The following is a 57,091-nucleotide window of genomic DNA, read 5'->3' on the forward strand; positions in this document are numbered from 1 at the left end:
CTTATGGGTGTTGGGTTTCGTTCCTCAACCCAACCTACAACTTAAGCAATTAAAAATGCTTGCATTAAAAATTAAAAATGAACAATCCCCATTTTTAATTTTTAATTTTTAATTTTTTGCAGCGGTATCAGCGGCTTTTTCTTGTGGCTTTGTGACACCCATGCGAATTTCCGAGCAAAAAGAAGCCATCGAGAAGCCGCCAAATCGCTTTAGAATGCTGGCTCGTAGCCGCAAGTTTTCGCTGGCAAACCAGATGCGTTCTTCCGAGTACATCGTTTCATACTCAGTAATCAGCGTGAATGAATCATCGCTACCCATGACATAACGACCGGCAACCGATGCTTTCTCGGCATAGCCCATGTCGCGGAGCAACTGACCTTCGTTGGGCTTCTCCGGGTCGGGAATCGGGACGAGAACGCTAGAACCAGCGTGTTTTTCTTGATCCCATTCCATCGTGCCATCCCAGCTAACGCGAGCGCCTCCCCAAGCTAAGGCTGGGTCAACTTCGTACTGTTCGCAGAGCTTGATTACTTCGGGGTCTTGTGCCGAGAGCATCTCGATCTTGATGTCTGACTTGCCACTTTCTGCTTGCTTGAAAGCCAGATGGTGACTGGTACGCTGGGAAAACCACTTGCCTGCACTCAGCTCAAAAAACTTTTGAATATCCATGAATCAAATTCTTCGGGACTAACACTTTTTAACATCACATTAAATATCTTAATTTACCAGTCGCCAGAGAGAGTGCCGAGCGCTGGACTCTACTTTATAAAAAGATTAAGAGTTCTCGGATTAGTAAAACTGCATCATGTCAAGAATTCACGGCACTCCCAGCGATGACTACATTGAAGCCACCGAGGGCGACGATGTTATTTTTGGCTATGCTGGCGACGATACGCTGGTAGGGAAGTCAGGCAACGATATCATCCACGGTGGGCAAGGAAATGACCTGATTCAAGGGGGAGAAGACGACGATTCCCTGTACGGCGAAGCTGGGAACGACTTTTTACTTGGTGGTTCGGGGCGCGATCGCTTATTCGGAAGCAATGGCGATGATGTCTTGGTTGGCGGCGCAGGTGACGATCGCTTGGATGGAGGTGACGGCAATGATGTCTATATTTACACTCCCGGCGATGGGTTTGACACGATTGAGGATGAGTCGGGAATCGATGTCCTGCGATTAGACAATATCTTCTCGAATGAGATTACGGTCGATTTCGTCATCGGTGGTTGGTTGTGCGTGTCTTATCTCGGTCAGCCCATCGTCAAGATGCGCGGTGTGGAGCATATCCAGACGGAAGATGGCTTGTTTTCCGTCGCCCATTGGCTGTAAGCAATTAAAAATGCTTGCATTAAAAATTAAAAATGAAGAATCCCCCATTTTTAATTTTTAATTTTTAATTTTTAATTGTTTTCAGACAAGCGCTTGAGGGAGATGGTGGCGGCGGTAGCAACGTGGGGATGACTGTCTTTTTCCAGGTAATTGAGCGCTGAGATACTCTTATCGCCAGGAAGGTGTCCTAGGGCTTCTGCTAGGCGCTGACGGATCAGCCAATCGTCAGATTGGGCAAAGCGGAGAATTTGATCGACGGCTGCTACTGCTTTGATTTCGCCGAGTGCCGCGATCGCTGCCTGTTGCAACACGACTTCTTCGCTATCTAACGCCCGAACCAGCACGTCGAAAGCGCGGGGATCTTTCAAATTGCCCAAACTAACGGCGGCGCTGAAACGCACTAGCCAATCTGTATCTTCGTAGAAAGCCCGCACCAATGGTTCAAATCCTCTGATATCGCACAGGTAGCCCAAGGCACCGGCGGCGTCGGCGCGAATGCCATAGTCGGGGTCAGTTTCTAGCAATTTCACTAGAATCGGAAAGCATTCTTCTGTAGGTTTAAGACCCAGTGCAAATACCGCCATTGAGCGAATTTGCAGGTTTTCGTCGTCTAAAACCTTTTTGATCAGGGGTACAGCTTCATCTGCTGATACTTCGCGCAACGAGGCAAGTGCCAACATGCGATCGCGCGAATTCGGGCTTTCTAGCTGGGCACCAATATTTTCTAAGCTGGGATGAGTCATAAAATCTAAGCTTTTTAATAAATCTTAACATAATTGAGCGAGTTATCTCAGGAAGTGGGATAGATAGTGAGAATTGTCATCCGCGAAGCACGAGGAGCATTAGCAGCCAAAGCCTCTCAGTTATCCGATATTCATAGGACTCGCCGCACATCACCACATATAGGGGCTTTTCCCAGGGGGATTGAACCCGAAAAAACGCTATATGTATAAGCTTTGCGTAAGTCCTGATTCATCCTTCGCAGTCCCTAGGGGCATCTCTGGGGAGTGCCCAAAGTCAGGTAATACATCTTACCGTCCGAAATCAGATGGGTTTGCACGCCCGTCCGGCTGCCAAATTCGTGATTGGGAGTCGATGAATTAAGTATGAACTTACCAGCCATTTCTACGGTAAAAGCAGGGATTTCAAAGTTGAGGATGGATGAAGTAGCAGCGATCGCATCTGCTGTCTTGCAGCTAGATTCAGCCAAAGAAGTCAGAGAATATATTGCAGGTCAGTTGGAAAAATAAAGTGTAGTCAGAGGGGTGACTGTGGCTCGTAAACGCTTGATTATCGAGATGGGTATGGGAATCGATCAGCACGGACAGGAACCCACTGTCGCCGCCGCCAGGGCTGTCAGGAATGCGATAGCTCACAATGCCTTGCCGGGTGTCTGGGAAGTTGCAGGTTTAAGCGACCCCGATCAAATGATAGTTGAAGTACAGGTGGCAGTGCCTTACCCGGAGCAAGTGCGGGAAGCGGAGGTGTTAGCTGTGTTACCTTTTGGGCGCAAAACTCTCACCGTTGAGTCTGGCGGAATGGTTGTTCAGGGTCGAGCAATTCCTTCACTTAATGATAAAAATGACGAAATGCTCATCGCTGTTGCTGCTGTTACAGTTTTGGTGGAAACTGATTAGTTGCGTGGACGAAGTGGAAGCGATCGCAACTATTCATTTGAAAAGCCCGTGTCCCGATGTTTGATATATAGCAGTCCTAAATGAGGGCAATACCAAAAATTTATTCCTTTTCTCTCCCAAGAGTAGGAAAGGGTTGGGGAGAGGTTTCCTGGTGACAGATGTGCAGCTCCCACCACGCTAAGGAATTCTAAAACATGGTTAAGAACGTTGTCATTATCGGTGCTGGCCCTGCCGGAACCCTGCTTGCACACTACTTGTTGCGTCGCGGCGACCAATACCAAATTGACATCTACGAACGCCGCAGCGACCCCCGAATTGTCTCATTCTCAAAATCCAGAACCTATCCCATTACCCTGAACGAACGGGGAACGAATGCCTTAAGTAAAATCGAGGGCATCGCCGAAGCTGTTAAGGCGATGAGTGTAGAGATAATCGGAACCCTATCTCACCAAAAAAACGGCAAGACGCGCCTCACGCCGAGAAGAAAACCTTTCCTTGCCCTCGACCGCACCAACTTAGCGATCGCTCTATTGGAAAAACTCAGCGAAAAGTACGACAATAACCGTCTCAACATTCACTTTAACTATCAATGCACGCAGGTTGATTTTGAGGCGAAGACGCTGAAAATTCAAAAAGTGACCGAAGCGATACCGGAAGGAGTGCCAGCGGATCTCACCATTGATTATGACCTGTTAATTGGTGCAGATGGGGCGCATTCGGTTGTGAGAGAGCATTTTCTCTCCACGGAACTGTTTGAATGCGAACAGAATTACGACCGAAATGACCGCAAATCGATTTTCTTTGACGGAAATGAAAAGTCAGACATCCCCCTCAAAACGAGCAATGTTCACGCCTGGAGACTCGATGACGGCACTGGCTTATTGATGCTGTATCAGCCAGACGGAACCATGAGTGGTGCCATCCGCTTTCCCCACCAGCAAAACCAGGTGGTCGATCTTTCCACAACCCAAGAGGTTCTCGAATTCTTTCACAAAAATTTCCCAACAGTTGGTCAGATGATGTCGGAGAAGGAAGCCGAAGCTTTCCTCCAAAGACCCCTATCAAGGGTGTTGATGATTCGCTGTAGCCGCTACCACCACAATGACAGCGTACTGCTGATTGGAGATGCGGCGCATTCTGTGTCGCCCTCTATCGGTCAAGCTTGCAATGCGGCACTGGAAGATTCGGTCATATTCGATCGCCTTTTGGACGAGTATTCTGACAATTGGGCGCAGGCAATCGAACAATTTACGGTACGTCGGAAGCCGGATGCCCACGCTTTGGTGGAGCTTAGCAATCACGTTTTTCCCTCATCTAAGAAATTATTGATTGAGTTTATTTTCAGGGAACGTCTTGCCAGAATTTTGCACCAACGATTTCCCCAGCGTTTCTCACCTTCCCTATCCGAACTGCTATTTGAATCCGCCGTTCCTTATTCAGAAATTTTGAAGTTATACCAAGGCTGGATATCAAAAGTAAAGGCTCTTCATTACTTGGTATGCTAAAAAGTTGATTCCAAAACTTGAAAGGCTTACCTAGCAAGGTATAACGATTTTGGACTGTATTTTCTATTTAATAAACGCTAAATTGGCTTAAATTCATGGCTAGTATAGCTTGTGGCGCTTCTTGACTATAAATTTAGCATACCAACTACGGAAGAGCCAAAGTAAAAAAGTCGAACGAAAAGTTTTTAAAAGCTTCGTAGCAATTTGTTCTATCAAATCCGCATGATTCCCTACAATTTTCCGCATCTGGAGTCCTCACCTTTGCTGGTCTGGCTCAAAATCATGGTCAGGTAAGCTAATTTCCACGTCGCGCAACACGCGGAAGCCATACCCACCCAAACCAACCAACAATAAGCTGATGGAAGTGATGACATACAAAAGCGCCATCCCGGCACCAGATCCAGTGCCGAATAGCCTGCCGAGAAGGGGTGCAAGAACACCTCCTGGCATCATCGCTGGTTCAAAAACATTGTCAGCAAGTGGCCCAGCGATTAATAGAGCGATCGCACAAACGACTTGCTGAATCGTCGATCGCGCAGCGAAAACCCGTCCTTGTACATCCGGTCTTACCTTGCTCAGCAAGATGGCTGTGTTGGAACTGCTCAATAAGGGAAAATTCAGCGATGAGCAAAACTGAGCGGTCAGCCAAATCATTGGCATCTGACCCAGACCAAATACGGTTTTACTCAGACCCGCCCCCACCATTGCCAGTAAAAAGCCGTGGATGCGGCGCTTGGAACCGCCCCAGACACTCAAGAGAAACGCCCCCGTTACCCCACCGAATCCGGCTGCTGAAGAGACGCTGCCTAACACCCTGGCATCATTTCCCGTGCGTGCCAAAATCATCGGCGCATACAAGGCAGCGCCCAGATCGTGGGCAAACCAGAACAAGGACGCCACGACTACAATGGCGAGCAAACCGGGACGCACCAGAATATAGTGGAAGCCGAAGATCATCGGCTGGAAGATTCCTTTATCGTGAGGGGATGCTTTATCGCTACTCGTGGGTTGGGGGATATGTATCTTGAGAACTGTGCCGATAGCGATCGCAAACGTAACGATGTCGATGAGCGAGATCCCGGCAAATCCAATCGCGTAGTAAAGTACACCCGACAGTGCCGGGGCAATAATAATCGAACTGTAATGAATCGCAGAATCCAGGCTGGTGGCACGAGTGTAATGCTGTTTAGGCACTAGCATCGCCATCGATACTGAATATGCCAGCGCCTGAATTTCACTAAAAGCACCGCTAACCGCACCACCTACATAAAGATGCCAGATTTGCAATTGGTTTGTCAGGTACAGCCAGAGAATTACCAAGGTACACAAAGCTGTCACTGTGTCGCCAATCATCATCAGGAATTTGCGGTTCCAGCGGTCTACAATTAGCCCAGCAATTGGTGTAATTAAGATGCTCGGCACTAGGGTAAAGAAACCCACTAAAGCGAGTGCCGTTGCCTGACCAGTCAGTTCCCACACCCAGATTTGGATGGCAAAACTGGTCATATAGCTACCGATGGTTGAGACTAGCTGACCAATCCAAATGATCAAGAAGGTTCGCATATTGGTTGTGTTATTGCATCAAACCTGCAACTGTAGAAAACACCTTCCCATCGCTTGATTTGTCTGTGACAACTCACATCTTGCACCAGTCGCATTACCCGCCTATGCTTTAAACCCCAGGCTTACAGAATCAAGTCTTCTCTTAGAAGACTTACTAAGAATTTCAGTCCATTTCAATGGACTTGAGCTATGAGCCTTGAACTTGAGTTCAAGGCGGATGGGCAAACTTGAGAATGGTGCAAGATGTCAGTTACAAGATATTTAAACAAGTCATCAAGAACGCGATTGGCTCCGATAATCCCCCAACTGCCAATCCAGGCATCATTATTTACTTGGTAAACCTTACCTTGTTTCACCGCTTTCAACTGGAACCAAAGGGGATGATTTGTGAATTGAGTTAACTTAGATTCTTTGCCTTCTCCAAGTACCAAGAAAATCGCATCGCCCTCCATTTTGGGAATTAGTTCTAATGAGAGATTTTCCGAGTTTTTATTTTTATCTTGGGCTAATGGACGCGGCATACCGATATCATTGAGAATGAGTCCGCTGAAGGAGCGCTTCATGTAAATGCGGACTTGATCTGCCCAAAAGTTAACCACAGATAGCTGGATTTGCGAGAAGCGATCGCCCATTTGCTCTCTAAACGCTTCAACGCGCTTATTATAGTTACTTAAGAGCTTTTCGGCTTCTGGCGTCTTACCCAGCGCTTCAGCAAATGTTCTCAGCCACTCTTTCCACGTAATGTCACCTCCAGCAAGAACTGTCGGGGCAATTTGTGATAGCTTGTCATAGATTTCTCGATCCCAAGACCAACCCAAAATCAAGTCTGGCTTCAAGAGTAAAAGTTTCTCCAGGCTTGGTTGTCCATTTATGCCAAGTTTCTCAATTCCTTCTGTTTCATTCCGAAGATAGGAGGGAAAATCCCCATCACCTAAGGTTGTGGCACCTACAGGCTTGATCCCTAAAGCTAAGACGTTCTCTAAGTTTCCCAGCACAATTACTCGCTGCGGATTTACAGGAACCTTTGTTTCTCCCATTGCGTGTTTGACTACTCGTACAGCTTGAGACTGCAAATTAGGATAAATATTAATACTGTTATTTGCCGCATCTTTTTTAACATTATCCTCACAGGCGGAAACTATACAAATTGTCAGAACTGTTATGAATACCAGTTGGATATTACGCTGACTATAATTCTTTGCTAAGTTCCAAATAGGGTAGCAGTGGAGACTAGAATACCGAAAGTAAATAGCAATTTTATTTAAAAACTGAGCCGACTTTTTGATTAACCACATATAACTATAAAAAAAATATTCAAACACAAATCCGCAAAGTTCACGTAGGTTGGGTTGAGGAACGAAACCCAACAAATGCTTATGTTTAGTTGGGTTTCGTTCCTCAACCCAACCTACAATTATTTTTAACCGAACCGTATTGTAATTGAATCGGCATTCACAATATTCAGGTGTTTCGCCTTTATTCCCAGATACTTACCATGTTTTTTACAACAAATTGGTTAAATTTATATAATTCAGTACCGTCACACTCCCCTTTTAAATGAAGAGTATTATTTTTATCTTCAACAATCTCTGCTTTATAACCGCCCCAATCCCCATTTGGTGTCTCAAAAATTATTTCAACTTGATTAAAACTTTCATCTTCGTTCTGCTCAATAATCTGAGAGGCAACCTTGTAATTAAACCAATCCCAGCCATGTTTCAGGATGAGTTCTTTTTCTAAGATTTGAGTTGCCCAAGGTAAAAGTCCCCAACCGCGATAGACATCGTTCAAGCACTGAATGTCACCACTCCGTGTCAGAATGGCGACAAATGATTCTTGGTTGAGCCTGCCATAGTATCTTCCCTCTGGAAAATCAATGGCAGTAGGGGCAAAGCGATGACCGCCAATGTGACTGGCTTGCCAAATGCGGACACGATCGAGTGATAAGTCAGAGACAGTGGTTAAGGCAGCTTTGTAAAAAGGATTGCCATACTTAGCACAACATTTATCATGGCTACCGTGGGTACATACTAAAATATCTCTAGTTTGAATATCTATAGCCTCATGTTCTGTAGCGTCGCCTGTTAAACAGTCCTTCAGTAAAGAAGCTACATTATTAATATCTGAAACCAGAAACTCTTGCTTCGTGTAACCTGCCGAAAGTCCAGTTTTTGAGCGAAAAATCAAAACTCGCGTGTAGCGATCGCGTTTGAGTTGGTCGCCATGAATCAAAACAAATCTAACAGAAAGTGCCTCTGTATCAATTTCCTCTTTTAAGGCTTTTAAATTAGCGGGAAGGAATTTTGAATCAAGTGGATCGGATGTCCAAGGAGGTGGACACTCAATCAGTACATAAATTTGGCGATTGGTTGCACACCCGATAATCTCTTCTCCAGCTTGGCGTGACTCTTCGGCGCAAAAGAACTTGTTCATAGCTTGATTACAAAGGAACAGAGAAAGAGAAACTGATTATTTCACGAATGAAGTAGGATCGCCTGACATCTTCAGGACTCGCCGCACATCACCACATAGTAAGGGCAACCACAGGGGGATTGCCCCTACAAAATGCTATATGTATGAGCTTTGCGTAAGTCTTGGTTTATTTACACTGACCTACTTTACCTCCACCCATTTACTTGTCTTTACCAAACGATCTGATATCCAACGCTAAGAGTTCTGCCTTGTCCGGCATAATTAGAACTGTCAAAAAAGGGCGCGAAATACTGCGAGTAGACAGGGAAATATTGGTTGTTAAATAAGTTCTGAACCCCGATAGAGAGAGTTCCTTTACCCAACCGGATACTGCTGATATAGTCTACGGTCACATAGCTGCTGATTTTTCCAGAGTCTACCCCATCATCAAAGGCGCGATCGCGGTTTCCAGAATACAGCAGTTGCAGCCGATTGAGCCAACCCGGTAAAGTTTCATGCTGCACATAAGCTGTCAGCTTTAGGGGTGGGATGGTGATGCTGTTGAGAGCAAGGTATTCGCCATCATCGTCTGCATCATTCTCACCTTCTAAATAACTCGCTGTGCCGCCAATTTGCCAGCGATCTCCTGGCTGCACGTCAACAGCCGCTTCTAACCCGTAAACTCGTTGTGGTGCCCGAATTGTTTCTAAGGGACCACCACCTGGAATCGCTCTAAAGGTTGAACCGAGATCGGAAAAGTTGTAGAAAGCGGATAGGGATGCTTGGACTGAACGCCATTGACCCCGAATTCCAATTTCGTAGTTGTCTACCTTCTGCGGTTCGGTCAGCCGAATCGAATCCTCAACACTCACAAATCCTGCTGGAGGGAGGCGGAGAACGCGACCCAAATCCGGGACGGAAAAAGCTTGTGCAAAGTTGGCAAACAAACTCACTTCCTCGGTGACATTGAAGACGGCACCGGCATTAAAAACAGTTGCATTAAAATCGCGATCGCCGCCTTTAATGTCCCGGTTCCCAACAGCGGTGGTGTAGTCATCTACACTCAAACCAATGCGTTCGTGACGCACTCCCCCAGTCAGTCGCACGCGATCGCTCACATCCCACTGCAACTGAGCAAACAAACCCAATTGATTGAGTTTATAAGCAGGAACGAAAGTCAGTTCATCCGTTTTGCGGTAAACTAAACCGCCACTTCCATCAAACTCCACCGGGTCAAAAATATCAAAGCTTTGGGAACTTCTTTCCCTCAGATAATCAACTCCCCATAGCAAGCTGAGTGTCTTTTCGGAGTTGAAGGGTGTGTCAATCTGCAATCGCCCTCCCAGCTGTTCTGATTCTCCTGGCGAGGTATAAATAAAGTCAAAAAAGCCGCCTCGATCGTCGGTCGGAGTTCCACCCCCAAAGCTATAGTTACGATAGTACGCTTGCGCCTGAACAGCAGAACCCAAAAGATTCTGGTGGGTGTAATTCAAACTGGCTATCGTCGTTCGTAAGAATGACTCATCCTTAGCCCCGATCACCCTGATGCCTTCAGGAACTTCCAGGGCGCGGGCTTTTTGAATGCCTGGAATATTGTCAATTTCAGGATCTGAGATGAAATCGGTGTCTTGCTGCCGATCGTAGTGATTGAACGACAGTTGCAGGCGTTGCTGGGAATCTAATTCTACCCCCAGTTTGAGTAACCCGTTTAAAATTAGGCTATCTTCTCCGCCAGCAAAATTAGCAATGCGATCGCCCTCAGCATCATAAAAAGCGCCCGTCGTGGCAATTGAGAAGCTGGCAGTGTAATCAAATTGACCTTCTTTTCCAGAGATGGAATGCTGGAGGTTATAGCCAAAACTCTCTTCCGAATTCGTCAAAGACGTGTTCAAACCCACATCTGTCGTAGAAGTCAGCCGGTTTTCAGTCGATCTTCTGGTAATAATATTCACAATCCCGCCAGTTGCCTGACCCCCGTAGATAGCACTAGGTCCGCGAACCACTTCAATTCTTTCAATGGCAGAGGGATCGATAGAGGTCAACTGTGCTGGAATTGACTGAATGTTAGTATTTTGCGGGATACCATCAATCAAAACGGAAATGTTGCGACCCCGCAAAGTTTGCCCAAATGTATTCGTGCGATTCGTGGGGGGTGCAAAGCCGGGAACTGTATTAGCAAGAATATCGCCTAAGTTCCTGGTTAAGCGGGTTTGTTGCTCGATCTCCTCTCGTGTAATTACCGTTACACTGCGCGGCACTTTGGTTATTTCTTCTGCTGTGCGCGTTGCTGTTACAACGACTTCAATATCCGTTTGTTCTGAATCTGGCTGAATTGGCTGTGTCTCGTCGCTACCCGGTTCCGTTTCAGCATCTGGCGCTTCCGGTACAGGTGTAGGCTGAGTCGCTGTTGTGTCAGCCGCTGTTGTGAGGCTGACAACTAAACCGCGATCGCTTTGTTGCACCTCGGCGGTTGGTACTTCTTGTACCCCCGTTACCGTCACCCGGACGCTGTTCTCATACAGTCGCTTTACCGTGACAGATGTAATGCCAAACGCGGGATTGTCTTGACGAAATTCACCCTCAGCTAACCGCAGCTGGGCACCAATCAGGTCAATCAACAGGGTTTGGTCGAAGCTCGACGTGACCACTTGGGGCGACGTCCCATCTGCCGTCTCCAAAATCACCGCTAGTCCATTAGGTGTCTCGTCGAGCCGCACGCCCGTCACTTGTGTGACTTGTGCCCAGACAGGCTGAGCCACTAATACTTGAACTGCCCCTGTAAGCAACAGGCTGGGGATTAATTGCCCTATTCTCATCAAATTTCCTCACACCCACTCGATGCGCTTGGGTCGTCACCACGACCCAATCAGTTATTGAAATTCATTGTCACTAGCTCAGCAACATATAACGTCTTATCTGCCAATGTCAAGGGTAGAAAAAAATTTAGTCTATTGAGAACTGATGTCAGTTTTCTATTAAAATACCCAATTGAGCTTCCAGCAAAATTTGCACGCCTTGACCGGGAACGCATGAAACTACGCAGCTTGGCGGCTGTTCCCGCTATTGGAACCAAAAGTGCAGGAGCGTCCCTCAAGGCTAGGTCAAATCATGCTTTCCCTAATTCCAGAAAAGCGAAGACCAGAGTTTTGAAAAATATTCGCTATTACTACTTGCCAAACTTGCAAGCTTTGTACTAAGGTTATCCAAGCTTATTAAAAATAGCTCTCAATAACGAGAGAGAAATTGCCGCTGAAAAACCTCTTGAGGAGGAGCGTTACGGTCAACGCTAACACCAGGATTGGTGAAGTTTTTTGCTCTGTCGAGGGTTCCTAAAACTCCCAAAAACGCCATTCAACAGTTCAGGGTTGAAAAAGCCGAAAAAGTAACATGGTCGATTTTTGCCAAGATTTTCCAGAAAAGCCGAAGAAAATTGCGACTTTAGCAGACATTCTGCGCTACAGAGCCGTAAACGAACCAGAAAAACTAGCGTTTACCTTCTTGCAGGATGGGGAAACACCAGCCGAAAACCTGACTTATCGAGAATTGGATCGGCGCAGTAGAGCGATCGCATCTCAACTGCAAGCGATGGGGTTAAGTGGCGAACGTGCCTTATTGCTTTATCCACCGGGTTTGGATTATCTAGCAGCATTTTTCGGTTGTTTGTACGCAGGCGCGATCGCAGTTCCCGCTTATCCGCCTCGCAACCAACGCAACACGCCCAGAATTCAAGCAATTTTGCAAGATGCACAGGCAAAAATCGCGCTCACCACAACGGGAATTGTATCTAAGGTGCGATCGCTTCTGACTCAAAAAACTGACCCAGATGCTTTAAATTGGCTCACCACAGACAACATTGCCAACGGCATCGAAGATAATTGGCAACCGCCAAGCATTCATCAAGACACATTAGCTTTTCTGCAATACACCTCCGGTTCTACAGGGACACCGAAAGGAGTCATGCTCAGTCATGGCAACCTGCTGCACAATGCCGCCATGACTTACCGACTCATGGAACATTCGCCCAGTAGCAAATTTGTCTCCTGGCTACCGATATATCATGACATGGGACTGATCGGCGGCGTCCTGCAACCCTTGTATGGCGGGTTCCCTTGCCACTTAATGTCACCCGCGTCTTTTCTAGTGAGTCCGTATCGCTGGCTGAAAGCGATCTCCGATTACCAAGGAACTACCAGTGGCAGTCCGAATTTCGCTTATGAACTGTGCGTTCAGAAAATTACACCTGAACAAAAACAAACCCTCGACTTAAGCACCTGGAGTGTCGCTTTTAACGGTGCAGAACCCATCCGCCAAGATACTTTAGAGCGGTTTGCAGATGCCTTTGCTGCCTGCGGCTTTTTAAAAACAGCTTTTTATCCCTGTTACGGGATGGCGGAGGCAACCCTGATCGTTTCTGGTGGTGTCAAGGCAGCGGTTGCGGTAACGAAAACCGTTCAAAAAACAGCATTAGAACGCAACCAAGTCATTGATGCTGATTTTGATGACGACAATTCCCAGCCTTTCGTCGGTTGCGGGAACACCTTACCAGAACAGCAGATTGCGATCGCTAATCCTGAAACTTTAACCCGATGTGCTACAGATGAAATTGGTGAAATTTGGGTTTCAGGTCCTAGTGTAGGTCACGGCTATTGGAATCGAGCAGAGGAGACGGCGCAAACCTTCCGCGCCTACCTGGCAGATACGGACGGGAAGCCTTTTTTAAGAACCGGCGACTTGGGCTTTTTGCACAATGGGGAACTATTTATCACAGGTCGAGCCAAAGATTTAATTATTATCCGGGGTCGCAACCTCTATCCGCAAGACATTGAACGAACGGCAGAATGCAGCCATCCCAGATTACGTTCAGGTAGTGGTGCAGCCTTTGCGGTAGAAGTCGGCAATGAAGAACGGCTGGTAGTGGTGCAAGAGGTAGAATTTCGCTCGAAACCGAATGTTGAGGAAGTCACCGCCGCCATTCGTCAGGCAGTTGCAGAAGAACATGAGATCCAAGTTTATGCGGTAGTTCTGATTAAAGGTGGCAGTATTCCCAAGACTTCTAGCGGCAAGATTCAACGCCGCGCTACTCGTGCGGAGTTTCTCGCGGGTGAATTGGATGTTATTGGCAGCAGTATTTTAGACAATTCTTATCGTGTCGAAAAGGAAGATAATCTTACCCGCGAAGAGTTACTGGCTGTTGAGTCGAAAGAACTCCCTCAGCGATTAGAGGCTTATCTCCGGCAGCAAGTAGCACGGGTGCTAGGTGTGGCGTCGTTTGAATTACAAGATTTAGGTGCTAATTTTTTGAACGAACCGCAGAGGACGCAGAGGACGCAGAGGAAGAATCACGGAGGAAATATTAGTGTTGAGCTGCCTTTGAGCAGTTTTGGTCTTGATTCGTTGATGGTTTTCGAGTTGAAGAATCGGATCGAGGTTGACTTGGGGGTAGCTGTATCCATTGCGGACTTGTTTGTTGTAGGTTGCATTAGCCAACTGGCAAGGCAGATACTCGACCAACTTACTCTGGCGGTTCCGTCTGCATCGATACCTTTGTGCCGAGTTGAGAAAACGACCAATCGGTATCCTCTTTCTTTTTCTCAAGCGAGATTGTGGTTTGTCAATCAACTGCAACCGGGAACTCCTGCTTATAACATTCCCATCGCGGTTCGCCTGACGGGACGGCTGGATGTGCCAGTGCTGGTTCGCAGTATTCACGAAATTATCCAGCGACACGAAATCTTGCGGACAAGCTTTGCTGTAGTGGAGGGCGAACCCGTACAAGTGATTCTTGCGGAAGGCGACGCGATCGCTCTCACCTTAAATTTACCAGAGGTGGATCTGCGGCAATTGCCCGATAGCGATCGCCAGCGTGGAGCGCAACGATTGGCGACAGCAGAGGCTCAAACGCCCTTCGACTTGGCACAACCGCCGTTATTGCGGGCAAAACTGCTGCATCTAACGCTTCAAGAGTCGATGTTGCTGCTGACGCTGCACCACATTGTTGCCGATGGTTGGTCAATTGGGGTTGTCATCCGAGAATTGGCAGCACTTTACGAAGCTTTCTCTACCGGAAAGCCTTCGCCACTGGCTGAACTTCCCATCCAATATGTTGATTATGTCGATTGGCAACGACGGTGGTTCTCCGGCGAGAGGCTAGAAACCCATCTGAATTATTGGAAGCAGCAGTTAGGGGGAGAACTTCCCGTATTGGAGTTGCCGACTGACGGTGCGCGCTCGCCTATTCAGACTTTTCGGGGGGCGCAGCAAACGTTAGTGCTGCCCAAAGCATTGACTGAGGCAATCAAAATGCTAGGTCAGCAGGAGGGTGTCACCTTATTTATGACCTTGTTGGCGGCGTTTGGGACGTTGCTTTACCGTTATACAAGGCAAGAAGACATCCTAATCGGCTCCCCGATTGCCAACCGCGATCGCGCTGAACTGAAATCATTGATTGGGTGCTTTGTCAATACTTTGGTGTTGCGTACCAATCTGGCGGGAAATCTCAGCTTTAAAGAATTATTGGTGCGAGTGCGAAAGGTGGCAATTGATGCGTATGTTCACCAAGATTTGCCTTTCGAGAAGCTGGTGGAATTACAGTCGAGTCGGGATCTGAGTTATCACCCGATATTTCAGGTAATGTTCGTCCTCCAAAATCCCGCATTATCGACGGTTTCGCTACCAGAGTTAACTTTAAAAACTTCGGAAGTTGATAGCGGAACTGCGAAGTTCGATTTATTCCTATCAATGATGGATACCGAACAGGGATTGATCGGGACGCTGGAATATAACACCGATCTCTTCAACGAGGACACTATCACCCGGATGTTAGGGCATTTCCAAACCTTACTAGAAGGAATTGTTGCCGATCCAGAACAGTGTTTATCAGATTTGCCGCTATTAACTGCATCTGAGCGTCATACAATGCTTGTGGAGTGGAATGACACTCAAGTTGATTACCCCAAACAGTGTATCCATCAACTATTTGAGCAGCAGGTAGAAAAGACACCGGATGCTGTTGCCTTAATCTTCGACAATGTAGAGACAGGATTAATCGAGTCTCTAACTTACCGCGAGTTAAATAACCGAGCGAACCAGTTAGCGCACCACCTGCAACAGCTAGGTGTGCAACCAGATGTTCTAGTTGGCATATGCATAGAGCGATCGCTAGAAATGGTAGTCGCTCTTTTGGGTATTCTCAAAGCGGGTGGCGCTTACCTGCCACTAGATCCCAAGTATCCTCAAGAACGCTTAGCGTTCATGTTAGCAGATGCCCAAGTTTCACTGCTTTTGACTCAACAACATTTGGTTAAAGACATAGTAGGTTTGGTTGAGCATAAGCGAAACCAAACTCAGGAGGCTTGTTGGGTTTCGTTACCTCAACCCAACCTACGTTCTCAACAACATCAAGCGAAAGTCATCTGTTTAGATACCGACTGGGAAACAATTACCCAAGAGTGTACAGAAAACCCAGCTTCATCCGCTACACCAGAGAACCTAGCTTATGTAATTTACACCTCTGGTTCCACAGGAAAGCCTAAGGGAGCGATGAACACCCACCTGGGGTTAAACAATCGCTTGCTCTGGATGCAGGACACCTACCAATTAACAGCAACCGACCGAGTTTTACAAAAGACTCCGTTCAGCTTTGATGTGTCAGTTTGGGAATTTTTCTTGCCTTTGTTAACGGGCGCTAGTCTCGTTTTAGCCAAACCAGGGGGTCATCAAGATAGCGGTTATTTACTCCGGCTGATTGCCCAGCAACAAATTACTACACTGCACTTCGTCCCCTCAATGCTGCAAGTATTTTTAGAGGAGCCGGGGCTAGAAAAATGTAACAGTCTCAAGCGTGTCTTTTGTAGCGGCGAAGCACTGCCTTTTGATTTACAAGAACGCTTTTTCGCACGTCTGGATGCAGCAGAACTACATAATCTCTATGGTCCGACCGAAGCAGCAATTGATGTTACTTTTTGGGCTTGTCAGCGTCACAGCAAAAGGCGAATTGTTCCCATCGGTCGCCCGATTGCCAATACACAGATATATTTATTAGATTCGCATTTGCAACCTGTTCCGATTGGAGTTCCGGGAGAGTTGCATATTGGCGGTTTTGGTTTGGCTAGAGGTTATCTGAATCAACCAGAGTTAACCCAAGAGAGGTTTATTGCTAATCCCTTGAAAGACCTAACCCCCCAGCCCCCTTCCCTACCAGGGCAGGGGGAGCCGGAAGCCCCTCTCGATCCCCCCTTTTTAAGGGGGGCAAGGGGGGATCGAGAGGGGTTGGGGGAGAGGTTTAGCTTGAAAGACCTAACCCCCCAGCCCCCTTCCCTACGAGGGCAGGGGGAGCCGGAAGCCCCTCTCGATCCCCCCTTTTTAAGGGGGGCAAGGGGGGATCGAGAGGGGTTGGGGGAGAGGTTCCGCCTTTACAAAACCGGAGATTTAGCACGCTATTTGCCAGATGGAAACATTGAATTTTTGGGAAGAATTGACCATCAAGTAAAAATTCGGGGTTTCCGTATCGAACTAGGGGAAATTGAGGCGGTGCTGGGACAACATCCACAGGTGCGAGAAACGGTGGTGATTGCTAAAGAAGATATGCCCAACGATCGCCGATTAGTCGCTTATGTAGTTCCGAATCAGGATGCTGAAGTTTCGATTAATGAATTGCGCGATCGCTTAAAACAAACTCTTCCTGAATACATGGTGCCTTCGACTTTCGTATTTCTAGACACTTTGCCGCTGACACCGAATGGAAAAGTCAATCGTCGCGCCTTACCTGTTCCGGAAAATCTGCGTTTATTAGCAGCAGTTTATCAACCTCCCCAATCGGAGATTGAAAAAACTATCGCGACTGTTTGGCAAACGGTACTGAACTTAGAGAAAGTCGGCATTCACGACAATTTCTTTGATATCGGTGGACATTCATTACTGATGCTTCGGGTGAATCACAAACTACAGACAGTTTTGAACCGAGAGATATCAGTAGTCACTCTATTTCAAAACCCAACTATTTATTCGCTGGCGCAATATTTAAGCCAACAACAACAGCCTGCTTTTGAAGAGATGCGCGTTAGCGAAGCGGGACGCGATAGTGTGCTTCGCGCTCAAAAGCAAATAGAGGCTATCAATCGCCAAAAAGAACTATTGAGCAAGCAAGGTAGAAAGATTCATGGGTAGCGCTACAAGTTACGATTCTCTGGAAGGTATTGCCATTATCGGCATGAGCGGACGCTTTCCCGGTGCTAAGAATATCGAAGAATTTTGGCGAAATTTACGCGATGGAATCGAATCAATTTCGGTCTTCACCAATGAAGAATTAACAGCTTCTGAAATCGCCCCAGAGTTACTCAACGATCCCAATCATGTAAAAGCTGGTGCCGTATTAGAAGATATCGAGTTTTTTGATGCTTCCTTCTTTGGCTTCAATCCAAAAGAAGCGGAAATGACCGATCCGCAACACCGGATCTTTTTAGAATGTGCTTGGGAGGCGCTGGAAAATGCTGGTTACGACACCCAAAGATGTGAAAGTCGAATCGGCGTTTATGCAGGTGCCAGCCTGAATAATTATTTATCTTTTAATTTAAATCGCGATTGCATCGGGTCGGCGGACAGTTTCCAAAAATTGATTGGCAACGATAAAGATTTCCTCACTAGCCGCGTTTCTTACAAATTAAATCTCAAAGGGCCAAGCCTGACCGTTCAAACAGCTTGTTCCACTTCATTAGTTGCTACAACTCTGGCTTGCCAAAGTTTATTAAATTATCAATGCGATATGGCATTGGCGGGTGGAGTTTCGATTCGGGTGCCGCAAAAAACAGGTTATTTATATCAAGAAGGGGGAATTTTATCTCCTGATGGTCATTGCCGCGCCTTTGATGCTGATGCACAGGGAACGATTATTGGCAATGGTGTGGGAGTTGTAGTTTTAAAAAGATTGGCGGATGCGATCGCAGATGGCGATCGCATTCACGCGGTAATTAAAGGTTCAGCCATCAATAACGATGGTTCCCAGAAAGTCGGGTATACAGCACCCAGCGTCAACGGACAAGCAGACGCGATCGCAGAAGCACTGGCGCTAGCAGGAGTCGATCCGGAAACTGTCTCCTATATCGAAACTCACGGCACTGGAACCGTCTTAGGCGATCCGATTGAAATTACCGCACTTTCCCACGTTTTTCGTGCCAATACCGAGAAAAAGAATTTCTGTGCCATCGGTTCCGTCAAAACCAACATCGGTCATCTGGATGCAGCAGCAGGTGTCACGGGACTAATTAAGACGGTTTTGGCACTAAAACACAAGTTAATTCCACCCAGCCTAAATTTTCAACAGCCAAATCCTGAGATTGATTTTGCCAATAGTCCCTTTTACGTCAATACCCAGCTGACGGAATGGAAGGCAAGTTCAACCCCGCGCCGCGCCGGAGTCAGTTCTTTGGGGATTGGTGGCACCAACGCCCATGTCGTTCTCGAAGAACCCCCGATGGCAGTGTCTGGAACTTCTCGTCCGTGGCAATTGTTGGTGCTTTCCGCCAAAACAGAATCGGCGCTAGAGACGGCTACGGCAAATTTGGCAGCTCACCTTAAGAAGCATCCCGATCTCAATTTGGCGGATGTTGCTTACACTCTCCAAGTGGGTCGTCGGGCTTTTGAACATCGCCGGATCTGGGTTTGCCAGACTGTTGAGGAGTTAGCAACCCGATTGGAAACCCCAGGTACCCAAAAAGTTTTCACTCACTTCCAAGAGCCTGCTGAGCGCTCCATCGCCTTCCTGTTTCCCGGACAAGGAGCGCAGTATGTGGATATGGGGCGGGAACTGTACCAGACTGAGCCGATATTTAGCCAACAAGTAGACCGCTGCGCCTACCTTCTTCAACCTGATATCGGGATGGATTTGCGATCGCTACTTTATCCCAACCCGCCTCATCCTGAAGCAGTCGCAGAAAAACTCAAACAAACTTGCTTTGCTCAACCCGCATTGTTTGTAATTGAGTATGCCTTAGCTCAGTTGTGGATGTCGTGGGGCATTTCTCCCCAAGCGATGCTAGGTCATAGCATTGGCGAATATGTAGCGGCTTGCCTTGCGGGTGTCATGTCTGTTGAAGACGCTTTAGCTTTGGTGGCGATTCGTGGGCGACTGATGCAGCAAATGCCAGCCGGGGCGATGCTTGCCGTTTCATTGCCAGAAGCGGAAATTCAAAGTCTACTGAATGAGAATTTATCTTTAGCCGCCAGTAACGCCCCTTCTTTGTGTGTCGTTTCCGGAACCCTTGACGCTGTAGACGCAATTGAAGCGCAACTCACTGCGAAAGGTGTCGAGTGTCGGCGTTTGCATACTTCTCATGCCTTTCATTCTCAGATGATGGAGTCCATATTGGAGCCATTCATTGAGGAAGTGAAAAAAGTTAAATTGAATCCTCCTCAGATTCCCTTTATCTCCAATGTTACGGGAACTTGGATTACAGCAGAAGAAGCCACAAATCCCAATTACTGGGCGACGCATTTACGGCAGACAGTACGCTTTCTTGAGGGAATCTCTACCTTACTGCAACAGCCAAATCGCATCTTCTTAGAAGTTGGTCCGGGGCGTAGTTTGTGTACCCTTGTCAAACAGCATTCCCATCAAGAAATCGGGCAAGTGGTATTACCTTCGTTACGCCATCCCCAAGAGCAAAACTCAGATATCGCCTTTTTACTCAATATCTTAGGGCGGCTTTGGCTAGCAGGAGTTGCGGTGAATTGGTCTGGTTTTTATGCTGGCGAACAACGTCACCGCGTGCCTTTACCGACTTACCCGTTTGAACGTCAGCGTTACTGGATTGAACCCCAAACCCAAGTCCCAGCAACCCGTACAGGTGAAAGCAAGCTAGGGAAATCGAATATTACTGACTGGTTTTATGTTCCTTCTTGGAAACAAATTCCCTTGGTAAAAACTAGAGAGATTCCGTCTGCTTGCTACCTGGTTTTTGTTGATGAGTGTGGGATAGGTTCTCAAATCGTCCAACGATTGCAACAAACTGGACAGGATGCGATTTCTGTTCGGGTTGGAGAGCAATTTAAGCAACTTGATAGCAATACTTACACGATTAATCCAGCTTGCCAGGATGACTATCACGCCTTGATTCGAGCCGTGCGGGAACAAGGAAAAACCCCGAATGCGATCGCGCATCTCTGGAGTATCACCCAATCACCGCCTCAGTCTTTTGAAACCAGCCAAAATCTCGGTTTCTACAGTCTGATTTATTTAGCACCAGCGTTAGGACAACAACCAGTTAGCAATTCTATTCAACTTCTAGTTGCCAGTAACAATCTTTATGACATTACTGGCGATGAGCCATTGTGTCCTGAAAAAGCAACAATCATCGGTTCATGCAAAGTCATTCCTCAAGAGTATCCTCACATTAATTGTCGTCAAGTTGATGTGGCGATATCGGCATCAGGAACCAACAACTTAGTAAAGCAACTGATAGCAGAACTAAGGGCAGATTCAAAAGACTTAATGATTGCCTATCGTGGCAATCATCGCTGGGTTCAGACATTTGAGCCAGTCCCGCTAGAAAAAGCCAGCCAAACCCGGTTACGACAAGGGGGAGTATATCTCATCACAGGTGGCATGGGAGGGATGGGCTTAGTCTTAGCCGAATATCTTGCCAAGACAGTACAAGCCAAGCTGATTCTAATCGGACGTTCTGCACTGCCTACAAAAGAGCAGTGGCAGCAATGGATCGCCACTCATGATGCGCTCGATCCTACCACTATTAAGATTCAGAAATTGCAGGAGTTAGAAGCATTAGGAGCTGAGGTACTGGTATTCGCTGCCGATGTTGCGAATTATGAACAAATGCAGAATGCGATCGCGCAATCCCTAGAACGTTTTGGTGAGATTCACGGGGTTATCCACGCCGCTGGAGTTGCTGGTGGTGGCATGATTCAACTCAAAACACCAGAAATTGTTGAGAGTGTTTTTGCTCCCAAAGTGATGGGAACTTTGGTGTTAAACGATCTCCTCAAAGATGTCAATTTAGACTTCGTGGTTCTCTCTTCATCCCTTAGCTCAATCCAAGGCGGATTTGGACAGGTAGACTATAGTGCTGCCAATGCCTTTTTAGATGCTTTTGCTCACTGCAATACTTTTAATGGTCGCACAATCTCAATCAACTGGGATGCGTGGCAAGAAGTCGGCATGGCGGTAAATACTGCCGTTCCTGAACAGCTCAAAAAGTGGCGAGAAGAAAGTCTAAAAAATGGGCTTTTACCCGCAGAAGCCGTAGATATATTGAGCCGAATTCTGGAAAATTCTCTTCCTCAAGTTATCATTTCAACGCAAGATTTATCAGATATCATTGAGCAAAGTTCTAACTTTACTTCATCGAGTTATCCCGCTCAAAAATTAGATAATTTTAGCCAATTATCGACAACTAGACATCCCAGACACCTGCAAGCAAATGCTTATGTTGCTCCTCGCAATCAGATTGAGCAAGGTATCGCCAATATCTGGCAAGAACTGATAGGAATTGAAAAAATAGGAATTTACGACAACTTCTTTGAGTTAGGCGGACACTCTTTACTGGCTGTACAAACGATTTCCCGACTGCGTGAAACTTTCCAAGTGGAATTACCGCTGCGTACTCTGCTTTTTGAAACTTCTACAGTCGCGGAAATCGCTACTGCAATTGCCGAAAAACAGCCCAAACCCGAACAAATTGCTGAGATTGAGCAGCTATTAGCAGAGGTAGAAAATCTCTCCTTGGATGAAATACAAGCACTGGTTGCTAAAGAATCACAAGCAAGCTTTCGTTAGTAATCAAAAAGATTAGAGCCGTCATCTCTAATTTTTGAACCGGCTCTTTATTAAGGAACCGCGAAGGAAGAGAAATGGAAGATTTTACAAGTTGTTTAAGATTGCTATATACCAATACAGCTCACTTAAGAATAGTTGTAGTTGTAGGTTGGGTTGAGGAACGAAACCCAACAAATGCTTATGCGTGTTGGGTTTCGTTCCTCAACCCAACCTACAATAAACCGTATTGTGCTATATACTCTCACGTCTTTCTCTAGCACTAAGCTTTTATGGAGTAATTAATTATGAATAATATTTCTCAAAGAATTGCTGCTTTATCTCCGGAACAACGGGCGCTACTGGAACTGCGACTCAAACAAAAGGGTTTTACTTCTGTTAAAACTCAATCAATTCCTCAACGAAAAGATTCCAACTCGTTGCCTTTATCTTTTCATCAGCAACGGCTGTGGATTATTCATCAACTAGAGCCAGATAGCCCTATTTACAACATCCCCATCGCCATAGAATTGACAGGACTTTTAAATGTAAAAGCACTGGAACAAAGCCTGAATCAAATTCGGCAACGACACGAAGTTCTACAAACCCGTTTTATTGCGGTGGGGGGACAACCTGTACAGGAAAAATTTTCAGGTTTGACGTTGAATCTGCCCGTAATCGATTTACGTAACTTGCCTGAAAGCAAACAACAGCAGTTGTTGGAAGATGCGAAAAAGGAGGAAGCTCAACGTCCTTTTGACCTATCACAGGAACCACTACTGCGAGTGAAGCTGTTGCAGCTGAGTGAGACAGAACACCTGATGTTGTTCGCGATGCACCACATCGTTTCTGATGGTTGGTCTCGTGGTGTGATTATTCAAGAATTGGCTGCATTGTATGAAGCGATTTGTCAAGGCAAGCCCTCACCATTACCTGAGCTTCCGATTCAGTATGCCGACTTTGCTGCATGGCAACGACAGTGGCTTGTGGGAGAAATTCTAGAAACTCAGCTTAACTACTGGAAGCAGCAATTAACGGGTGCTTCCCCAATTTTGGAACTGCCTACAAATAGACCGCGACCAACTGTTAATACTTTTAGGGGCGCTAGGCAATTTTTCACCATTTCTCAACCGCTTGCCTTATCGCTGAGGGCGTTGAGTCAGCAGTCAGAAAGTACGCTGTTTATGACGCTATTAGCGGCTTTTAAGACGCTGCTTTACCGCTATACGGGGCAGCAAGACATCTCGATTGGCACTCCCATGACCAATCGTAGCCAGAGGGAAACTGAGCCTCTGATTGGTTTCTTTGTCAACACGCTGGTTTTACGCACGCTGCTGTCTGAAAACATGAGTTTTCAAGAATTGCTGGCGAGGGTGCGCGAAGTGGCGCTACAAGCTTATGCTCACCAGGATCTGCCCTTTGAAAAGCTGGTAGAGGAACTACAGCCAAGTCGCGATCGCAGTTATACACCCCTATTCCAGGTGATGTTTGCCCTCCACACTGCCCCCAAAACAGCCTTGCAGCTCCCAGGTCTGAGTTTGAGTCTTGTGGAGGTAGAAACTGGCACCGCCAAGTTTGATTTGACGCTAGAGATAACGGATACCGAGCAAGGACTGACAGGATCGTTGGAGTACAACACTGACTTGTTCGATGCCGCTACGATTACTCGGATGCTGGGGCATTTTCAAACGCTGCTGGAAGGCATTGTGGCGAATCCCGATCGCCGTTTGTCAGATTTGCCCTTATTGACAGCTGCTGAAAGATATCAGTTGTTGGTGGAGTGGAATCAGACTCAGACTGATTACCCCGCCGATAGCTGCTTTCATCAGTTATTTGAACAGCAGGTGGAGAAGACGCCGGATGCGATTGCGCTAAGCGCACGCTTCGCGATCGCTCTCACATTTGAAGATCAATATCTCACCTACAAACAGTTAAATGAACGTGCGAACCAACTGGCGCATTACCTGCAAAAAAAGGGGATATCAACCGAATCTCTCGTTGGCATTTGTGTAGAACGCTCTTTGGAGATGATGGTCGGACTCATCGGCATTCTCAAGGCAGGAGGAGCTTACGTGCCGTTAGACCCATCCTATCCCCAAGAGCGCCTATCTTTCATGCTGTCAGACGCTCAGATGCCCGTGTTGTTAACTCAACAGCATTTAATAGAAAAGCTACCTCACCACACCGCTAAAGTTATTTGTTTAGATGCAGACTGGGATTGCATTTCCCAAGAAAATGTAGAAAGTCCATCGAGTGAAGTTAACGCCGATAACCTCGCCTACGTCATCTATACTTCCGGTTCCACGGGTAAGCCAAAAGGAACCTTGATTCCCCATCGAGGACTGGTGAACTACTTAAGTTGGTGTTCGCAAGCTTACGCAGTCGAAACCGGGAAAGGCGCTCCGGTTCACTCTTCCCTTAGCTTCGATATGACGATTACCGGGTTATTTTCACCTTTATTAGTGGGAAATCGGGTAATCTTGCTGCCTGAACAGGGTATCGAGGCTTTGGGTATCGCACTGCGGCAGGGTGGTGACTTTAGTTTAGTTAAAATTACCCCGGCTCAGTTGGATTTGCTGCGCCATCAGTTAACACCTGAAGAAGTGGCGGGTCGAACCAAAGCCTTTATTATTGGCGGCGAAAATCTTTTAGCTCAAAGCATTGCATTTTGGCAAAAATTTGCTCCTGAGACTGTATTGGTAAATGAATATGGTCCTACAGAAACTGTTGTGGGATGCTGCATTTATCAAGTTCCTCTAGGCAAGCATGAATCTGGATCGATCCCGATTGGTCGTCCGATTGCGAATACTCAACTTTATATTTTGGATCGGAATCTGCAACCTGTCCCGATTGGCGTGATTGGTGAGCTACATATCGGCGGTGCAGGAGTGGCGCGGGGTTATCTAAATCGTCCAGAATTGACAGCACAGAAGTTTATTCCTAATCCGTTTAAGAACCTAACCCCCCAACCCCCTTCCCTACAAGGGAAGGGGGAGAATTGCTTCTCTCTCGTGGTAGTGGAGGGAGAAAATTGCTCTCCTCTCGTGGTAGGGGAGGGGTTGGGGGAGAGGTCTCGCCTATATAAAACGGGGGATTTGGCGCGTTACCAAGCTGATGGCACGATTGAATATCTGGGAAGATGCGATCGCCAAGTCAAGCTAAGAGGCTTTCGGATTGAACTAGAAGAAATTGAATCGGTATTAGCACAGCACCCCCAAATTCGAGACGTGGTGGTGCTAATTCGGGAAGATGAACCGGGACCTAAATTGGTGGCTTATGTTGTTCCTAAGTCAGCAGCAGTCCCCACAGTTAGCGAATTGCGCTCTTACTTACAACAGCAACTGCCAGAGTATTCGATCCCATCTGCCTTTGTCACTTTAGAGTTTTTACCGCTAACTCCCAACGGAAAGATAGATCGTCAAAAATTGCCATCTCCGGGGATAGCCAGACCAAACTTAGATGATGCTTTTGTGGCACCTAGAACGCCCGCAGAGCAGGTTTTGGCAGAAATTTGGCGCGAAGTTCTCAAACTGGAGCAAGTTGGCATCCACGACAACTTCTTTGCTTTGGGCGGTGATTCGATTCGGAGTATACAAGTGCGATCGCTTGTGCAAAACCGAGGCTTAAACTTCTCTCTACAACAACTATTCCAATATCAGACGATTTCCGAATTAGCACCATATCTAGAAGCGAGTGAAATTGAAAAGACTGCTTCCGTTGCACCTTTTAGCCTCATTTCCGAAGCAGATAGTCAAAAATTACCTAATGGAATCGAGGACGCCTATCCCCTCACCAAGTTGCAAGCAGGGATGCTATTCCATAGCGAATACAGCCCAGAAACAGCAGTTTATCACGACATTGTAAGCTTCCAGGTGCAAGCAACTTTTGACCTGGAAGCTTTGCGAACAACCATCAAATATCTAATCAGTCGTCATGCAGTGTTACGCACCTGCTTCGACTTAACTACCTTCAAAGAACCGCTACAACTCATTCATCAAACAGTTGAAGTTCCTCTGCAAGTAGAGGATTGGCGTCATTCTGAACAAGCAGACGCACTCACTAACTGGTTTGAAATCGAAAAAAGCCGAAACTTTGATTGGACTCGTCCTCCTCTGCTGAAATTTCAGGTACATCGCCGCAGTGAGGCAACATTTCAACTCACTCTCAGCTTCCACCATGCTATTCTCGACGGCTGGAGTGTAGCTTCTTTATTCTCCGAGTTGTTTCAACAGTATTCTGCCTTGCTGGAAGGCAAACAAACTCTGGCAGTTTCGCCATCACCTGTTAGTAATTTCCGAGATTTTGTATCTTTAGAACGTCAAGCGATCGCATCCGAGGAATGTCGCAGCTTTTGGAGCGAAAAGTTAAAAAACAGCACCATTTCTAAACTGCCTCGCTGGTTTCCTCCGGCTCAAGAAACCCATCAAAAGAAGTCATGCACGCAAGAACTTTTCCTCTCCTCTGAGACTTCCGCAGGTTTAAAAGAACTCGCTGAATCCGCAGGCGTTCCCCTAAAAAGTGTTCTCCTAGCAGCACATCTGCGAGTATTAAGTTTGTTAAGCGGTCAATCAGCAGTTTTAACTGGCTTAGTATCCAATGGCAGACTCGAAAAAAAAGATGGTGAAAAGGTTCTAGGACTTTTCCTAAACACGCTACCATTTTGCCAAGAATTGCCAGGAGGAACCTGGATAGACTTGGTAAAACAAACCTTTGCCTCTGAACGGGAATTACTACCTTTTCGTCGCTATCCCCTGCCATTGCAGAAAGTGTTAGACAGGCAATTGCTTTTTGAAACGGCTTTTAACTTTACACATTTTCATGTTTATGAAAGTGTTCTAGGATTAAAAAATATTGAGATATTAGACGCGGCGTTTTTTGAAGAGACAAACTTTGCTTTAATTGCTAATTTTGTCTTGAATCCGGTTAGCGATCGCGTCCAAATCAAGCTGGAATATCAAGCATCATTTTCTCAAGAAGAAACAGAGGCGATTCGGGGATATTACGCTAAGACTCTTGAAGTCATGGCAAACCAACCTTCGGCACGTTATGAGTTATCAACTCTAATTTCTGCGAAGGAACAACATCAGTTACTTGTAGAGTGGAATAATACTCAGCTTAATTACCCAAAAGATGCGTGTCTCCATCAATTATTTACCGCTCAGGTAGAGAAAACCCCTGACAATATCGCAGTCGTTTTTGAAGGCAAAGAATTAACTTATCGGCAATTAAATCAACAAGCTAACCAAGTAGCGCATCGCTTGCAAAAGCTAGGCGTAAAACCAGAAGTTTTGGTTGGCATTTGTATGGAACGCTGCCTAGAAATGGTGGTGGGATTACTTGGCATTCTCAAAGCAGGTGGAGCTTATGTTCCTCTCGATCCGTCTTATCCCCAAGACCGCCTAGCTTTCATGCTGTCAGATGCTCAAGTAACTGTGCTGTTAACTCAACAGCATTTAGTCGAAAATATTCCCAAACATAATGCTCAAGTTTTATGCCTCGATTCAGATTGGGAAAGCCTTGCCCAAGAGAGCTTAGAAAATCCTCCTAGCGGTGTGACTGCGGAAAATTTAGCTTACGTTATTTATACCTCTGGTTCCACAGGAATTCCTAAAGGGGCAATGAATACCCATCGCGGTATCTGCAATCGTTTACTGTGGATGCAGGATACTTATCAACTAACAGAAACAGACCGAGTTTTACAGAAAACGCCCTTCAGCTTTGATGTTTCCGTTTGGGAATTCTTCTTGCCTTTGTTAACCGGATCTTGTCTAGTTGTGGCTCGACTCGGAGGACATCAAGATAGTGCTTATTTAGTGGATCTGATTGCCCAAGAGCAAATCACCACCATTCATTTTGTGCCGCCAATGCTTCAGGTTTTTCTAGAAGAACCAGGATTAGAAAAATGTCAATGTCTCAAACGAGCGATCTGTAGTGGTGAGGCTTTATCTTACGAACTGCAACAACGCTTTTTTGCCCGGATGGACGCGGAATTACACAATCTTTATGGCCCGACAGAAGCGGCAATTGATGTCACTTATTGGGCTTGTAATCCAGAAAGTAAATTAACAAGCGTTCCGATTGGTCGCGCGATCGCTAATACTCAACTTTATATCCTCGATCGACACCTGCAACCCGTTCCAGTTGGTGTGCCTGGTGAACTCCACATCGGCGGTGTTGGCTTAGCGCGAGGCTATCTCAATCGTCCTGAATTGACAGCAGAGAAGTTTATTCCGAATCCATTTAAAAACCTAACCCCCCAGCCCCCTTCCCTACAAGGGAATGGGGAGAATTGCTCCCCTCCCCTACCAGGGGAGAAGTTGATTCCGAATCCATTTAAAAACCTAACCCCCCAGCCCCCTTCCCTACAAGGGAAGGGGGAGAATTGCTCCCCTCCCCTATCAGGGGAGGGGTTGGGGGAGAGGTTCCGCCTATACAAAACTGGAGATTTAGCGCGTTATCTACCTGATGGAAACATTGAGTTTCTCGGCAGAATTGACAATCAAGTAAAACTGCGGGGTTTTCGCATCGAACTGGGAGAAATTGAAGCAGCGCTGATGCAATATTCAGCCATCCGAGAGACGGTGGTTTTGCTGCGGGAGGATAACCCCGGTGACAAGCGTTTAGTCGCTTACGTTGTTCCCAAAGAACAAGCATCCAGCATTCACGATCTACGCGGCTTCTTGAAACAGAAACTGCCGAGTTATATGGTGCCATCCGCCTTCATGTTTTTAGAGGCGTTACCTTTAACGGCGAATGGCAAAATCGATCGTCGAGCATTACCTGCACCAGAAAATATACCGTCATCGGCAGTTGCTTATATAGCTCCCCGTAACCCGGTTGAAGAAAAGCTAGCGCAACTTTGGACTGAAGTTCTCGACCTTAAGCAGGTAGGCATTCACGACAACTTCTTTGAGCTTGGCGGTAACTCTTTAGTAGCGACTCAACTAATTTCTAAAGTGCGCCGTACATTTCAAGTAGAAATTCCTTTGCGAAATCTATTTGAGTTGCCAACTATTGCTGGAATTGCCGAAAGCATTGCTCAAACTAAAGAGAGTAACGCTGATGCTCAGGAAGCAGCGATTAAGCCAATTTCCAGAACGGCTCGTCGCGGTTTCCACAATCAATTAAAAAAGGGAGAGTAAACGATGACACTGCATTCTTCCTGGGACTATTCCACAGATATTGACAATGCTGTGAATTCTTCAGAAGACGATATTTTCGTTCTTCCAACTTCTTTTGCACAAGCGAGATTGTGGTTTCTGGATCAATTTGAACCAGGCAGTCCTTTTTATAACATTCCTGCCGCTGTCCGCCTCACAGGGAGACTTAATGTTGCCGCATTGGAACAAAGTCTCAATGAAATGGTGCAACGTCATGAAGCTTTGCGGACGACATTTGCAGTTGAAGATGGTCAACCAGTGCAAGTTATCCGAGCCAGCTTGACTCTAAACTTGCCGATTGTAAATTTAACAGCGCTACCAACAACTGAGCGAGAAGCTGAGATTTCCGCAAGAGCAAATGCAGAGATTCAACAACCTTTTGATTTAACGCAAGTTCCTCTGTGGCGAGTGACGCTGCTACGACTGAATGAAGCAGATCATGTGTTGCTACTCACCATGCACCATATCATCTCGGATGGTTGGTCTTTGGGAGTGTTTCTGCGAGAAATGGCAGCACTTTATGAAGCCTTTTCTAATAGCAACTCCTCCCCGCTACCGGAACTTCCGATTCAATATGCAGACTTTGCCGTTTGGCAGCGCGACTGGCTTCAGGGGAAAGTTTTAGAAACTCAGCTCAATTACTGGAAACAACAGTTGAGTGGTTCTCTGCCAGTGCTGCAACTGCCAAGCGATCGCCCTCGACCTGCTATTCAGTCTTACACAGGTAGAAAACAATTCTTCACCCTCTCCAAGACTTTAACAGCAGCGCTCAAATCGCTAAGTCAGCAAACGGGTGTCACTTTGTTTATGACAATGCTGGCGGCATTCCAGACGCTAGCACACCGTTACACAAACCAAGATGACCTGATTGTGGGGACTGCGATCGCTAATCGCAATCGAGCGGAAGTAGAAGGATTAATCGGGTTGTTTGTCAATACCTTAGTGCTGCGAACAGATCTCAGTGGCAATCCCACTTTCCGAGAGTTACTAAATCGAGTTCAGAAAATAGCTTTAGGTGCTTATGATCACCAAGATTTGCCCTTTGAAAAGCTAGTAGAAGAACTGCAACCAGAGCGGGATTTGAGCCAAAATCCCCTATTTCAGGTGTGGTTTGCGCTTAACAACGCTCCCATGCCAGCGATGCAGCTGGTGTCGGGACTAACCCTAACTCCCTTAGAAGCGGACAGCGGCACCGCACAGTTCGATTTGAGCTTAGATATGGTCGAACGGGGAGAAGAACTGATTGGCTCGTTTGAATACAATACCGACCTATTCGACACTACCACTATTACTCGCATGGTGGGGCATTTCCAAACCCTGCTGGAAGGAATTGTTGCTGATTGCGATCGCTCCCTATCACATTTGCCATTACTGACAGAAACCGAACAGCATCAGTTATTAGTTGACTGGAATGACACCCAAGCGAATTATCCTACAAATCTCTGCATTCATCAGTTATTTGAAGCGCAGGTAGAGAAGACACCGGATGCTGTTGCTGTCGTATTTGAGAACCAGCAACTAACTTATGCAGAACTCAATGCTAAGGCGAATCAACTAGCGCATCACTTGCAAAAACTAGGGGTAAAACCAGAAGTTTTGGTAGGCATCTGTGTAGAACGCTCCCTAGAGATGATTATCGGAATTTTGGGCATTCTCAAAGCGGGTGGCGCTTATGTACCGCTAGACCCTGCCTATCCTCCAGAGCGCTTGGCTTTCATGTTATCAGATACCCAAGTACCCGTGTTGCTAACTCAACATCGGTTTTTAAATAGTCTGCCTCAACACGAAGCAAAAGTTGTGTGTCTGGATGCAGATTGGGAAGCAATTTCACAAAATAGCATCCATAATCCCCTCTCCAAAATAACTGCCGAGAACCTGGCATATATCATCTATACCTCCGGTTCTACTGGCAAAGCTAAAGGAGTGATGATTCAGCATAGCAGCCTGGTTAATATCTATTTGGCTTGGGAAGAAACTTATCAACTTCGCGCTGCACAAAGTTGTCACCTTCAGATGGCGAATTTCTCCTTTGATGTATTTACAGGAGACTTAGTTCGTGCCTTATGTTCTGGTGGAAAGTTGGTTCTGTGTCCCCGCGAATTATTGCTAGAACCACCAAAGCTTTATGAATTGATGCTCCAGGAAAAGGTTAATTGTGCCGAATTTGTTCCAGTTGTTTTGAGGAGCTTAGTTCAATATGTGGAAGACAACAAAAAACGTCTCGATTTTATGAGGCTGCTAATTTGTGGCTCTGATAGTTGGTATGTGCGAGAGTATGAAAAATTCCGCCAATTTTGTGGAAGTCAGACGCGACTGATTAACTCGTTTGGCTTGACAGAAGCCACGATTGATAGTTCTTATTTTGAAGGAACGGCTACTTTATCTAGTGAGCAGTTAGTACCGATTGGGCGTCCCTTTGCCAACACTCAGCTTTACATTTTAGACTCGCATCTACAGCCGTTACCTATTGGAATTCCTGGCGAATTGTACGTTGGTGGTGCTGGCTTGGCGCGGGGTTATCTCAACCGTCCTGAGTTGACACAAGAGAAGTTTATTTCTAACCCTTTTAGTAACGAACCGCAGAGGCGCAGAGAGCGCAGAGAAGGAAGAGAAGAAGGCGTAAGTTTTATATACAAAACTGGAGATTTGGCGCGGTTCCTACCTGATGGCAATATTGAGTATCTTGGCAGAATTGACTATCAAGTAAAAATTCGGGGCTACCGTATCGAATTGGGAGAGGTTGAAGGAGTGTTAAGTCAACACCCTGCTGTGCGTGAAACGGTAGTTTTAGCTGGCGAAAACAAGGCAGAAAATAAACGCTTAATTGCTTATATAGTGAGCAATATTAGCAATTTTGAATTTAAAGAGGCGCACAGCAGCGTACCCCTACAGGATTCAGGATTAATCAAAGAATTGCGTAGTTTTCTAAAGGAAAAACTACCGCATTATATGGTGCCATCGGCTTTTGTGTTGTTGGAGGCTTTACCACTAACACCTAATGGTAAATTAGATAGGCGATGCCTAGGGCAAGGACTCCGTCCTACGCTTCCTGTTCCAGATCAAACCCGTTCCCAAGTCGAAGCAGCTTACACCGCACCTCAAACCACAAGGGAAGAAGTTCTGGCGAGAGTTTGGTCGCAGGTTTTGGGAGTTGAGAAAATTGGCATTCACGATAACTTCTTCGAGTTAGGTGGAGATTCTATCCTGAGTCTTCAGGTAATATCTAAAGCGCGCGATGCTGGACTTCAGCTAAGTCCAAAACAAATTTTTCAATATCAAACAATCGCAGAGTTAGCAACAGTAGCAGGTACAACGCAGACGACAATTCAAGCCGAACAAGGTATCGTAACTGGCTCGGTACTTTTGACACCAATTCAGCAATGGTTCTTTGAACAAAATCTACTCAATGCTCACCACTGGAACCAGGCAGTTTTGTTAGAAACTAGGCAACACCTGGATATCACTAAGTTAGAAAAGGCGGTACAGGCATTACTGAAGCATCACGATTCACTTCGATTACGTTTTGTCAAGGATGCATCCGGTTGGCAACAGTTTTACGCTGACGTTGATGAAGTAGATACAGTAGGTTGGGTTGAGGTAACGAAACCCAACAAGCCTTCTGAGTTGGGTTTCGTCGCTCAACCCAACCTACGCTCACACGTTATCAAATTTGATTTTTCTAAGCTGCCAGAAACCGAACAAAAACGAGCGATTGAAAATACTGCTAATGAACTCCAAGCCAGCTTAAATTTATCCGAGGGGTTGCTAATTCGGGTTGCTTTATTTAACCTTGGAGCGAATCAACCGAACCGTTTGCTGATTGTCATCCATCACTTAGTTGTTGACGGGGTTTCTTGGCGAATATTACTAGAAGATTTGCAGACAAGTTACGAACAAATCAGGCGAGGTGAATTAATTCAGCTTCCAGCTAAAACAACTTCATTTAAAAAGTGGTCTGAACAACTCCAAGAATATGCACATTCAGCCGCATTAAAGCTAGAACTAAATTACTGGCTGACAGAATTGCAAAAACCGATTTCTCGCTTACCCGTAGATGCTAACGGAATCAATACAATGGCTACGGCTCAAACCGTATCCGTCAGCTTGAGCCAAGAAGAAACTCAAGCTTTATTACAAGAAGTTCCCAAAATTTATAACACCCAAATAAATGATGTGTTACTAACCGCTTTGGGACAAGCTTTTTCGCAATGGACGGGGATGGATTCGGTTCTGGTGGATCTAGAGGGACATGGACGAGAGACGTTCTCTGAATCACTTGATTTATCGCGCACTGTAGGCTGGTTTACTTCAGTTTTTCCCGTGTTGCTGGTGGGTAAAAATAGCCAACCCGGAGAGGCTTTAAAAGCAGTTAAAGAACAACTGCGTCGGATTCCCAATCGTGGCTTTGGCTATGGTGTGTTGCGCTACCTCAGCAGCGAAGAAGTCGCCTTGGCACTAAAAGCATTGCCTCAAGCCGAAGTGACTTTCAACTATCTCGGTCAATTCGACCAAAGTTTACCGCCATCCTCGCTATTTAAAATAGCTTCCGAATCTACTGGAAATCTTTATAGCCCAAGAGGAAGTCGAGCGTATCTATTAGAAATTAATGGATTAGTTGCAGTTGGTCAACTGCGCCTGGAATGGAGTTTTAGCGAAGCGGTACATCGCCTTGCAACGGTGCAGAGACTGGCTGAGGGTTACATAGAGGCATTGCGATCGCTTATTGCCCACTGTCAATCCCCAGAAGCAGGCGGCTACACTCCCTCAGACTTTATCGCCGCCAAAGCTAGTACCAGCGACTTCGATAAGTTGCTAGCCCAAATTAGTCAATCCAAAAAAGGCAGCCGCCATGAAAGTTGAAAATCTGGAAGACATCTACGAACTTTCACCGATGCAGCAGGGGTTGCTGTTCCATACGCTGTATGCCCCAGAATCGGGAATGTATTTCGAGCAGTATAGCTGGACGGTGCAAGGAGATTTTAATGCCTTGGCGTTCAAGCAAGCTTGGCAAAGCGTAATCGACAGACATTCGATTTTGCGGACTGCCTTCTTTTGGCAAGATTTGGAAAAGCCTTATCAAGTGGTTTACCGTCAAGCTGAACTGATTTGGGAGGAACAAGATTGGCGGCAAATTTCGCGGGAGTTGCAAGCAGAACGGTTAGAAATGTTTTTGCAGGCAGATCGCGATCGCGATTTCGACCTTTCCCAAGCCCCCCTGATGCGTCTCGCCTTGATCCAATTGGCAAATGATGCGTATCAAGTGGTTTGGAGCCATCACCACATCCTTTTAGATGGCTGGTCGGGTCCCCTGGTATTTAAAGAAGTTTACGCCTTTTATCAAGCCTTCTGCCAAGGTCAAGACTTACACCTAGAACGCCCCCGCCCCTTCCGGGAGTACATTACCTGGCTCCAACAGCAAGACTTGTCGAAAGCGGAAGCATTCTGGAAAAAGACACTGCAAGGCTTTACCGCGCCGACTCCTCTAGGGCTAGATCGGACTTTGCACAACCAGGCTCTAGAAAAGAACGAGAACGAGCTGCAAATTAAGCTATCGCAGGCTGTCAGCGCTACTCTGGAATCTTTAGCACGACAGCATCGCTTAACGATTAACACCTTAGTACAAGGTGCTTGGGCTATCCTTCTGAGTCGTTATAGCGGCGAACAGGATGTCGTCTTTGGGGCAATTTCTTCTGGGCGTCCGACAGATTTAGTAGGGGTAGAATCCATTGTCGGGATGTTTGTCAACACTTTGCCGATGCGGGTATATGTCAATCCCGAAGCCCAACTTTTGCCCTGGTTAAATAGTTTCCAAGCTCAACAAGCAGAGATGCGTCAGTACGAGTACAGTCCTCTCGTCAAAATTCAGGGCTGGAGTGAAATTCCTGCCAACGTATCTTTCTTTGAGAGCATCGTCACCTTAGAAAACTATCCCGTTGAACCGGAACAATGGGAAGAAAATCAGAACCTAAAGATATACAATTTGCAGGTTTTTGAGAAGACAAATTATCCCCTAACGATCATGGCAGGAACGGGAGCGGAGTTGTCGCTCAGAATTTTGTACGACGATCGCCGTTTTGATGCCGCTACAATTACTCGGATGCTAGGGCATTTCCAAACATTGCTGGAAAGCATTGCGGCTAATCCTAATCAGCGTCTTGCTGACTTGCCAATTTTGACCGCAGCAGAGCGTTATCAGTTGTTGGTGGAGTTTAACCAAACTCAATATTGTGTGGCAAACCTAACCCCCCAACCCCCTTCCCTGCGAGGGCAGAGGGAGCATGACTCCCCTCTCATTGCAGGAGAGGGGGAGAGGTTAACCCAAGAGTATAGCTACCCGACTCAATCCCCAATTAGGCAATGCATTCACCAGTTATTTGAACAACAGGTAGAACAAACACCGGATGCGGTTGCGGTAATTTTTGATAACCAACAACTTACCTACGCCGAACTCAACAATCGAGCCAACCAACTAGCACATTACCTGCCAAAACTCGGCGTGAAACCAGAAGTTTTGGTTGGCGTTTGTATGGAACGCTCTTTGGAAATGGTGATTGGACTTTTGGGTATTCTCAAAGCGGGTGATGCTTATGTGCCGCTAGATCCCAAGTATCCCCAAGAACGATTGGCGTTCATGTTAGAGGATACGCAAGCATCGGTATTGTTGACGCAACAGCAACTCATTGAGAGTCTTCCGAAACACAATGCTAAGGTTGTATCTCTAGACTCAGATTGGGAAATTATTGCTCAGGAAAACCCAGAAAATCCTGTCACTCAAATAAGCGCAGATAACCTCGCCTACATCATTTATACTTCTGGTTCTACTGGCAAACCGAAAGGGGTGGCGATCGCACATTACAATACTGTTGCTCTAATTGATTGGGCAAAAACAGTGTTTACAGCAGCGGATTTAGCTGGGGTTTTGGCTTCTACTTCTATCTGCTTCGACTTGTCAGTTTTTGAAATTTTTGTTCCCTTAAGCTGCGGTGGTACGGTTATCTTGGCTGAAAACGCCTTGTATTTGCCGATTTTACCAGCAGCGGAGCGAGTGACATTAATTAATACTGTGCCAAGTGCGATCGCTTCCTTACTCCGAGATAACGCCATCCCCGCTTCAGTCCGCACGGTTAATCTCGCTGGCGAACCCCTGCCAAATAATCTGGTACAGCAACTCTATCAGCTTAACCACATCCAGCAAGTATTTAATCTCTACGGCCCTTCCGAAGATACTACCTACTCAACATACGCCTTAATCGAACGCGGTAGCCAAGGAACTCCACCAATTGGTCGTCCGATTGCCAATACACAAGTCTATGTATTGGATAACACTCTACAACCTGTCCCCATCGGCGTTGCTGGCGAACTCTATATTGGTGGTGCAGGACTGGCGCGAGGTTATCTCAATCGTCCAGAACTGACAGCACAGAAGTTTATTGCTAACCCATTTAATAAAAACCTAACCCCCCAACATCTTTCCCTTGCAAGGAACGATGAGAATTGCTCCCCTCCCCTAGCAGGGGAGGGGTTGGGGGAGAGGTTCCGCCTCTACAAAACTGGAGATTTAGTTCGTTATCTTCCTGACGGAAACCTAGAATTTTTAGGTAGAATTGACCATCAAGTGAAAATCCGAGGATTCCGCATCGAACTTGGGGAAATTGAGGCGACATTAGCGCAGCATCCAGTCGTTGATCAAACCGTTGTCTTGGCTCAAGAGGAAGATTTGAATACGCCTCGCCTCGTTGCTTATTTGACAACAAAACAACTTCCTCAAGATTCAGGTAAATTGCCAAAAACACAATGGTATTCTGAGCAGGTATCGGAATGGGAAACAGTCTTTGAAAAGACTTATCACCAAAATTCCAATATTCAGGAAGACACTTTGAATATTAGTGGTTGGAATAGTAGTTATACAGGCTTACCAATTCCAGCCGAAGAAATGCGGATGTGGGTTGACTACACCGTTCAGCAAATTCTCGCCTTAAAACCCTCCCGCGTTCTTGAAATTGGTTGTGGATTGGGTCTACTTTTGTTTGGGATTGCACCTTATTGCTCCCATTACTTGGGCACCGACTTCTCTCAATCTGCACTTGACTATGTTCGGCAGCAATTAACAACGGAAAACCTGCCCCAGGTAGCGCTAGATAGACGAATGGCGGATAACTTTGAGGGAATAGAAGCGGGTGCATTTGACGCGGTAATTATTAACTCCGTAATTCAGTATTTCCCCAGCACAGATTACTTGTTGCGCGTCTTAGAAGGTGCTATCAATGCTGTAAAACCAGGAGGTTATATTTTTGTGGGGGATGTGCGTAGCCTGCCACTATTAGAAGCTTTTCATGCTTCTGTACAACTGCACCAAGCTCCTTCTAACCTTTCCATAACTGAATTACGGCAGCGGATTCAAAAACGCTTACAACAAGAACAGGAACTAATTATCGACTCGGCATTTTTCACAGCCCTGAAGCAGGAATTTTCCAAAATTAGTCACGTCCAAATTCAACCGAAACGAGGTAAATACCAGAATGAATTGACAAAGTTTCGCTACGATGTGATTCTTCGAGTCGGTGCTAAAGTCGATTGTATACAAGATTTTACTTGGCTGAATTGGCAGAATAAAAAATTGACTCTTGACAAGATTCATCAGTTACTGGAAGAAACCAACCCAGAGATTTTAGGAATTACGGAAATTCCTAATGCGCGTCTCGTAGCTGAGATGAAAAATTTAGAATTGCTAGCTGAAACCGATGGAGGAGAAACTGTTGCAAACTTGCGAAAATTCCTGCGAGAAAGCGATACGGAATATGGGATTGAACCTGAAGATATTCTGGCTCTAGGTCAAGACTTATCTTACTGCATTCACCTTAATTATTCGGGCGAACATTACGATATAGTGTTTGTGCAGAAAACCTTGGCATCTCCAGACAAAGTTCCAGGCTTTTTGGAAACAAGTGGCAAAGCAAAACCTTGGAAAAATTATGCGAATAATCCGCTGCAAGGAAAACTAACTCGTGAATTGGTGCCTCAACTGCGTGATTACTTGCAAGAGAAGCTGCCGGAATATATGGTGCCTTCTAACTTTATCCTGCTGGAAGAATTGCCGCTAACTCCTAATGGTAAAATCGATAGGCGGTTGCTAAATACCCTTAGTCAAATACACCCTTATCTTGAAAAAACATTTGTTGCGCCACGTACACCAATTGAACAAGCAGTTGCCGATATCTATGCCCAAATTCTAAATCTACAGCAGGTAGGTTGCTCTGATAACTTCTTTGAATTAGGCGGTCACTCGCTACTCGCTACACAAGTAACTTCCCGGTTGCGAGAAACTTTCCAAGTCGAATTACCGCTACGGACTTTATTTGAGTCACCCACTGTTGCGGAATTAGCTGAAGTAATTTCCTCAACTCAGCAAGCAAAACAAAGTTTAGATTCTATTTCCATTTCGCGGGTTTCCCGCAATCAGCCACTACCGCTATCTTTTGCTCAACAACGACTGTGGTTTCTCGAACAGCTAGAACCAGGTTCGCCTGACTATAACATTCCGGCACCAGTTCGCCTGGTAGGACAATTAGACGTTGCGGCGCTAGAGCAAAGTTTTAACGAAATTGTGCGGCGACACGAAATATTACGCACCAGTTTCGTGATGGAAGGGCAACCGATTCAAGAAATTGCTCCTACTATGACAGTGACATTTCCTGTTATCGACTTGCAAGCATTTTCAGAGGCGGATCGAGAAGAGAAAATTCAACAATTAATTGCTGAAGCAGCATTAAAACCCTTCGATTTAACTCAAGCACCGCTGTTTCGGATGCAACTGCTGCAACTCGGTGAGGAAGAACATATTTTAGTTCTAGTTTTGCACCATATCATCTTCGATTTGTGGTCAATTGGGGTGCTGCTGCAAGAAGTGACTGAACTCTACAAAGCTTTTACGACTGGGGAAATTTCTTTGCTACCTGAATTACCAATTCAATATGCTGATTTTGCGGTTTGGCAGCGGCAATATCTCCAGGGAGAGGTGCTGGAAAAGCATTTAAGTTATTGGAAACAACAATTAGGCGGCAATTTACCATTAGAAATACTAAGCGATCGCTCTAGATCCGCTGTTCAGTCAAATCGAGGTGCCATCCATTATTTTGCTTTCCCCAAGGATTTGAGCGATGCAATTCAAGCTTTCAGTCAGCGGGAGAAAGTAACCTTATTTATGACGCTTTTGGCGGCGTTCAAAACCTTGCTCTACGCTCACACGGGACAGGAAGATATACTCATCGGTTCGCCTATTGCCAATCGCGATCGCGTTGAACTAGAAACACTCATTGGATTCTTTGTCAATACTTTAGTTCTCCGCACTGATTTATCTGGAAATCCCAGCTTTCGAGAGTTACTAGCACGGGTGCGCGAAGTCACTTTAGGCGCTTATGCTCACCAAGATTTGCCCTTTGAAAAGCTGGTGGAGGTGCTGCAACCCAACCGAAAACAAAGTGAATTTCCCTTATTTAAGGTATGGTTCGCACTGGAAAATGCCCCAATTCCAGACGTAAAGCTGCCGAAATTAACGCTTAGTTCGGTTAATTTTTACAGCGGTATTGCGCGATACGACTTAAGATTTGGTTTAACGGAGACAACCGCAGGTTTAAAAGGCTCATTAGAGTACAAAGCCGAGTTATTTGATGCCACAACCATTGCTCGAATCGTCGGACATTTAGAAGCGATTCTGCGACAAGCCGTGGCACAACCAGACATTAGATTAGAACAACTTGCTTGCGCGATCGCGCAAGCAGAACAACAACAGCAAATCGCCCAAGAAAAAGAACTCGCACAAACTAGCCTGCAAAAGTTAAAGCGAGTTAAACGCAAGGCAATGCACGGCTAGAAACGCCCGAAAATCAATTTCTACAGCTTAAGCAGAAATCCGTCAAAACGGACTAACACATCTAATATTTAGTCGGTTTCAACCGACTTTGGCTATGAGCCAGGAATTTAAATTCCTGGCGTTATTACGGAAAAAGCACACTTTTGTAAGAGGTCTAATGAACACCCCAAAATCTCCTAAACTCAGCCTTAAAAAAGTAGGGACTGCCCAAAGAAAATCAATTACTATCTCTGAAGGTGAATTGATTAAAGTAGCACCCCTGCAACCTAACCAACTACCGCTCGTTATCGAACCAATGGTAGACGGCTTGGACTTAATTAGTTGGGCGCAAAATAATCGTTTATTCATGGAAACTCAACTTCCCAAGTCCGGGGGAATACTCTTCCGCAACTTCAAAATTAATGGCATTGAAGTATTCGAGCAGTTCGTCAAAGCCACTTCTGATGGTAAATTTTTACCGTATCAAGAGGGTTCGTCACCGCGCACTCTGGTGAAAGACCATATTTATACTTCCACCGACTATCCAGCCGACCAAAATATCTTTCTTCACAGCGAACTTTCCTACGCCAATACATGGCCTTTAAAAGTTTACTTTCACTGCGTAAAACCTGCGGAACAAGGTGGAGAAACGCCAATTGCGGATATTCGGAAAGTATGCGATCGCATTCCTTTGCAAATACGCGATCGCTTTCTCCAAAAAGAAGTGATGTACGTTCGCAACTTTGGCGCTGGACTCGGACTTCCCTGGCAAAAAGCGTTTCAAACTTCAGATAAAACCGTTGTCGAAGCATACTGCCATGAGAATGACATTGAGATGGAGTGGAAAGAAGGCGACAAGCTGCGAACTCGCCAAATTCGTCCGGCGGTAGTTAACCATCCGAAAACGGGCGAAACAGTTTGGTTTAATCATGCAGCTTTCTTTCACGTATCAACTCTAGAAGCAAAAATTCGTCAAGCAATGTTAGCATTTTCGGAAATTGAGCTTCCCTACAACACTTATTACGGGGATGGTTCCCCCATTGAACCCGAAGTTTTAGAGGAAATTCGCTCTGCTTATCGCCAAGAAACTGTGATGTTTCCTTGGCAAGCAGGAGATATTTTGATGCTCGACAATATGTTAACTGCTCACGGAAGAACACCCTTCGTCGGTTCGCGCCAAGTTGTTGTAGGCATGGCTGAACCTTTTAGCAGTAGCCATATTTAATCCAGCCTAGACGAGGTTTAAAAATGAAAAATAAAGTTTTAAAAATGCCCAGTGAAACCATTCAAGGATTCCAAATTTCTCCCCAACAAAAGCGCCTTTGGGGGTTGCAAAAACTTGATTTAAATCAAGATTATCAAGCTAGGTGCTATCTTTTAATTGAAGGGGTTATCAATGTAGAGATGTTTAAAACATCTCTGCAACAAATTGTCAATCAACATGAAATCCTTCGCACCCATTTTCGTTGCCTATCGGTAATGACAATTCCCCTACAAGTTATTTCAGAGAAAAGCACGATTAACTGGCAATCTATTGATTTTAGTCATAGTAATATCCAAAAACAAAAAATACAACTTGAAGCGCTTTTTAACAAAATAAGTAATCAAAACTGTAATTTGGATCGAGATTCCTTATTACAGTTAACCTTAATTACTCTGTCAGAGCAGAAGCATATTTTGCTGATTAATTTACCTGCTCTTTGTGCCGATACTGCAACTTTACAGAATTTAGCAAAACAAATTAGTCGTACATACGCTGCTTGTTGTCTGGGTACGGAACTCGACGATGAAATCATGCAGTATGCCGACATCTCGGAATGGCAGAACGAATTGCTGGAAGGAGAAGACACGGAAGCGGGACGAAACTATTGGCAAAAGCAAGACTTTTCTGCACTGTTAAATATCGAGCTACCCCTGGAAAAAATAGTTTCAAAACCAGCAAACTTTCAACCGCAATTGATTACCCAAACAATTAATACCGAGCGAGTAGCCAAAATAACAGCATTAGTTAGTAAGTATGGAACCTCTGTGCCGTCATTCCTTCTTACTTCTTGGACAATTTTGCTTTGGCGACTCACCAAACAATCAGATTTGGTAATTGGGACAGCTTTCGATGGACGGAAATACGAGGAGTTAGAATCAGCGCTGGGATTGTTTGCCAAATATTTACCGATTCAAAGTCATTTAGAAGCAAAGCTTTCGTTTGGTGATTTATTGCAAAAAGTTCATCAAGCACAACAAGAAGTTTACCAATGGCAAGAATACTTTAGCTGGGATTTGAGCGCAGCGGCTGATTCATCCTTTTTCCCAGTTTGTTTTGAATTTAATCAATGGGTTGAAAAGTATTTTGCTGCTGGTGTTACCTTTTCAATTGAGCGGCACTATACCTGTATTGACCGCTTCAAGATTAAGCTTGCTGGCGTTGAGCGGGAGAACTCTTTGAGTGTCGAGTTCCACTACGACGCAAACTTATTTGATGAAGCGGATATTCAGCGTTTAGCCGGACAATTTAGCACTTTAGTTGATAGTGTCCTCGAAACTCCAGATGTTGCAATTAGTGAGTTAAAAATTCTCAGCGAGGTAGAACGCCAGCAACTTTTGATTGAGTTCAACAATACAAAGATTGATTTTCCTCAAATTCAGGGAATACATCAACGATTTGAGCAACAAGTTGAACGAACGCCGGACGCGATCGCGCTCGTTTATGAAGACGAACATCTGACTTATAAACAGTTAAATCAATGCGCTAACCAACTCGCTCATTCCTTGCGAAAGCTGGGTGTCGCACCAGAAGTTTTAGTTGGTCTTTATCTAGAACGCTCCCTAGAGATGGTTGTTGGACTGTTGGGAGTGCTGAAAGCTGGGGGAGTTTATGTCCCCCTAGACCCCACCTTGCCACCGGATCGTCTAGCGTTCATCCTGCAAGATACTCAGGCAAAGGTGCTGTTAACGCAACAACAGTTAGCCCCAAACCTTCCCGACTCAACAGCTACCGTTTTCTGCTTAGATTCCGAGTCGGAAATGCAACAAGAGAGCGATCGCAACTTAGAGCCAGTTGCAACAGCAGAGAATCTTGCCTATATAATTTACACCTCCGGCTCTACCGGAATACCCAAAGGTGTCGCCATTGAACACCGACAAATTCTCAACTATCTCAATGGCATTTTGGAAAGATTGAATCTTCCAAATGGTGCCAGTTTTGCAATGGTTTCTACCTTTGCTGCCGACTTGGGAAATACAGTCTTATTCCCCTCTTTGTGTACGGGAGGATGTCTCCATATCATCTCCCAAGATCGCGCCGCCGATGCTGAAGCGCTATCGCAATATTTTCAACAACATCCAGTTGATTGCCTCAAAATAGTTCCTTCTCATTTATCGGCTTTACTGGCATCCTCTCAACCAGAATTTATTTTGCCTCGTCAGCGATTAATTTTGGGTGGAGAAGCATCTAGTTGGGGTTTGATTGAGAAAATCCAGAACTTGGCTCCATCCTGTCGCATTCTCAATCACTACGGGCCAACAGAAACAACTGTCGGCGTACTTACTTATCAGGTGGAAGGCGGGAATGTAGCTAATGTTTCAAAGACAGTTCCGCTCGGTCGTCCGCTAGCAAATACCCAGATTTATATACTGGATAATCATCTTCAGCCTGTGCCAATTGGTGTGTCTGGTGAAATTTACATTGGTGGAGAAAGTTTAGCGCGAGGTTATTTAAATCAGCCGGAACTAACAGCAAAAAAATTCATTTCCAACCCCTTCATAGAGAGGTATGAGTTTTCAGATTTGAGTATTGAGTTAAAAGATATTCCACCCAACTCAAAACTCCGAAACGCGATAAATTGGCGTCTCTACAACTCAAAACTTTATAAAACTGGAGATTTGGCTCGCTATTTGCCTGATGGAAACATTGAGTTTCTGGGACGAATTGACCATCAGGTAAAAATCAGGGGCTTCCGTATCGAACTAGGGGAAATTGAGGCGGTGCTAAAGCAGCATCCAGCCGTAGAACAGGCTGTGGTTGTAGTTCGTGAGGATGTGCCTGGTGATAAGCGTCTAGTTGCTTATTCGGTTTTGAGTCAGCAGCAGGCGAGTAGAGGAGAATCCACTCAATTAAATCTAATGAGTGACTTACGTTCTTTTGTAAAAGCGAAGTTGTCGGAATACATGATGCCTTCAGCTTTTGTAATTTTAAAGACTCTGCCTTTAACTGCTAACGGGAAAGTGGATCGGGAAAAAATGCCAGCACCTGAGCAGATTCGACCAGAGTTAGCAGGAACATTTGTTGCTCCCCGCAGCAGTGTTGAGGAGGTATTAGCTGGAATTTGGGCTGAAGCCATCGGGATTGAACAAGTAGGCATTTACGACAACTTTTTCGAGCTAGGAGGGCATTCGCTGCTAGCAACTCAGGTGATTTCCCGATTGCGCGATGCCTTTAATGTCGAGTTGCCTTTGCGGCAGTTTTTCGACTCTCCCACTGTCGCGGATTTAGCAGTAGCGATCGCTCAAAAACTAGCTGAACAAACCGATGAGGAAATGATGGCTCAGATGTTAGCAGAGTTAGATGAAATATCGGAGGAAGAAGTCCGAGAAGTTTTGGCAAAAGAAGGAGTAGGCAAATGAGTAATTTAAGCGATCGCATCGCCGGACTTTCTCCAGAAAAACGCGAGTTGCTGCTCAAACGGCTTAATCAGAAAAAAGAGCCAAGCGCACCAACCCAAATCCCACGCCAAAACCGGGAATCTAACTCGTTTCCCTTGTCATTTGCCCAACAGCGGTTGTGGTTTTTTGACCAACTAGAGCCAGGAAATACCAGCTATAACATCCCTGCGGCTGTGCGGGTTGAGGGAACGTTGGATGCGATCGCTCTCGAACAAAGTCTCAACGCAATTATCGAGCGTCACGAAGTCTTGCGAACTGCCTTCACGACAGTGAATGGGCAACCCGTTCAAGTCATTACCCCAGATTTGAAATTAACGCTTCCACTCGTCGATTTGCGGAAACTTTCCAACACCGAACGAGAGCAAGCAGTACGGCAATTAGCCACCTCAGAAGCGCAAAAACCCTTTGACCTCACACAGGCACCTTTGCTGCGAGTTAGCTTACTGCATCTAAGCGAATTTGAGTTTGTGGTGTTATTCACGATGCACCACATCGTTTCTGATGGGTGGTCAATGGGGATATTTATTCAAGAGTTAGCTACCTTTTATAAAGCTTTCGCTTGTAGAGACGCGATTAATCGCGTCTCTACACCCCGCAACGTCTCTAGACCCCTTCCTGAATTAAATATCCAATATGCAGACTTTGCAGTTTGGCAGCGACAGTGGCTACAAGGAGAAGTTTTAGAAGCCCAGATTGCTTATTGGAAAAAGCAATTGGGGGGCAATCTTCCTGTATTAGACTTGCCGACAGACCGACCGCGACCTGCGGTGCAAACCTTCCAAGGCGCAGAAGAAAAATTTGTCTTGTCCAAGGCGCTGACTGAGGCACTTACTAAATTAGGTCAGCAGCAAGGAGCGACTTTATTCATCGTTTTGCTCGCGGCGTTCAAAACCTTGCTTTACCGTTACACTGGACAGGAAGATATTTTAGTTGGTTCGCCAATTGCCAACCGCAACCGGGCTGAATTTGAAGGACTAATTGGTTTTTTTGCGAATACTTTAGTTTTGCGTACCGACTTATCGAATAATCCTACTTTTAAGGAGTTGTTAGGACGGGTGCGCGAGGTGGCGCTGGGAGCATACAGCCACCAGGATCTTTCCTTCGAGAAGCTGGTAGAAGTGTTGCAGCCAGATCGAGACATGAGTCGTAACCCGCTGTTTCAAGTGTTGTTCGCTCTGCGGAATGTTCCCACAGAAACTTTAGAATTGCCGGGGGTTTCTCTCACTCTTGAAGAGATGGAAAGCCAAACGGCAAGATTCGATTTGGTACTCAACTTATCCCAGGAAACAGAAGGTTTTACAGGCGTATTTGAATACAACAAAGACTTATTTGATGCCAGCACTGTCCAGCGGATGGCAGGACATTTTCAAACGTTGTTAGAAAGTATTGTTGCAAATAGCGATCGCTCCATCTCTACATTGACATTTTTGACGCAACCCGAACGGCATCAGTTGTTAGTGGAGTGGAACAATACTCACACGAACGACTCGCCGGATCGGTGTCTGCATGAGTTGTTTGAAGAACAAGTGGGACGAACACCAGACGCGATCGCTATCGTTTTTGAAAACCAACAACTTACCTACGCCGAACTCAATGCTAAGGCGAATCAACTAGCGCATCATCTACAAAAACTCGGCGTGAAGCCAGAAGTTTTAGTGGGGATTTGTGTAGAACGTTCTCTAGAAATGGTAGTGGGATTGCTGGCTATTCTCAAAGCAGGTGGAGCCTACCTTCCACTAGATCCAGCCTATCCGCCGGATCGCCTTGCTTTCATGTTAGAAGATGCACAAGTTTCGGTGTTATTAACCCAAAAACGGCTGTTAAATACCCTACCGTCGCATAATGCCAAGATTGTATATTTGGACAGCGATTGGGAAACTCAACAAATCTATAGTCAAAATTCAGTTCAAAATCCTTCCAATTTAGCCTATGTTATCTACACTTCCGGCTCAACCGGACGACCCAAAGGCGTACAAATTTCCCACACCTGTGTAGTCAATTTTCTAATTTCTCTACGCCAGAAATTAGAAGTAACGGAGCGAGATATTTTCTTAGCTGTTACCTCCTTATCTTTTGATATTGCCGCGCTGGAAATATTCCTCCCAATAACTGTAGGATCTCGCGTTGTCGTAGTCACCCGTGAAATCGCCTCTGACGGCGCACAGTTGTTAACAACATTGACCCATTCTGGGGCGACCATCATGCAAGCAACGCCTGCCACTTGGCGACTGCTTTTGACAGCAGGATGGCAGGGTAGCAAAAACTTGAAAATCCTTTGTGGTGGCGAAGCCTTACCTCGACAACTCGCCGCTCAATTGCTCGTGCGAGGCGATCGCTTGTGGAACTTGTACGGTCCCACCGAAACCACTATCTGGTCTACTATCTATCCGGTTGAGAGTAGCGACACTATTTCCATCGGTCGTCCGATTGCCAACACGCAAGTTTACATCTTAGACCGCTATCTACAGCCTGTCCCTGTGGGTGTTACGGGTGAACTGTATATCGGCGGGAAAGGTTTATCTAGAGGCTACCTAAATCGACCTGAACTGACAGCACAGAAGTTCATTCCCAATCCGTTTTTAGAGAAGTCAGAAAAGTCGGAATTATTATACAAAACTGGAGATTTAGCGAGATATCTGCCGAATGGTGAATTGGAATATTTGGGACGCATCGACCACCAAGTTAAGATTCGCGGCTTCCGGATTGAGTTGGGCGAAATTGAAGCGGTACTGAGCCAACATCCAGCAGTGCAGCAAGCTGTAGTTATTGCCAGAGATAATTCTAGCGATCGCAATTTGCTTGCTTATGTCGTACCGAAGCAAGAGGAAGCTGCAACAACACCCTTACAACTGCGCTCATTTCTCAAGCAAAAGTTGCCTAATTACATGGTGCCTTCTGCCTTTGTACTGCTAGAGGCAATTCCTTTAACACCCAACGGAAAAATTGACCGTCGCGCATTGCCAGAACCCGACACCGCCAGACCAGAGTTAGATAGCGCCTATATTGCTCCCCGCACCGCCATTGAGGAAGTTGTAGCAGGGATTTGGACTCAAGTTCTAGGTCTTCAGCAAGTCGGTATGCGCGATCGCTTCTTTGACTTAGGCGGACACTCGCTGTTGGCAACTCAGGTAATTTCTCGCCTCCGCGAAGCCTTTCAAGTTGAACTCCCCCTGCGCTATCTGTTTGAGTCGCCTACAGTAGCTGGTTTGGCAGAACGTATCGAAGCTTGTCGCGCCCAACAAAGTCTTCAAACTCCGCCCCTAGTGCCAGTTTCGCGGGATGGAGAATTACCCCTCTCCTTTGCTCAACAGCGACTGTGGTTCCTCGACCAATTAAATTCGGGCGATGCCTATAACATTCCCGCAGCAGTGCGCCTGGTAGGTGCGCTCAATGTCGTAGCGCTAAAGCAAAGCTTTCAGGAGATTATCCAGCGTCACGAAGCTTTGCGGACAACCTTTGCCACTGTGGAAGGGCAACCCGTGCAGGTAATTATCCCATCTGCTACTTTTAAACTGCCAGTAATAGACCTGCGAAAGTTGCCACCATCCGAACGAGAAGCGGAGATGCTGCGACTTGCCACCGAGGAAGCGCAACGACCTTTCGACCTCACTCAATTGCCGTTGCTGCGCGTCACTTTATTACAACTGGATGAGGCAGAGAATGCGGTACTGCTGACCCTGCATCACATCATCGCTGATGGCTGGTCAATGGGGGTACTGATCCGGGAAGTGGCGACATTCTACGAAGCCTTTTGTGCCGGGAAACCCTCGCCACTGACTAAATTGCCCATACAGTACGCAGACTATGCAGTTTGGCAACGACAATGGCTGCAAGGGGAAGTTTTGGAAGCCAAGCTTGCTTACTGGAAGCAGCAGTTAGGTCACAACCCGCCCCAGATGAAACTACCCACCAAACAACCGGATGCTTCTACTTTTCAAGCTGCCATTCAATCCTTTGAGCTATCTCCAAAGCTATCTGAGGCACTAAATGTACTCAGTCGCCAAGAGAATGTAACTCTCTTCATGACCCTGCTGGCAGCCTTTCAGACGCTGCTGCACCGCTACACCAATCAGGATGACATCATTGTTGGCACCGATGTCGCCAATCGCACTCTAGTTGAAACTGAATCGTTGATTGGTTTCTTTGTCAACATTTTGGTCTTACGCACTGATATGCGTGGCAACCCCAGTTTCCGCGAATTGCTCAAGCGAGTGCGCGACATAACTTTAAAAGCTTATGTCCATCAAGACTTGCCCTTTGAGAAGTTGGTAGAGGAACTGCGTCCTGAAAGGAATTTGAGCCGCACTCCCCTGTTTCAAGTGTTGTTCGTGATGCAGAATACGCCCGTTCCCACTTTAGAGTTTTCAAGCTTAACTTTAACCCCAATTGAAGTAGAGGGCGGGACAGCGAAATTTGATTTAGTGCTATTTGTGTCAGAAACAGAGGATGGCATTGTTGGCAGTTGGAAGTACAACGCCGATTTATTTGATGCGGATGCGATCGCTCACCTCTCAGCTCATTTTGAAACCCTCCTCAACAGCATTGTCGCGCAGCCGGATACTCGCCTCAATCGTTTAGAAATCCTCACCGAAGCTGAAAAGAAACAAAAAGCTATGCAAGAAGTCAAACGCGAAAAAAGTAACTTCAGCAAGTTCAAAAACATCAAACCCAAAGCCGTTACTCTACCTAAAGGCGAATTAGTCAAAACCGAATCTCTCCAACCGGGAGAAACATTCCCCTTAATTCTCAAACCTGCTGTAAACGAGGTTGATATCGTTGACTGGGCAAAAAACAACCAAGAATTAATCCAAACCAAGTTATTACAACATGGAGCAATTTTATTTCGAGGCTTTAACGAACCTTTAGTTTCCATTTTTGAGCAATTTGCCCAAGCCATTTGTCCCCAATTATTCGGGGAATATGGAGACTTACCCCGCGAAGGAGTTAGCGGGCAAGTTTACGGTTCTACTCCTTATCCTGCGGATCGATCTATCTTGTTTCATAACGAGAGTTCGCATTTACACCGTTGGCCTTTAAAAATTTGGTTTTTCTGCGTCAAAGCTGCACAGCAAGGCGGAGAAACCCCGATTATCGACTGCCGCAAAGTCTACCAACTACTCAATCAACTTAAAGAAAGATTTGCCCAAAAGCAAATTATGTACGTCCGCAACTATACAGACGGATTAGATGTTAGCTGGCAAGAATTTTTTAGAACGACAGACAAAAGTGTGGTGGAAGATTATTGCCGGAAAGCTGTAATCGAGTTTGAGTGGAAAGAAGACAATGGTTTGAGAACTCGCCAGATTCGTCCGGCGATATCTAAGCATCCAAAAACGGGAGAAACGGTATTTTTTAATCAAATTTTCTTGCATCATGTCTCCTGCTTAGATCCAGCAGTCCGCACCTCTTTATTATCTGTATTTGGAGAAGAAAATCTGCCCCGCAATGTCTATTACGGAGATGGCACTACTATTGAAGATTCTGTAATCGCAGAAATTCAAGAAGTTTATCGACAGGCATCTGTTAGTTTTCCTTGGCAGGAAGGAGACATATTAATGCTGGACAATATGTTAGCTGCACATAGTCGCAACCCATTTGTAGGTTCGCGGAAGATTGTGGTAGCTATGGGAGAAATGATGGCTGACGAAGAACGTTGCCGTCCCGCCGGGGAATTTATTCCCCGTCTAATAGCTTAAGTCCCGCCGGGGAATTTATTCCCCGTCTAATAGCTTAAGTCCGTTAAAACGGACTGAAAAATTTAAATGTTAGGCGGTTTTAACCCCTGGCTGGTGAGTGGAAACAAGAAAAATATTAAAAACGAGCAATTTGAACAATGCAAACAATTAATGGATTTCGGTTATCTCCTCAGCAAAGATATCTTTGGGTGTTACAACAAGATAGCGCCGCTTATTGCGCTCAATGTGCCATTTTGATAGAGGGAAACCTTAAAATAGAAGTTTTAGAAGAAAATTGGCAACAAATTACCAATCGTCATGAAATTCTCCGGACAAGTTTCCATCGAGAACCAGGGATAAAAATACCAATCCAAGTAGTTAGCGATCGCATCCACGTAACTTCTTGGTATTCTATCAATCTAAGCAACTGTAATTCCCAGGAACAAGAAGCCAAGATCGAGGGAATTCTTGAAGAAGAAAGGCGCTCAATTTCTACTTCTGAACCTGCTGGTTCGCTGTTGCGTGCATCCCTAATTACTCTGTCAGATGACAAACATCTTTTAATTGTCACTTTGCCTTCCCTTTGCGCTGACAGTTGGACATTGAAGAATTTGGTACAAGAAATTAGCCAAGGATATGCCGCCAGTCTTCAAGGTGAGGAAATAGCCGAGGAAGAAATTGTGCAATATGTACAATTTTCGGAATGGCAGAATCAATTGCTTGAGGATGAGGATGATTTAACGGGTAAAGAATACTGGAAGCAGCAAGATTTCTCTATCTTGGCTAATTTTAAGCTGCCTTTAGAGAATAAATTGCTTGGCTTACCAGCTAACTTTGAACTCAACTCTATTGAGTACCAGATTGAGCCAGATTTGGTTGCCAAAATTACAGCGATCGCGCAAAAATACAATATTTCTATTTCAGCCGTTTTACTCGCTTGCTGGAAAACCCTACTTTGGCGACTAACTAGACAGCCAGATATTATCGTAAGCACTGCTTTTAATGGTCGAAAATATGAAGAATTAGAGCCAGCGCTAGGATTGTTTGCCAAATTTTTACCGCTTTGCACTCATTTAGAAGATAGCTTAATATTTAGTCAATTAGTGCAGCAAGTTCAGCAGTCTGTAAGCGATGCCGATAAGTGGCAAGAATATTTCTGTAGGGAAAAGATTAGGAATACAGATTTAGCCATTTTTCCCTTTGGTTTCGAGTTTGAAGAACAGCTAAACAAGTATTCTGCTGGCGATTTATCATTTTCGATTTACCAGCAGTACGTCTGCTGCGATCGCTTCAAAGTAAAACTCTCTTGCGTGTGTCGGGATGATTCGCTGAGTGCAAAGTTTCACTATGATGCCAGCATCATCGGTATAGAGGCGATTCAATCCTTGGCAGAACAATTTCATACCTTAGTGGAAAGTGCTGCTAACAACCCAGAAACTGCAATCAGTCAGTTAAATATACTTAGCGATCGCTCTCGACACCAATTATTAGTTGCATTCAACAACACTCAAGTTGACTATCCCAAAATTAAGTGCATCCACCAACTGTTTGAAGAACAAGCAGAACGCACCCCAGACAACATTGCCGTTATATTTGAAAATCAACAACTGACCTACCGCGAACTCAATGCGGGTGCTAACAAAATAGCGTATCACCTGCAAAAGTTGGGAGTTAAGCCAGAGGTCGTAGTCGCTATTTGCGTTGAACGTTCCCCAGAGATGGTGATGGGAATGCTAGGCATTCTCAAAGCAGGTGGTGCATATCTACCGCTAGATCCGGTAATGCCAACAGGACGCCTCGCCTTGATGTTGCAAGATGCTCAAGTGCCAGTATTGTTAACTCAGAAACAGTTTTTAGAAATTCCTCAACACAGCGCCAAAGTCCTATGTCTGGATACAGATTGGGAAACCATACCAGTCGAAAGTCAAAATTCTATCCAAAAACCCTCAAATCTCGCTTATGTAATCTACACCTCCGGTTCCACTGGCACACCCAAAGGAGTTGCGATTGAGCATCAACAACTGCTGAATTATCTCAACGGTATTATCAACAGACTAAATTTACCAGCAGGTGCCAGTTATGCGATCGCTTCCACCTTCGCCGCCGATTTAGGTCATACAGTTGTTTTCCCGGCTTTGTGTACGGGTGGGTGTCTTCATATAGTCTCGCAAGAACGCGCAACTGACCCAGAAGCACTGGCAACTTACTTTCAACAACATCCGATTGATTGTCTCAAAATTGTTCCCTCTCACCTATCTGCTTTACTGACAGCTTCTAATCCCGCGCACATCTTACCTAGAAAGCGATTAATTCTGGGTGGTGAAGTTTTAAGTTGGAATTTAATTGAGACAATTCAAAAACAAGCTTCCGGCTGCCAAATCTTCAATCATTACGGTCCCACAGAAGCAACAGTAGGCGTACTTACTTATCAGTTAGAGCATCAGAAAGCGGATTGTATTTCTGAAACAGTTCCTCTAGGTCGTCCAATCCCTAACACGCAGATTTATATCTTGGATGCTCATTTTCAGCCAGTTCCAATTGGCGTACCGGGTGAGTTATACATCGGCGGTGCTGGTTTGGCGCGAGGTTATCTGAATCGACCGGAACTCACAGCGCAAAAGTTTATTGCGAACCCGTTTAATCAAAACCTAACCCCCCAGGAGAATTGCTCCCCTCCCCAGCCAAAAAAATTTATTCCTTTTCCCTCCCCTACAAGGGGAGGCTTAGGGAGAGGTGGTTTGGGATTGGGGGAAAAGTCTGAATCCCTCCTTTACAAAACTGGAGACTTGGCTCGTTATTTACCAGATGGAAACATTGAGTTTGTGGGACGAATTGACGACCAGGTAAAGATTCGGGGTTTCCGCGTTGAGCTAGGAGAAATTGAGGCGGTACTGTCGCAACATCCATCTGTACGCCAGAGTATCGTTTTGCTGCGAGAGGATGAACTGGGACAGTGTTTAGTGGCTTATATCGTTTCAAATTCAGCACTAATTCACAATCTGCGTTCCTTCCTCAAAGAGAAACTACCGGAATACATGGTGCCTTCTGCTTTCGTAGTTTTGAAAGCTTTACCGCTTACCCCAAATGGCAAAATAGACCGTTCGGCATTGCCAGCACCGGAGACAATAAAACCCGTAGCAGATACATTTGTAGCTCCTCGCAACGGCGTTGAGGAGGTACTTGCTGGAATTTGGATTCAACTTCTCAAACTTGAAAAGGTAGGGATTTATGACAATTTCTTCGACCTTGGGGGACACTCTTTACTCATCCCTCAGTTACTTGCCAAAATGCGAGAAACTTTCCAGATAGAACTGTCCTTACGCGATTTTTTTGATGCTCCTACCATCGCCGATTTAGCAAGAAGCATCGAAATGAAACAGGGAGTAATTCCTTTTGTTTCTCCCGCCTCGAATTTAAATCTAAACGCTGAAGCTGTCTTAGATCCGACAATTCGCCCTGATTCTATACCTAACCGCCCAACCCCCTTCCATACTATGGAAGGGGTTGGGGGAGAGGTTAGATTTGAGGCTGAACCCAGTTGCATCTTTTTAACTGGAGCAACCGGGTTTTTAGGAGCTTTTTTACTTTCCGAACTTTTGCAACAAACGCCAGCAGATATCTATTGTCTAGTACGTGCTAGCAATGCAGATTCAGGGAAAAAACGCCTACAAAATAGCCTGGAATCTTACTCGCTTTGGGAGGAAAGTTTAAACTCACGAATTATCCCCATTTTAGGAGATTTATCTCTACCGTTGTTGGGGCTTTCAGATGAGCAATTCCGAGAAATGGCAAGTCTAATCGATGTTATCTATCACAACGGTGCATTAGTTAATTTTACTTATCCATACTCTGCTCTCAAACCTGCCAATGTGCTGGGAACTCAGGAAGTTTTGAGATTGGCAAGTTTAATTAAACTTAAGCCAGTGCATTTTATTTCCACAATTGGCGTCATCTCGGCTGCTGGTTCGGGTTTGCAAATCGTTCGGGAACAGGACAGTATTGATGATTGGGAAGCGGTAAGCGAAGCTATCCTGAAGGGAATCGCTAGCGGCTACACCCAGAGTAAATGGGTTGCCGAAAAGTTAGTCACGATTGCTGGCGAACGAGGACTTCCGATATCTATTTACAGACCCGGACGTATCTCAGGACACAGCCAAACGGGTGTCTGCAATACCGACGATCATACTTTCAGAATGATTAAAGGCTGCATTCAGCTCGGAAGTGCCCCAAAGCGTGACACGATGGTGAATTTAATTTCTGCGGACTATGCGAGTCGAGCCATCGTTCATTTATCAAGACAGAAAGCTTCTTTGGGCAAGGTTTTTCACCTTGTCAATCCCCACCCTATCCAGTGGAACGAACTGGTTAATTTGATTTGCTCGTTTGGCTATCCACTGCGGCAAATTTCTGATGAACAGTGGCGAACGGAATTAGGCAATTTGGCTGAGCGATCGCTCGATAATGCCCTATATCCGCTACTGCCAACTTTTTCGGAAAGCGAATCTCATCAAACTAAGATTAGTGAGTTAGTAATTCGCCATATTGACTGCCAGAATACACTCGCTGGACTGGAAGGAACTTCTATTGTTTGCCCGCCAGTAAATAGGGAATTGCTCAGTACCTACTTCTCATATCTCATTCGCAGTAAATTTCTGAAGGCTCCAGAGCCAATTGGAATACAGACATCCTAAATGAGTGACGACCGCAGAGAGAGGAAAGAGGATTTGACAATTCATTTAGCTAATTTGTAGGGAATGGTTGAACGATAGTGCAACCCAACAATCGCTATGTTTCGTTCTTCAACCCAGCCTAAAATATTAGGGTATTTCTGCCAGAATGCAAGACTTTTAAGTGAACATGATTGGTGCTTCAGAAAGCAAACGTTAGTTTTAACAAAAGGAAATTTCATCATGCAAACCATTCAACCGGAATCTACAAATAGCCCCTACCGTCAGCAAAAGCATTTAGAAACCTTCATTGAACGCTACACCAAGCGGACAAAAACTTCAAAACAACTCGCACAAGCCTATCGTCCAGTTCTAGCTGACAACAAAACCTTTGTAGAGTTCAGTTTTCCTTTCAAGGAAATGTTTTATTCTATTGTTGCCAAACGCTCCCAAGGCTCTAAAATTTGGGATGTCGATGGAAACGAATATATAGATGTAACGATGGGATTTGGGGTCAATCTTTTTGGTCACAATCCACTCTTTATCAAAGAAGCTTTGCAAGAGCAACTTGAGCAAGGAATCCAAATTGGCCCTCAATCCGAGTGTGCCGGTGAGGTTGCCCAGCTAATTTCTGAACTGACAGGAATGGAGCGAGTTACTTTTAGCAATACAGGCACAGAAGCCGTAATGACGGCGATCCGCTTGGCAAGAGCTGCAACAGGTCGTAACAAAATCGCCATGTTTTCAGGCTCTTATCACGGTCATTTTGATGAAGCATTAGCGAAAGCCAAAAGAGTAGATGGAAAGCTACAAACCGTGCCACTTTTTTCAGGAATACCGCATAATATTGTTGAAGATGTTTTGATTTTAGATTATGGAAATCCTCAATCTTTAGATGTAATAAAATCGCATAATCAAGAATTAGCGGCTGTGCTAGTTGAACCCGTGCAATCTCGCAGGCTGGCTCTACAACCTAAAGAATATTTACAACAATTAAGGCACTTAACCCAACAATTAGGAATAACCTTAATCTTTGATGAAATGGTTACTGGATTCCGAATTCATCCAGGCGGCGCACAAGCATGGTTTGGCGTTGAAGCTGACATCGCAACTTATGGAAAAATTGTCGGTGGTGGGATGCCGATTGGAATCATTGCTGGCAAAGCTAATTATATGGATGGTATTGATGGCGGTAATTGGAACTACGGAGATTCATCTTATCCTCAAGCGAAAACAACATTTTTTGCCGGAACTTTCTGTAAGCATCCACTAGCTATGGCTGCTGCGAAAGTAGTTCTTCAGCATCTCAAAACTCAAGGAGCAAGTCTACAGGAGCAGTTAAATTCACGTACGTCGCACTTTGTTGAAACAATCAATAATTACTTTGAAACAGAGAAGATGCCTATCCGAATGGCACATTTTGGTTCCCTGTTCGGTCCTGCTTCTTCTGGTAATGCTGCCTCTTCAGGAGAGTCTACTTCTTTAAGTGTTTTGGACTTGTTATACTATCACTTGCTCGACAGGGGAATTATGCTCCGAGGCGGGGGTGGTTTCTTATCCACAGCCCATACAAATGAGGATATCGAGCGGATGGTTTGGGCGGTTCAGGATAGTGTAGAAGAATTACGGAAGGGAGGTTTTGAATTTTATATTTAGCGTCATCTAACGCAATTATGACGCAGAAGAAAAAATAGGTCAAATCAACATGACTATCTTTTCTAAAGCGGAAATAAACTGGCAGCGTTGGCGTTGCTGAATTAGGGTATGATGCGAGCGAGAATGCGAGAGGGGAGCCGAAAATGATTTCTTTGATTTTGATAGGGAATTGGAACATCTCCAAATCTGAGATAATGAATTAGTAATCGAATTGAA

Annotated in this window: 19 protein-coding genes and 1 pseudogene; 14 read left to right on the plus strand and 6 right to left on the minus strand. The window is 45.6% G+C overall.

The annotated features are described in order from the left end of the window. Positions 1-108: 108 nt before the first annotated feature. On the minus strand, positions 109-669 hold the full coding sequence (locus tag AC2VDX_RS24985; RefSeq protein ID WP_378172622.1) for a phycobiliprotein lyase: 561 nt from the start codon (positions 667-669) through the stop codon (positions 109-111). 136 nt (positions 670-805) lie between these two features. Here AC2VDX_RS24985 and AC2VDX_RS24990 point away from each other — a divergent pair, with 136 nt between their 5' ends. After that, the gene (locus AC2VDX_RS24990; RefSeq protein WP_378172625.1) at positions 806-1,330 is read left to right on the plus strand and encodes a calcium-binding protein; all 525 of its coding nucleotides are present in this window, start codon (positions 806-808) and stop codon (positions 1,328-1,330) included. A gap of 71 nt (positions 1,331-1,401) precedes the next feature. Here the strand turns inward: AC2VDX_RS24990 and AC2VDX_RS24995 are convergent, their stop codons facing one another. Beyond that, complete coding sequence (locus AC2VDX_RS24995) at positions 1,402-2,073, minus strand: HEAT repeat domain-containing protein (RefSeq protein WP_378172629.1); 672 nt, start codon at positions 2,071-2,073, stop codon at positions 1,402-1,404. 305 nt (positions 2,074-2,378) lie between these two features. Here AC2VDX_RS24995 and AC2VDX_RS25000 point away from each other — a divergent pair, with 305 nt between their 5' ends. The 3 genes from AC2VDX_RS25000 to AC2VDX_RS25010 all read left to right on the plus strand — a co-directional run bounded on the left by AC2VDX_RS25000 (position 2,379) and on the right by AC2VDX_RS25010 (position 4,472). Continuing rightward, positions 2,379-2,429, plus strand: a complete 51-nt coding sequence (locus tag AC2VDX_RS25000) for a hypothetical protein (protein ID WP_378172675.1) — start codon at positions 2,379-2,381, stop codon at positions 2,427-2,429. 172 nt (positions 2,430-2,601) lie between these two features. Beyond that, on the plus strand, positions 2,602-2,967 hold the full coding sequence (locus AC2VDX_RS25005; protein ID WP_190816392.1) for a Lin0512 family protein: 366 nt from the start codon (positions 2,602-2,604) through the stop codon (positions 2,965-2,967). A gap of 194 nt (positions 2,968-3,161) precedes the next feature. Beyond that, positions 3,162-4,472: an FAD-dependent oxidoreductase gene (locus AC2VDX_RS25010; RefSeq protein WP_378172632.1), complete on the plus strand. Its 1,311-nt coding sequence runs from the start codon at positions 3,162-3,164 to the stop codon at positions 4,470-4,472. Between the two features lie 255 nt (positions 4,473-4,727). On the opposite strand, the gene AC2VDX_RS25015 is transcribed toward AC2VDX_RS25010, so the two are convergent. From AC2VDX_RS25015 to AC2VDX_RS25030, 4 genes are all read right to left on the minus strand, one after another. Further along, positions 4,728-6,035 carry an MFS transporter gene (locus tag AC2VDX_RS25015; RefSeq protein ID WP_378172634.1) on the minus strand — a complete coding sequence of 436 codons (1,308 nt, stop codon included), beginning with the start codon at positions 6,033-6,035 and terminating at the stop codon, positions 4,728-4,730. Between the two features lie 173 nt (positions 6,036-6,208). Further along, entirely contained in the window at positions 6,209-7,072 is an 864-nt protein-coding gene (locus AC2VDX_RS25020; protein ID WP_486928260.1) for an ABC transporter substrate-binding protein, read from the minus strand. Positions 7,073-7,511: 439 nt separating this feature from the next. Continuing rightward, positions 7,512-8,468, minus strand: a complete 957-nt coding sequence (locus tag AC2VDX_RS25025) for a ferredoxin family protein (RefSeq protein WP_378172639.1) — start codon at positions 8,466-8,468, stop codon at positions 7,512-7,514. Positions 8,469-8,677: 209 nt separating this feature from the next. Then, a complete protein-coding gene (locus AC2VDX_RS25030) occupies positions 8,678-11,263 on the minus strand; it encodes a TonB-dependent receptor domain-containing protein (RefSeq protein ID WP_378172642.1) in 2,586 nt (861 codons plus the stop codon). Between the two features lie 571 nt (positions 11,264-11,834). Between AC2VDX_RS25030 and AC2VDX_RS25035 the strand changes: the two genes are divergently transcribed. The 10 genes and pseudogenes from AC2VDX_RS25035 (at position 11,835) to AC2VDX_RS25080 (ending at position 56,875) form a co-directional block, all read left to right on the plus strand. Continuing rightward, positions 11,835-17,612 (plus strand): amino acid adenylation domain-containing protein, encoded by a 5,778-nt coding sequence (locus AC2VDX_RS25035; protein WP_378172647.1) that lies wholly within the window; start codon positions 11,835-11,837, stop codon positions 17,610-17,612. Further along, a complete protein-coding gene (locus tag AC2VDX_RS25040) occupies positions 17,605-22,233 on the plus strand; it encodes a type I polyketide synthase (RefSeq protein WP_378172650.1) in 4,629 nt (1,542 codons plus the stop codon). Before AC2VDX_RS25035 ends, AC2VDX_RS25040 begins: the two co-directional genes overlap by 8 nt. 284 nt (positions 22,234-22,517) lie before the next feature. Continuing rightward, positions 22,518-29,261, plus strand: a pseudogene (locus AC2VDX_RS25045) (amino acid adenylation domain-containing protein); the annotation flags it as partial. Positions 29,262-29,354: 93 nt separating this feature from the next. Further along, a complete protein-coding gene (locus tag AC2VDX_RS25050) occupies positions 29,355-34,229 on the plus strand; it encodes an amino acid adenylation domain-containing protein (RefSeq protein ID WP_378172655.1) in 4,875 nt (1,624 codons plus the stop codon). Continuing rightward, a complete protein-coding gene (locus AC2VDX_RS25055; protein WP_378172658.1) occupies positions 34,219-40,239 on the plus strand; it encodes an amino acid adenylation domain-containing protein in 6,021 nt (2,006 codons plus the stop codon). Before AC2VDX_RS25050 ends, AC2VDX_RS25055 begins: the two co-directional genes overlap by 11 nt. A 157-nt stretch (positions 40,240-40,396) precedes the next feature. Further along, on the plus strand, positions 40,397-41,443 hold the full coding sequence (locus AC2VDX_RS25060) for a TauD/TfdA family dioxygenase (protein ID WP_378172660.1): 1,047 nt from the start codon (positions 40,397-40,399) through the stop codon (positions 41,441-41,443). A 23-nt stretch (positions 41,444-41,466) separates the two neighbouring features. Beyond that, entirely contained in the window at positions 41,467-44,838 is a 3,372-nt protein-coding gene (locus AC2VDX_RS25065; RefSeq protein ID WP_378172666.1) for a non-ribosomal peptide synthetase, read from the plus strand. Further along, positions 44,835-50,573 carry a non-ribosomal peptide synthetase gene (locus AC2VDX_RS25070; RefSeq protein ID WP_378172669.1) on the plus strand — a complete coding sequence of 1,913 codons (5,739 nt, stop codon included), beginning with the start codon at positions 44,835-44,837 and terminating at the stop codon, positions 50,571-50,573. The genes AC2VDX_RS25065 and AC2VDX_RS25070 overlap by 4 nt, the downstream gene beginning before the upstream one ends. Positions 50,574-50,710: 137 nt before the next feature. Continuing rightward, the gene (locus AC2VDX_RS25075; RefSeq protein ID WP_378172672.1) at positions 50,711-55,243 is read left to right on the plus strand and encodes a non-ribosomal peptide synthetase family protein; all 4,533 of its coding nucleotides are present in this window, start codon (positions 50,711-50,713) and stop codon (positions 55,241-55,243) included. 219 nt (positions 55,244-55,462) lie between these two features. Beyond that, the gene (locus AC2VDX_RS25080; protein WP_378172677.1) at positions 55,463-56,875 is read left to right on the plus strand and encodes an aspartate aminotransferase family protein; all 1,413 of its coding nucleotides are present in this window, start codon (positions 55,463-55,465) and stop codon (positions 56,873-56,875) included. The last annotated feature ends 216 nt before the right edge of the window (positions 56,876-57,091 follow it).

The sequence above is a fragment of the Coleofasciculus sp. H7-1 genome (assembly GCF_057473865.1).

Excerpts from the sequence above, each read along its gene's own strand:
- AC2VDX_RS25030 (WP_378172642.1), bottom strand. The coding sequence starts at position 11,263 with ATGAGAATAGGGCAATTAATCCCCAGCCTGTTGCTTACAGGGGCAGTT.
- AC2VDX_RS25015 (WP_378172634.1), bottom strand. The coding sequence starts at position 6,035 with ATGCGAACCTTCTTGATCATTTGGATTGGTCAGCTAGTCTCAACCATC.
- AC2VDX_RS25055 (WP_378172658.1), top strand. The coding sequence starts at position 34,219 with ATGAAAGTTGAAAATCTGGAAGACATCTACGAACTTTCACCGATGCAG.
- AC2VDX_RS25070 (WP_378172669.1), top strand. The coding sequence starts at position 44,835 with ATGAGTAATTTAAGCGATCGCATCGCCGGACTTTCTCCAGAAAAACGC.
- AC2VDX_RS25050 (WP_378172655.1), top strand. The coding sequence starts at position 29,355 with ATGACACTGCATTCTTCCTGGGACTATTCCACAGATATTGACAATGCT.
- AC2VDX_RS25035 (WP_378172647.1), top strand. The coding sequence starts at position 11,835 with ATGGTCGATTTTTGCCAAGATTTTCCAGAAAAGCCGAAGAAAATTGCG.
- AC2VDX_RS25020 (WP_486928260.1), bottom strand. The coding sequence starts at position 7,072 with ATGGGAGAAACAAAGGTTCCTGTAAATCCGCAGCGAGTAATTGTGCTG.
- AC2VDX_RS24995 (WP_378172629.1), bottom strand. The coding sequence starts at position 2,073 with ATGACTCATCCCAGCTTAGAAAATATTGGTGCCCAGCTAGAAAGCCCG.
- AC2VDX_RS25065 (WP_378172666.1), top strand. The coding sequence starts at position 41,467 with ATGAAAAATAAAGTTTTAAAAATGCCCAGTGAAACCATTCAAGGATTC.
- AC2VDX_RS25040 (WP_378172650.1), top strand. The coding sequence starts at position 17,605 with ATGGGTAGCGCTACAAGTTACGATTCTCTGGAAGGTATTGCCATTATC.
- AC2VDX_RS25010 (WP_378172632.1), top strand. The coding sequence starts at position 3,162 with ATGGTTAAGAACGTTGTCATTATCGGTGCTGGCCCTGCCGGAACCCTG.
- AC2VDX_RS25025 (WP_378172639.1), bottom strand. The coding sequence starts at position 8,468 with ATGAACAAGTTCTTTTGCGCCGAAGAGTCACGCCAAGCTGGAGAAGAG.
- AC2VDX_RS25060 (WP_378172660.1), top strand. The coding sequence starts at position 40,397 with ATGAACACCCCAAAATCTCCTAAACTCAGCCTTAAAAAAGTAGGGACT.
- AC2VDX_RS24985 (WP_378172622.1), bottom strand. The coding sequence starts at position 669 with ATGGATATTCAAAAGTTTTTTGAGCTGAGTGCAGGCAAGTGGTTTTCC.
- AC2VDX_RS25080 (WP_378172677.1), top strand. The coding sequence starts at position 55,463 with ATGCAAACCATTCAACCGGAATCTACAAATAGCCCCTACCGTCAGCAA.
- AC2VDX_RS25075 (WP_378172672.1), top strand. The coding sequence starts at position 50,711 with ATGCAAACAATTAATGGATTTCGGTTATCTCCTCAGCAAAGATATCTT.
- AC2VDX_RS24990 (WP_378172625.1), top strand. The coding sequence starts at position 806 with ATGTCAAGAATTCACGGCACTCCCAGCGATGACTACATTGAAGCCACC.